Raw genomic sequence first — 57,671 nt, 5'->3', positions numbered from 1 at the left:
TGATAATGGAAATGGAACTTATAAGCGATATAGAAAAGATTCGTTTTATTGGTATCAAAAAGTGATACAATCAAATGGAGAAGAAATATAAGTTAAAGGAGATATGATGAAAATGGCAAAAGTAAAAATTACAGTTATTGATAAGAAATGCTATCCAGAATTACAAAAAGAATATTGTATGGAACCAGATGTAGGACCATGTCCTATGTTTGAAGTTGGGCAAGAGTTTATTATTGAAAAGGGAAATGGAAAAGATGATTTTTGGCATATGATGGATGGAAAGTTCTGTAGTGAAGCATGGGATTGTGTTAGCCGTTATATTTATGCTGGACTTCAGGGTGGTTCTATTATGAAGGGCTGGATGAAAAGAGAAAACGAAATGATTGCTTGTTGTAATGATGGAACAAGACCCGTTATTTTTAAAATTGAAAGATTGGATGAAGAAGTATCTGAATAGGTCCTTTTTCAAATTATGAAAGGGTTTTCTTGGCAAATTGATTGCAAACTTAACCATAAAAGTATTATAATTATTTTAATAGAAAAGGAGGTTGGTTTATATGTTTAGTCTGTTTGATATTAATCATCGTTTACAGAAATTAACTTTAAGCAGAATTAAGCAAATGTGTCGTCGTAATAAGACTGTCATTGATGATCAGAAACTTAAAGTTATTTTGAAGATTATCAAGGATAATCCTCATGCTGTTATTGATGAAGATTATCATCCTTTGTTATTGGTAGAGATTAGTAAAGAAACCAACCTAGAGGTTTCAAAACGATTTAAGCCAATATTAGAAAACTATATCATGCAAGAAATTAAGTAAAATATGAAGCTCAGATGTCTGAGCTTTTTCTTTTGTCAAAAAAACCACGTTTTATGCGTGGTTAAATATTTAAATACAGGGCTTTTTTGTTATGATTTACTCTAATGGTTTTTGATAAAATTGACCTTTAATATCTTTTGAACGAATGATATTGATAAAGACAGAAGGATCAAGATTTTTACATAAATGACTGACATGTCTCACTTCATCAGCACCTATGACAGTATATAAAATTGTTTTTTGCTCATGTGTATAACATCCTTCTCCTTGAATCAAAGTCACTCCATGATGTGTATATTTCATAATTTCTTGACTTAAAAGATGGGGTTTTTGTGTAATGATGATAAGAGTAATCTTATGATCTTTTTGATGGAAATTTTCAATGATTTGCGTTGAAACAAATTGAAAAATTATAGAATACATGGCTGCTTCAAAGCCAAATAGAAAACCAGCAAAAATTAATATAAGCATATTAAAAATAAAAATAAAATTCCATGATGGTTGTTTTAATTTATATGATAGATAGATAGCGACAAAATCAGTTCCTCCACTTGAAGCTCCGCCATATAAAGCAATTACAATTGCAATACCATTCAAAATTCCACCAAATACAGCAACAAGTAATGGATCATATGTTATAGGAGTACTGGGAATGATATCAACAAGAAAAGAATTTAAAATAATCATTAAAATAGAATAACTTGTAAATTTTTTTCCTATAAAATAAAAACCGATAAGTGCAGGGATAGCATTAAGAGAGATGTTAATAATAAAATAGGGGATATTCATTTCAAAGAATTGATAAAATGATCTTTGTAATAATAGGGATAATCCATTAAAGCCACTAGGAATGAGACCGACAGCATTAACAAAAGTTTTAATATTAAAGGACATTATAAGTGATGCAAGCAAAACGCATAGAAAACAAAATAGATACTTTTTTAAAAAATGATACATTTTAACGATTGAAATATTCTTGAGGAATTGGACATACGTATTCTTGATTGTGAGTACGTTTTTTTTGTTCTTGTTTTGCTTGTAAAATAATGTTTTTATCTTCAAATAAATGAATACATGTTTGAAAAAGAACTTCGCTAGCGTATAGCATACCTTTTATTGCATAGCTGGATGTACCTTGTGCAACTTGAATCCAAGAATGTGGTTGTGTTCCTAAGCAGAAACAGGCGCAATGAAGTTGAACGAGAGGAACGATTTGACTGACATCCCCCATATCTGAAGAAGCAGTTTCAATAACATCTTGTGGAGAATAGGGGAGAATGAAATCGCCGTATGGATGCTCCTGACATAAATTTTTTCTATAGTCTAATTGAAAAGCAGGAATTAAACCTAGATCATGATACCAATCATCACCAATGATTTTACGATAATTATCAATATATTGTTTTTCTTCATTGGTGTACTGAGGTAAAGGAATTTTTTGCATAACCTCATAGACAAGTGTCCCCAAAGTATCATTAGGAATTACATTGCTGACGGCTTTATTAAAAGCAATATCAACTGTTGTCCCTGTCATTAAAGCTGCGCCTTTGGCGATATTTGAGACTCTTTCAAAAAGTTTTTGGACAGTTTGATTATTTCGACTGCGAATGAGATAGAGAACTTCTGCTTCTGATTGAACAACATTTGGAGATATTCCACCTGTATTTGTTATGGCATAATGGATACGATCTGTCATTTCCATATGTTCTCTTAAATAATTGACTCCAATATCCATAAGCTCAACAGCATCTAAAGCACTTCTACCTTTTTCAGGGGCAGAACCAGCATGACTGCTTAATCCATGGAAACGAAAATAATATTGACAATTAGCAAGCATACTTCCCATCATAACAGTATTCATAGTACTTGGATGCCAAGTCAGGGCAATATCAATCTGATTAAAGATACCAGAACCAGCTAAATACGTTTTACCTGCACCATTTTCTTCAGCAGGACAACCAAAAATAACAATAGAACCACAGTTAGGATGATGGTCAATATATTCTTTTATTAATAAGGCAGCACCAACAATACCGGTTCCTATTAAATGATGGCCACACCCATGACCATTATTTGTTTCTTCTCTGGGACAATATGTGAAATAATCTGCTTTTTGACTTAAGCCATTTAAAGCATCATATTCAGCTAATAATCCAATAACTGGTTTTTGATGTCCATAAGTTGCTTTAAAAGCAGTCGCTATACCAGCTACGTTTTTTTCTATTTGAAATCCATATGAAGCTAAAGTTTTTGTCAGTAATTCAACAGTTTTAAATTCTTGATAACCTAATTCAGAAAAGGACCAAATTTGTGAATTAATAGATTGCAATAAATCTTTATATTGATGAATACTCATAAAATAAACCTCCTATATTAAAAAGAAATATACAAGTAAAGGAATCGTTATCACAGAAAGTAGTGTAGAAATAAAGATTGTCTGTACAGCCAATTGTTCGTTTTGATGATAAGTTTTAGCATATAATGCAGCGCTATTCGCTACTGGCATAGCTAATATAATGAGAGCAATTCCTTTGACGATATCGTTTTGAATCAACTGAAATAAAGGCATAAAACCGATTGGTAATATAAAATTAATAAAAATACAGAATAGATAAATACGACCCTGACATAACATTTGCTTAATATCATATTGTGACATAGTCAAACCAATAATAAACATGGATAATGGAGTTGTCATATTTCCGATACTTGTACAGAAATCAGCGATAGGTGTGGGAATTGGTACAGAAAAGATATATATGATAAAAGCTAATAAAGAGGAAATAATACCAGGGGTCATTAATTTTCGAAAGGAAAAATGAAATTCATGTTGATTTTGATAATTCATCATTAAAATACCAATAGAAAATAAAGAAATATTAAAGCCAATGTTAATCATAGCAGTGTATAACAAAGCACCTTGTCCATAGATAGATTGAATCAAAGGGAATCCCATAAAACCAACATTGGGGTAACTGATCATAAACATATATAAAGATGCATCTTTTTGAATATGCAATACTTTTATGATGACATAGGCAATGATGGGTAATAGAAATACTAATAAAAAGCTGGCATAGAGAATATCTATAATTGGCATTTGATCAAAATGAGAAGTTGTAACGGAAGATAAAATCAAAAAAGGCATAGTGATATTCAAAACAAATTTTGTTAGATCATTGGAAAACTGATAATGAAAAAGATGACATTTACCTATGAAAAAACCTAAACAGATCATCATGAATAATTGGAGCAATTGTATCAAAATAACAGTTATACTCATATACGTAACTCCCAATCAACATATTGAAGAATTAATGCCATAGCAACCTGAAATCCTATAGGAATACTGTTTATATCAATCCATTCATGGTAAGTATGAGCATCACCGCCAATGATTGTGCCAATTGTATTTGCGCAAATTCCATATGATAAAGGAATATTAGAATCAGTCGAATTTTCGCATAGAATAACATCTTTTTTATAGAAGTGTTGAATGATGTTCAGATTTCTATTTGTAAATTTTTCCATTTTTTCTTGTGATAAAGGTCCATTACCAGGACGTTCTCCTAATACTTTGATTTGAATATCAACATGTTTATTATTTATATGATGAATGATGTTTTGAAATGACTGTTCCATAATATCAAGACATTGTTGACTTGACGAACGAAATTCATATGTGACAGAAGCGTGGTTAGCGATAACATTGATTGCACTTCCACCTTCTATTTTTCCGAAATTAAAAGTTGTTTTTGCTTCTGTTGGCAAAGAAATTTGATTGAGTTGTGTAATTATCTTTGCAATCCAAGTGATTGCATTTTCTTGACCAAAATTAACATAGGAGTGACCACCATCTGTTGTGACATCAATCTGATAACGTTTGGAACCAACTGCACAGCAGGTACATTCATTTAAATAGCCATCCAAAGAAATGAATTCTTTAATCTGTGAATGGTATTTTTCAATGATTTCACGACAACCCATTGAATTTCCTAGACCTTCTTCTCCTGAGTTAATAACAAATAAGATTTGATATTTAGGTTTAAGTTTCTTTTCGATCATATATTTTATTGTCATTAACATATTGACCATATTAGCTGTATCATCTCCAATACCTGGGGCAAAAAGTTTGTCATCAATTTGTTGAACTTGGATATCCTGAATATCAGGAAAAGCAATGTCATTGTGAGCCATAATCACGATGATTTTGTCATTGCAATACCCTTCAATAGGACAGATCACATTATGAACATGATCCATATATGCATTTGCACCTAGTGATAATAGCCAATTCAAACAAAAAGTAGCACGCTTTTTTTCATGAAAAGTTGGAGAAGGAATTTCTGTCAGTTTTTTTAATAATTGAATATTTTCTTCAAAATGCTGTTGAATATATATTGTTTCTTCATATGTTAAATAATCCATAAATAACTCCTTATTGAATCTCTGTTTTAGCCACACGATCATATAAAGCAATGTGATTTCTATGACAAAGCATATAAATAATCATAATGACAGATAGAATGAAAACGAATGTATTGATATAAGGTGTTAATGAAATTGAAGAAAACAAAGAAATAAACTGAACGATTAAAGAGGTCAAAGAAGTTAAGCAAAGCATATATATGCATTGTCTGATGCATAATGAAGAAAAAGAGGAGTAGCTGATTTTATATTTCATAATTTTCTTCCCAATCGTTTGTCCATGAAAGAAATATGGAATGATAAGAAAATATAGGATGAGTGCGAATATGCTTAGTAAGAGTAAAATGGAAGATATTGGTTGAGAAAATAAAGAGATATCTTGAGAAATCTGATGAAATTGATAATATGTAGCGAGTGAAATAGGAATTGTAGATAAAAGTGTACCTAAGTATAAATCAATAAAGTAAGCAAAAGCCCTTTTTATAAGTGATATATTATTCATTTTTTATCCCTCCTGTGAAAAAAGGCATGTTTTTCATGCCTTTTGTTTTATTGTCTTGTAGCAATTTGTTCATTATCATATTCTTGCTTATCCTGCATTTTAAAGAATGGATAATAGATGGCCATACTGACAAGAATGAGAACAATTTGCAAAACAGCACCTTGCCAACCACATAATAAGAATCCTGAAATAATAGGTGGAGTTGTCCAAGGGACTTCAACACCAATGCTTACTGGAACTAATCCAAAGAATGTAGTAGCATAAGTTACTATAGCAACAGCAATATTCGCGATAATAAATGGAATTGCCATAATTGGGTTGAGAACAATTGGTAATCCAAAGACAATAGGTTCATTGATATTGAATAAAGCAGGTACAATAGATAATTTTCCTAATGCCTTATATTGAGATGATTTAGCAGTAAGAAGAATCACAATAGCTAAACCTAAAGTTGCAGCAGTTCCTCCAATTTTAACAAAGTTAGCAATAAATTGATAATTGACGATATTGGTAGCGGCTTGTCCTAATTCAAGTGCAGCAGCATTTTCAGCTGAAAGTGATCTCCAAATAGGATTCATAACAGCAGAAACAATAGAAGAACCATGTAAACCAAAGCACCATAAGATAGCTTCAATAAATAGCACAATACAAGTTGCTGGTAAAGTACTACCTAGTGATTGTAATGGCTGTTGTAGGATTGTAAAAATAAAGTTTTGTGCACTACCAAAGTCAGTGTTTACAAAAATTAGTCGAATAATATTGAAGATAATAAAGATAATGGCAGCTGGAATTAAAGATTCAAATGGTTTTGCTACGTTTTGTGGGACAGCATCAGGAAGTTTAATTGTCCATCCTCTATTTAAAATAAAACGATATATTTCAACTGCTAAACAAGATGAAATAATAGCTAAAAATAAACCAGAAGCACCAAAATTATCGATTGGTAATCCTTTAGCATTGTCTGCATCTACAATCAAAGGAGTGAGCATAAAATAAGAGACGAAAGCAACGATAATAGATTCACGACTTCCAATTTTATAATGATTTGCTAAAGATTTAGCAATTCCTACAACAACATATAATGACATCAAACCATAGCTGATACGATATGGAAACATAAAGATATCATTCCAGTTTTCTCCTAATATACCAGCCATAAATTCTTCATAACCATTTATTGGAATACTTGTTAATAATAGAAATATAGATCCTACAATAATAATTGGCATAACACCAAAAAAACCTTCTTTGATAGCTGTCAAATATCTATTGCTACTAATTTTCATAGCAATAGGGACAAGCTTTTCATTCATTTTTTCGAACACACTATTCATTTTTTACCCTCTTTCCTTAATCAAATTTTGTTTGACCATTTGTTTCAATGACTTTCTTATACCAATAAAAAGATTTCTTTAAGTAACGTTTTAATGTTCCTTTTCCCTCATCATCTTTATCAACATAAATAAAACCATAGCGTTTTCTCATCTCACCTGTTCCTACTGAAACAATATCAATAGGACCCCAACAAGTATATCCAATAACATCAACATCATCTTCTTGAATGGCCTGCTTTAAAGCTTCAATATGACTTCCTAAATATTCAATACGATAATCATCCTGAATAGATCCATCTTCTTCAATATGATCAATAGCTCCCAAACCATTTTCAACAACAAATAAAGGTAATTGATAACGATCATAAAGCTCATTTAATGCAATTCTTAGTCCAGTTGGATCAATTGGCCAATCCCAATCATTTCTCTTGAGATATGGATTAGAACGTTCAACAATCAGTTCTTTGCCATCAGGACTTGAAGCAATCGAAGAAAAATAATAACTAAAGCCAATAAAATCAACTTTTCCTTCTTTTAAAATATCTTCATCTCCTTCTTCCATAGAAAGAGTTGCTCCCATACGTTTGAGCTGAGCTGTACATGTATTAGAATAATATCCTTTACACATAACATCTCCATAGTAGAAATTAGGCATCATATGATATCTTCTTGCAAGAACATCATTAGGATGACAAGTCTTAGGATAAGTTGTTGGATATTGGAACATACATCCTATTTTTAAAGTGGGATCAATGCGATGAGCCAATATAACTGCTTTTGCACTTGCTAGCATCATATTATGAGAAACAAGGACTTTCACATCTGCAGGGTTTTCATTTTCCTGATAAATAATTCCAGCTTGATGATATGGTTGTTTTTGATTCATTGTTTCGTTGATTTCATTAAAAGTCATCCAGTATTTGACTTTATGATGATATCTACGGAAAATAACATCACAATAATGTTCAAAGAAATCAATTAGCTTTCGATTTCTCCATGAACCATATTTCTGAACAAGATATAATGGCGTTTCATAATGTGAAATCGTAACAATGGGCTGAATACCATATTTAAGTAATTCATCGAAAACCTGATCATAAAAAGCTAAGCCTTTTTCATTGGGTTGTTCTTCATCACCATGTGGGAAGATTCTTGGCCAGTTAATTGACATACGGAAACATTTGAATCCCATTTTTGCAAACAAAGCAATATCTTCTTTATAATGATGATAGAAATCAACACCTTCATGACTCGGATAATAACAATCCTCATGAACGTAGCTATGAATTTCTCTGGGAACGCCATGACGAGCTCCCATTTCCACATCAGCAATGCTTAAACCTTTACCATCTTCAAGATAGGCACCTTCATATTGATTTGCTGCTGTGGCTCCTCCCCATAAGAAATTGTCCCTTATTTTCATATAAAAACCTCCTTGCATGTTTAAATATACATGCAAAGAGGCTTAAAAAAAATATGTGTTGAACATCATTTAACACTGTTAAAAAATTTGTCAAAAAAACGAAACAGAAAATTGAACAGTGTTATTTTTTGTCGGCATCATCAATTAAAATAGGATTGCTAGAACTACGTTTATTTTCAAATTTATGAGTAACATTCATTTTATATTCAAGATTGTCAGCATAATTTAGTGAAAAATAAGTTGCATATAAAGTGTCCAAAAGAAAGAAAATTGATAGATTACTATTAAAATTTGCAATATTATGAGTTAATCTTTCTCTAGTAGAAATAAAAAGATTGATATCACTCATCTGATTTAATGTGTTTTCTCCAAAAGATGTCATAGAAATAAATGGAATCTTTTTGATAATGCAGGTTTGTGCCATGTCAATAATATTTCCTGTTTCACCAGAGTATGAAATAAAGATGACACAATCACGATTCGTAATACAATTCATTTCATATCTTTGATAATTTAAGTTATTCGTAATATAAACGTTTTTTCCTATTTTCATCATTTTTTCTTTAAATGATTCTGCAATGTTAAGTGCAGTACCAAAAGAATAAATATGAATATTTTGAGCTTTAGATAATGTGAGAACAGCTTTTTGTAGGGAATCATGATGTAATAAAGATAATGTATCTTTAATTGTTTCTTCATAAAGAGTTCCCATTTTATTAGCAATCATAAAAAAAGTATCTTTTTCATTGAAAGGAATATTAGGATCAACATTTCCAAATTGTTGGTCAAGATATTCTATTTCTTTTAAATAAGCACTTTTAAAATGATCAAATCCTTTAACACCAACTTTTTCACATAGATTCAAAACCGTTCCTGGAGATGTATATGTTTCTCTGGCAATTTTTCTGGCTGAAATATCTTTGATATCTTCACCAAGATTAATAATATAATCAGCGATAATCATTTCACTCTTTGAAAAATTTTCTTTTTGAATTAATTTATCAACTAAAAGCATAAACCCACACTCCTTATGTCGTTATTGTAACATATTATTCTTAAAGAAATCATGTGATTTTTATGACTTATTATTTAGAAATTTTAGGAAATATTTCAATGATTTTTCTTGATATGTCTTTGATGAGGAGAGAAGACATATAAGCTATTCTATTTTTATAGAATAGTAGATTTTATATAAATGGTGCGAAATACATAGGCATAAATTGTATACCATTTTCTTGTTTGTAGTCTTTTTGTGAAAAGATATAACAGTTCTTAATGTGTTTCGAATATTTTTTGTAAATTCACATATAGAATCATGTTTACCCAATCCTGAAGATTTGACTTCAATAGCTGAAATTTTACTACCATCAGAAATTAAAAAGTCTATCTTATAATAATGAGTGCTATTTTCTTTATCCCATGTATGATAATATAATTCCCTATCTTTTGAAGCTAACAACTGAGCCATTAAATTTTCATATAGATACCCTAAATTTGCTGGTAATTTATCAGAAAGAAGTTTAGCATATATTTCATTTTCTGTAATAGGTCGATCAATAAACATAAGTGTTACAAATAATCCTGTATCGGATAAATAGAGTTTATAGCTATTTAAATCCTTCGTTAAAGTCAAACTCACTCTTGGGTCAGTTGAATTGTAGCATGGTAATACAGTTTTAGAATCAAATAAATCAAATAATAATTCTTCTTTAAACGTTGTTCTCTTTTTGAGTGCAGAAGAAATACGATATTTTTTAAGGTCTTTAGCTAATTGAGAAGGGATTGAATGATAAAGTGCAGAAATTTTTCCAGATGGATCTATTTTTTTAAAATCTTCTTCATACAAATGAATGATTTGGCGTTTGACGTTATCTATAGTAGAAAAATTATTTCCATTAACATATGCTTCAACGGCTTGAGGCATACCCCGACTGCCATATAAATTCTAATGTCTCTCATAAGTTTTCTATTCACTTCTTGACCAATGGCTGTTTTCATATCAAACAGTTGTTTGATTAAATTGTAATTATTTCCTGTCGCATTGCAGAATTCCTCATAATCCATAGGATACACTTCAATCTTCATTTCTTCAGAAGGAATTAAGATATCTTTCACATTTTTTTAATGGATATCAAAGAACCGGTTTCAATATAATGATATCTTCCATCTTTTACCAAATGCTTAATGGCTTGTCTAGCTTTAGGAAATAACTGTACTTCATCAAAGATAATCACTGATTCATGTTCATATAAATTAATTCCAGTAATTGCCTGTAACCTTAAAAAAACATATTTAAATTATTAATATCATCAAAGCAAGATAATATATCAGGTGAAGCAATTGAAAAATCTATAAGAATATATGATTTATATTCATTTTCGGCAAATAATTTGGCTATTGTTGATTTCCCTACACGTCTTGCTCCCTCTAATAAAACAGCATAGTTATCAGCATAATGAGATTTCCAATCTGCTAACTTATCATAAGCTTTTCTTTTAAAATACATGGTAACCACTCCTTTATTGCGTTTCTTCAATATTATTTTAGACTAAATAATGCATTTCTTCAAAATTATATATTTTAAGATTTGATATTGATATGAAATCCATATGTTTATATTATGATTTATGAGATTATAATTATTCATTAATTTTTTGGCTTTGAATTACAAATCACAAAACGCGTTCATTCTTTACATCACATTATTCATTGCAGGCAATCAACAAATAAAGGGCTTTGTTTATGAAGAGAATTATCCATTTTATTATTATAGAGGGCAAAAATTTGAACTCTTTTTTAGAAAATCTTTCATAATTTTTTTCATTATTATTCATTTTTATATGTATAGTGAAGATAGGAAAGGTGATATTATGAAGGTTTTATTATACTTTGAAAATCAGAATTTGATAAAAAAATCAGGTATAGGGAGAGCACTTAAACATCAAATCAAAGCATTACAGTCACAGGGCATAGAATATACTTTAGATCCTCAGGATTCTTTTGATATTGCACATATCAATACTGTTGGACTACAAAGTCAATGGCTTATACATCGTTGTCATCAGATGGATAAAAAAGTGATTGTTCATGCACATAGTACAGAAGAGGATTTTAGAAATTCTTTTATTTTATCTAACCAGATATCATTTCTATTTAAAAAACGATTAAAGACAGTTTATTCAAAAGCAGATTGTTTGATTACACCAACAGTATATTCAAAGAAACTTATTAGCCATTATGTGGATAAAAGTATACCTATATATGCCATTAGTAATGGCATTGATATTGAAGAATATCATGATAATAAAGATAGTATTCAATTATTTAGACAATATTTTCATTTGACGTTGCAACAAAAAGTTGTCATTTGTGTTGGATTGTTTTTTCAAAGAAAAGGTATATTAGACTTTATTGAAATAGCTCAAAAACTGCCTCAATATACTTTTATCTGGTTTGGAGATATATCTTTATATACTATACCCAGTCATATTCGTCATGTGATTAAACATCATCCACCAAATGTGATTTTTCCAGGTTATATAACTGGAGATGTTATTAAAGGTGCTTATTGTGGAGCAGATGCATTTTTCTTTCCAAGTTATGAAGAAACAGAGGGAATTGTTGTTTTAGAGGCATTAGCTTCTTATCAACAGGTTATTATCCGAGATATACCGGTTTATGAGGATTGGTTGACACATGGGAAAAATTGTTATAAAGGAAAGGATAATGATGAATTTATTGAATTAATACAAAATGTTGTAGAAAAGAGATTTCCACACTTGGGTAAAGAAGGAAGAAAAGTTGCAGAAAAACGTTCGCTTCAAAGAGTAGGGCAACAGCTTAAAAGTGTATATCAATCAGTTATTTGATGTGCTTGGCACATCTTTTTGATTAAGGGTTGCATTTTCGATTTTAGCCATTGTACAATGTTTAAAAAGAGGGAGGAAAACGATGAAAAAAATAGAAATGGTTGTGATGGATATGGATGGGACATTGTTAACATCTCAACAAAAAATACTCCCATATACAAAAGAGATTTTAATGCATTTACAAGAACAAGGGGTTGCCCTTGTTCTAGCAAGTGGGAGAGATGTGAATAGTTTAGAATTTTATGGAAAACAATTGGATATGCATCACTATTTACAAAGTGGATATATTGTATTAAATGGTTTAGAGATTTATAACTCAAAAAAAGAATGTTTAGATGCTAAAAAGAGGTTATCAAGAGAAGATATTTTTATTTTAGATGAAATTGCTCAAAAATCATTATTTGATATGGTTATTTTCTTTGAAAAATGCTTGTATATTTTAAATCATGGAAACACAGGGATTATGGAAGAACATTTTATGGATAGAGAAAAGCATCATATTGACGATGTCAAAGATATTCCTCAAGAATTATTTACATCAGTTAAGAAAGTAGCTTTTATTCAAAATGAAACAATCATCCAAGATCTTTTACCTGACATTCAAAAACAAATGTCTGAGCGATTTGAAATATGTAAAGTAGAAAAAGATTGGATAGAAATCAATCCAGCACATGCGACAAAAGGTCAAGCTCTGCTTCAATTATCAAAGATGAAAAAGATATCAATAGAAAATGTGATTGCCTTTGGCAATGGTGAAAATGATATAGACATGTTGAAGATAGCAGGTTGTGGTGTTGCGATGGAAAATTCATTTGAAACGGTGAAGGCGGTTGCTGATGATGTCTGTTTAGATAATGAACATGATGGTATCGGTATTTATTTAAAAGAAAGGATGGCAGAATCATGTTAGATCAAGATAATATATGTTTGTCAATAGAAAGACAGCAGGCAAAATATAAAAGTATTTCCCCGGAAATCGTGCAAACATCATCATTTCAATTTGATAATTTTCAACATTATGTAAATGTCAATACGAATTATGAAGCAGCATATACATATACAAGAGGAGAGAATCCAACACTGGCAATCTTAGAAAAGAAGATAGCAAAACTGGAAAAAGGAGAATGCGCAAAAGTTTTTGCTTCAGGAATGGGAGCCATCAGTGCCACAATATTAAGCCTTATCCAACAAAAAGAACATATTTTGATTGTGAATACTGTCTATGGTTCATCAGTGAAATTGATTCAAAGTCTCAATCGCTTTGGTGTTGAGAGTACAAAAATAGATATTTCTTCAACAGAAGATATTTTTAAATTTGTTAAAGAGAATACAAAAATGATTTATTTTGAAAGTCCATCTTCGCAAAAATTTGAAATGCTGGATTTAGAAATGATCAGTCAGTTTGCAAAAGAAAGACATATTATCACAGTGATTGATAATACATGGGCGACACCTCTGTTTCAAAATCCTTTAGTACATGGTATTGATATTGTCATTCATTCATGTTCGAAATATATAGGTGGACATAGTGATTTGGTTGGAGGTGTTGTTGTTTCGCATCAACATTATATACAAAAAATAGATTAATTTGGACAAATACTTTTAGGTGCCACAATGTCACCTATGAATGCCTGGCTGGCTTTAAGAGGTTTAAGAACATTACCAGTTCGTTTGAAACATCAAGAAGAAAGTGTCAAACAAATGATTCAATTTTTACAGCAGGATGAACGCATTCAGAAAATTTATCATCCCTTAGTTCATACGGAGCCTCATCTAAGAGATAAGTATTTAAAAGGTTATGGAAGTTTATTGGGATTTGTATTAAAAGATGCCTCGCCAGCCATTATTGAAACTTTTATTGATTCCCTGCAACATTTCACTTTAGCATATAGCTGGGGAGGATTTGAGAGTTTGGTTATGCCCGTATTTAAAGGAAATAATCAACAAGAGCTTAAACAAAGAGGATTGGATATGGGGCATATGAGAATGTATATTGGTTTGGAAGAAGTGAATCTTCTTATAGAAGATATTCAAAATGCATTGGATTGTGCTTATAAATAATAAGAGGGGAGATAATCATGATGAAAATGGCCTTTTTTGATATTGATGGAACTTTAATCAATGCACAAAATGGGATGATGGAACCTGATAAAGAGACAAAAAAAGTATTGAAACAATTTCAACAACAAGGAAATAAAATTATTATTGCTTCAGCAAGAGGTGTGATTCCTGATGGTTTAAAAGATATTCATTTTGATGGCTATATTTTCAGTGATGGTCATTACATTGTTTATGATGATCAAGTTCTCATTGATGATATGATGACTTTATCAGAGATTCAAAAACAGATGGAAGTCTATCAGAAATATCATGGTCGTGCAATGTTTTATGGACGTCATCAGGAATGGTGTAGCTGTATCGAAGATGAATTAGTTAAAAAACATCGTATAATGTTCCAGGGGACTGATCAAAAACCGGATGGTGTTATAGAACAATTTCAACCTCAAGATATACAATCCATCAGTTGTTGTGTTTTGTTTGAAACGGTTGATCAATTATGGAATGCATACCATGAATTAGAAAATGATATGACTATGGTTGCCTATGATCAAGGATTAATTCGTATGGATGTTTATCATAAGGGCTACAAAAAAGGAACGGCATGTCAGTATTTGTATCAAAAGCTAGGAGTTTCTCAAGACAATACTTATGCTTTTGGAGATGGCATTAACGATATTGAAATGTTTGAACTGGTTGGACATGGTATTGCAATGGGAAATGCTGTGAATCCATTGAAGAAGGTTGCAGAATATGTCACAGATGATGTTGAACATCAAGGGATTGTTCAAGCATTTCAAAAGTATTTTGGCATAAAGGAGGAATAAAACAATGGCACTTGTACAAGTTGATTTTTTATCAGAGAAGTTAATGAGAACAGTCACAATTAATGCGATTATCCCAGTTGATAAAAATTCAAATCAGCCACAAAAGAAATTAAAAACTTTGTATTTACTTCATGGGATATTTGGTAATTATACAGATTGGGTATCAGGGACACGTATTCAAAGATGGGCACAGGATCATGATTTGGCTGTGATTATGCCTTCAGGAGAAAATAAATTTTATGTAGATAATGAAAACTCTCATGAATATTATTCACAATTTATTGGAGAAGAACTCGTTCAAATCACCAGAGCTATGTTTCCTCTTTCTCATAAGAGAGAAGATACTTTTATTGCAGGATTATCAATGGGTGGTTATGGAGCCATCATTAATGGTTTGAAATATCATCAGACTTTTGGCTATATTGCAGGATTATCTTCAGCTTTATTGATTGATACTTTTGTGAATGCAAAAGATGGAGATGATGTTCCATATATGTATAAAAGAAGTTATTTGACATCCGTTTTTGGAAATCTTGATGAACTCAAAGGAAGCGATAAAGATTATAAAGCTTTGATTGAGAAGTTAGATAAGAAAGATATTCCAGCTATGTATATGGCATGTGGTGTAGATGATCCTTTGATCAAAGAAAATAGAGATTATCGTGACTTCCTTAAAGCTCATGATATTTCAGTGACATATGAAGAAGGAAAAGGGGCACATGAATGGGATTTTTGGGATCGATATATTGAACATGTGCTAGCATGGTTACCAATTAATGAAAAAAATGAAGGGCTAAGTAGTGGACATATAGCATAAAAATGAAAAAAAATTAACTTGACCTCGAGTTAACTTTAGAGTGTATAATAAGCATGATGATGAATAGGAGGAAAAATTATGGCAAAAAAACTTGGTTTTGGATTAATGAGACTACCATCACTTGATGAAAATGATCCTTCAAAGATTGATATTGAACAAGTGAAGAAAATGGTTGATACTTTTATTGATAATGGTTTTACATATTTTGATACCGCTTGGATGTATTGTGGTTTTAATAGTGAAAATGCTGCAAGAGAAGCATTGGTAGAACGTCATGATCGTCAGAGCTATACACTAGCTACAAAATTACATTCTGGTTTTATTCAAACAAAAGAAGATAGAGATAAAATCTTTAATGAACAGTTGAAGAAAACAGGTGTAGAATATTTTGATTATTATTTACTTCATGATATTAATACACATAGTATTGAAATTTATAATCAATTAGATTGTTTTACTTGGATTCAAGAAAAGAAAAAACAAGGTTTAGTGAAAAAGATTGGATTCTCTTTCCATGATGGTCCTGAATTATTAGAAAAAGTTTTACAGGAACACCCAGAATTTGAATTTGTTCAATTACAAATCAATTACTTGGATTGGGATAGTGTTGGTGTACAATCACGTAAATGTTATGAAGTTGCAACTAAATATCATAAACCAGTCATTGTCATGGAACCAGTCAAAGGTGGAACTCTTGCGAAAGTTCCAGAAGAAGTTGAAAAGATGTATAAAGATTATCATCCAGATATGTCCGTTCCTTCTTGGGCTATTCGTTTTGCAGCAAGTCTTGATAATGTCATGATGGTTTTAAGTGGTATGTCAAATATGGAACAATTACAAGATAACATTTCATATATGAAAGATATGAAACCATTAAATGAGGAAGAATATCAATTGGTATATAAAGCTGTAGACATGATTAACTCAACAATTGCGATTCCATGTACAGGATGTTCATATTGTACAGAAGGTTGTCCAATGCATATTGCTATTCCTAAATATTTCTCTTTATATAATGCAGATTTACAGGAAGTGGAAGAAAAAGGATGGACACCTCAAGGTGAATATTATGCTAATCTTACAAAAACATTTGGTAAAGCTAGTGAATGTATTGGATGTGGTCAATGTGAATCTGTTTGTCCACAACATTTACCTATCATTGAAGATTTACAAAAAGTTGCTGCACATTTTGAAAAATAGAAACATTCAGAATCAGTTGAAAAGCTGATTCTTTTTTATGATGTCAAAAAGTTTGAAAAACGCATATATTATGTTATATTAGTTGGCATAAACATATGAAAAGGGGACGAGATATGAAAAAAAGAATAGGTATAACATGTAGTGAAGAATTACAAAATGATAAATACGTTCATTTCATTAATCATGATTATTTACATGGAATGATTGAAGCGGGAGCTGTTCCTGTTTTATTACCACCCATTCCTGTAGAAGATATTGAAATGCAAATTGAATCTATAGATGGTTTAATGGTTATTGGGGGTTGTGATGTCAATCCGTTGGTTTATAATCAGGAACCACAGCCATTATTAGGGGAAACAGATTATCCTAGAGATTTATATGAAATAGCTCTTATTCAGGCATGTGCCCAAAAGAAACTGCCTATCTTTGGTGTTTGTCGTGGATTGCAAGTCATCAATGTCGCTTTTGGCGGAACGCTTTATCAAGATCTTTCCTATGCTCCACAGAAAACTTTCTTACATTCTCAAAAAGAAAGAAAAGAATGTGCAAGCCATATAATGAAAGTTGAAAAAAATAGTTTTTTATATCCTATTTTTCAAGATAAAGGATATGTGAACAGCTTTCATCATCAGGCCATTGATCAGTTAGGTGAAAATTTAAAAGCAGTCGCATGGAGTGATGATCAAATTATTGAAGCGATTGAACATACATCTTTACCTGTGACAGCCGTTCAATTTCATCCTGAAGGTATGTGCGCAACAGATAAAAAAATGCAGGAAATCTTTAATCAGTTTATTAGACAATGTTAATGCTTTTTAAGCATTGTTAATGATGAAATTTAAGTATTAGATATTTGAAAAGACACGTTATATAATAAGAGCAGATAGGAGGTTATATAATGAAAGATGTAAAAACATTGTTCCCAATTGGAACTGAAAATACTGCATTTGCTCAATATTTTATTGGTCAAAGTTATTTGGCCCCACTAGCTGAAAGTTTACCAGTCAGCAACGTGACATTTGAACCAGGATGTAGAAATAATTGGCATATTCATCATAAAGGTGGACAAATTTTACTTGTGACTGATGGAAGAGGATGGTATCAGGAATGGGGAAAACCTGCCAGAGAATTAAAACCTGGTGATACTGTAGATATTCCACCAGAAGTGAAACATTGGCATGGAGCTGCAAAAGATAGCTGGTTTTCTCATATTGCTATTAGTGTACCTGCAGAAGGTGCCTCTAATGAATGGTTAGAACCTGTTACTAATGAAGAATACAACAAGTTATAGGTTCTAAAGAGGGCTTTGATATGGAAAAAGCAAAAGTTTATTTTATTAAAGATATCACACCAGAAAACTTGATCAAAGCATATGAAGTTTTAGGGAAAAAACTGGAAGGCAAAGTTGCAGTGAAAATGCATTCTGGTGAAAAAGGCAATCAGAACTATTTAAGACCTGAATTCGTGCAGGATGTCATCAAACATGTCAATGGGACTGTTGTAGAATGCAATACTGCCTATGCAGGAGCTAGAAATACAACAGAAAAGCATAAGAAGCTTATTGAAGAACATGAATGGACAAAGTATTTTCCATTTGATTTGTTGGATGAAACAGGACCAGATATGGAACTGGATATCCCTAATGGAAAAATCTTAAAGAAAAATTATGTTGGAAAAGATTTAGCTAAATATGATTCATTGATGGTCTTATCACACTTTAAAGGACATGCTATGGGTGGTTATGGAGGAGCATTGAAACAACTTTCTATTGGTTGTGCCTCATCAGCAGGAAAGACATTAATCCATACAGCCGGAGTGACAGATGATCAATATGTTTTATTTGATAATCTACCTGAGCAGGATCGTTTTCTCGAAGCGATGGCAGATGCAGCCTCAAGTGTTGTAGATTACTTTAAAGGTAATGCTGTCTATTTGAATGTGATGAAGAACATATCAGTAGACTGTGATTGTGATGGACATGCAGCACCACCATGCATGAAAGATATTGGTATTCTTGCAAGTCTTGATCCTGTTGCAGTAGATCAGGCATGTCTGGATTTGGTTTATCAATCAGATGATCAAGGGAAAGAAGCATTGATACAAAGAATCGAATCATTACATGGAGTTCATACTATTGAAGCAGCAGCTGATTTAGGAGTTGGAACACGTGAATATGAACTGATAGAAATAGAATAATTGTATAAACTCTATTTTCAGTAAATGATATATAAAATAAAAAAATCTAAGGCTTAAGATGAATGATATTCTAGGCTTTAGATTTTTTATAATTGATAAAGTAATGATTTTAAAGTGACTTCATTTTCTTTCAGATACCAACAGTAAAATGTAGCATGGGCTGCTTCATCCTCAATAGGAATAATGACTCTGTTTTGAGGCATTTGTTCTGTTTTCATCACATAATCAGATGTGAATGATGGTAAGGTGGAAAGTTCCACAAGATCATAAAAAACACTGCGATCATTTTGAATTAAAAACTTGGTGTTTGGCATTTTTTCTTTGTGCATCTGATGCCAGAATCCAATGTTAGACATCAATAACATTCTTTCACCATCCATTTCTTTAAGAGAAATGGCTTTTTTATGAATGAAGGGATGTGATTTTGGTAAAGAAAAGAAGAGATTTTCTTTCATGAAAGAAATACTTTCGATTTGTTCATCCTCAATACTATAAGGCATAATAATCATCGTGTATGTCTTCTCTTTTAAACCAGTTATTAAGACATTCATATCTCTAATCTCTGTTAAAATAGTTTTTTGAGGATAGGATTGAGAAACTTTTTGACCCAGATATTGCAATGGTGCTGGAGCGCAGGAACCAATAGAAAATGTATGCAATTTACGGTCAAATTCTATCAGTTGCTTTTTCATATCTTTTGCATCACTGACAATTCTTTTGGCATGTTTAACAGCAAGTAGCCCAGTTTCATTGAAATGAATTCTATTTTTTGTACGATAAAATAAAGGAACTTCCAATTCTTCTTCTAGTTTTTGCATTGAGCGTGTTAATACAGGTTGAGAAATATGTAATTGTTCAGCAGCTTTTGATAAAGTTTCATATTCATCAAAGGCTATTAAATGTATAAGTTGTTCTAGTTCAATCATTTTGATACCTCACTATTCTATTTCATTATAGCAGATTTCAATATTGATATTGTACAAATTTTATAAAAACACTTAAAATAAATGCTGAAAGAAGGTGAAGAGGATGATTTTTTACTATACTGCAACAGGAAACTGTTTGTATGTCGCAAGACAAATAGAAGATAATGTCTACAGTATTCCACAAGAATTAAAAAAAGAAAATCTTGAGTATAAAGATGATAAAATTGGTATTGTTGCTCCAATATATGCTGGAGAATTACCTCAGACAGTCAGACGTTTTATAGAAAAAGCAAAGTTTGATACATCTTACTTTTATATGTTGTTAACATATGGAAATAAAGACAGCGTTGCAGGTGTATGGAGTGAGAAGTTTTGTAGAAATCATGGAATAAAAGTTGACTTTATTCAAACAGTTTTGATGGTTGACAATTATTTACCTTCATTTGATATGGATGAACAGATGGCCATGAATAAACATGTCGATGAGCAAATTCAAAAAGCCAAAAAGAAAATAGACGAGCGTCAACAAAGCATTCCCCAACCAACACAGGAAGGCATAGAAGCTTATCAGATGGTCAGCCAAAGATTTGCTTTGCATCCTGAGCTGAATAATGGCGAAACAATTCAAATGACATTAAGGTGTGTAGGATGTAGCATTTGTGAACAGGTTTGCCCAATTGGAAATATCAAAATGGTCAATGGAAAAGCTCAAAGGATTTCTAAAACATGTGATTTCTGCTTGGCATGTGTTCAAAATTGCCCATTTCTTGCGATTGATTTAAAGATTGATAAGAATCATTCAGCAAGATATCGTCATCCAAAAATAACATTAAAAGATATTGTACAATCAAATCATCAGGGAGGAATAGAAAAATGAAAAAAACACTTTATTTAATGAGACATGGACAAACATTATTTAATTTACAACATAAAATTCAAGGATGGTGTGATGCACCATTAACACCATTAGGAATTAAACAGGCAAGAATTGCAGGAGAATATTTTAAAGATAATAAGATTCAATTTGATCATGCTTATTCTTCAACAGCAGAAAGAGCCTGTGATACTTTAGAAATTGTGACAGATTATCAAATGCCTTATACAAGAGTGAAAGGATTAAAAGAATGGAATTTTGGTGTTTTTGAAGGAAAAGATGAATGTTTAAATCCACCATTACCTTATGGAGATTTCTTTAAAGCATATGGTGGAGAAGGAGAAATGGAAGTTAGAGAAAGAATGTCTAAGACTTTAACTGACATTATGAATCAGGAAGATCATCAGATTGTTTTGGCTGTTTCTCATGGAGGAGCTTGTGCCCAGTTTTATCGTGCCTGGGAAAAATATGCAAAAGTTGAAAAGAAAGAAAGATTCTATAATTGCTGTATTTTAAAGTATGAATATGAAGATGGTATCTTTACATTAGTTGATATTATCAATAAAAATGTCACTGAGTAGAAATGGAAGTGAAGAGTGATGGATAATGTCAAGAAAAAGAAGTTCTTTCAGGCTGATGTTGATTTAATACATGGACCTATTTTTCAATCATTGATTACTTTTGCATTGCCTTTGTTTGTTTCCAATATTTTTCAACAATTATATAATACTGTAGATACAATGGTTGTTGGAAACTATTTGGGAGATGTATCTCTAGCTGCTATTGGATCATGTACTTCAATATATGATTTACTTGTTGGGTTTGCTTTAGGAATTGGAAATGGTTTAGCCATAGTGACTGCCAGAAGCTTTGGTTCTTCTGATAGAGAATTGTTAAAGAAATCAGTAGCTAGCTCCATAGTCATTGGAATTGTTGTATCCGTTGTTTTAACGACTATTGGAATGATTGGTTTATATCCTTTATTAGAGATTTTAAATACACCTGTAGATATTATTCAAGAAGCATATAGTTATATTTCAGTTATTGTTTTATTTATTATTGTTATGTTTGCATATAATTTATGCGCTGGTTTAATGCGAGCTATTGGAAACAGTGTGATGCCACTTGTTTTCTTAATTGTTTCATCATTACTGAATGTTGTATTAGATATTTTATTTATTACAACTTTTCAAATGGGAATTCAGGGTGCAGCCGTTACGACAGTGATTTCTCAAGGTGTCTCTGTTGTTTTGTGCATCATTTATATGATTAAGAAAACACAGATTTTATTACCATCAAAGAAACATTTTCAGGTAGATAAAGATTTATATAAAGAATTACTAGGACAAGGTTTCTCCATGGGATTTATGAGTAGTATTGTCTCTGCTGGATCAGTGATTCTACAATATGGTATTAATAATTTAGGATATTTGATTATTGCGGGACATACGGCTGCTAGAAAGCTCTATATGTTCTTCAATATGCCTTTTACTGCTATGGCTTTAGCTATATCAACTTTCGTATCACAAAATCGTGGAGCAAATCAGAGAGAAAGAATCCAAAAAGCCATGAGATATGCATATATTTATGATGTTGTGATGGCAGCAATTGTGACAGTTATTATTTTGTTGTTTGGTTCAAGTCTTGTGAAATTAATTTCAGGATCTAGTGAAAGTGTTGTTTTAGATAATGGAACACTCTATTTAACAATTGTTGGTCCATTTTATGCCATCTTAGGAATTTTGATGCAGACACGTTATGCTCTGCAGGGCTTAGGACAGAAATTATTGCCACTTATATCAAGTGTTATTGAATTTGTGGGAAAAGTTATCTTTGCATTCCTCTTTATTCCTCAATTTGAATATATGGCTGTTATATTCTGTGAACCAGTTATATGGTGTGTGATGTGTGTGCAACTTGTTTATTCTTTATATACAAATCCTTATATGAAGGGAATTAAAGAAGATTAGAAAATGCCATTTTTGGCATTTTTTAATAAATTAAGTTGTAATGATTGACATTACAATAAAACAGGTTATATTTCATATATAAAATGTAATGATGATTATTACAACTGGGAGGCTGTTATGACGACACATGAAATATTAAAAATTTTACAGGAAGAAATTCATACAGTTATTGTAGCAACTGTTGATAGTCAAGGGATTCCTTATACTTGTGCTATTGATTTAATGCTTTTAGAAGATGAAACGCTTTATTTTTTAACGGCTAGAGGGAAATCATTTTATCAAAGATTGATGAGTCATCCCAACATTGCTTTAACAGGATTAAAAGGTGAGGATACGATGTCTTCTATAGCGATTTCATTAAATGGTCGCGTTCGAAATATAGGTCATGAAAAATTGAAAGATATTTTTGAAAAGAATGCTTATATGAATCAAATTTATCCTCATTTAGAGTCAAGAGATGCTTTGGAAGTCTTTCAAATATATGAATGTCAAGGTGAGTATTTTGATTTAAGCCAAAAACCTATTTTCAGACAAAGTTTTTCAGTCGGCAAAGAAATATCAAGGCAAGGATATCAAGTGACAGATCAATGTATAGGATGTCAAAAGTGTTATCAGGTATGTCCACAAAGATGTATAGATATCAGTGTCAAACCAGTTATGATTCAACAAAATCATTGTTTGCATTGTGGTAAATGCTATGAAGTGTGTCCAGTGAAAGCTATTGAGAAGGTAGGTGTTTGATATGTTTGTTGATGATTATACTATATCCATAAAGAAGTTGACTAAGGCTATTCAGACATGTGAAGCTATTGTTGTTGGAGCAGGGTCAGGACTATCTACTGCTGCAGGTCTAACATATTCTGGTGAAAGATTTGAAAAATATTTTGCGGATTTTATTGAACGCAATCATTTACAAGATATGTATTCAGCTGGTTTTTATCCTTATCAAACTTTAGAAGAATATTGGGCATATTGGTCTCGACATATTTATTATAATCGTTATGTAGATGCCCCATTCAACACTTATCAATTGCTTTGGCAACTTGTCAAAGATAAAGATTATTTTGTGATTACAACGAATGTGGATCATCAATTTCAAAAGAATGGTTTTGATAAAAAAAGACTGTTTTACACTCAAGGAGATTATGGTTTATGGCAATGCTCTAAGGCTTGTCACCAACAAACTTATGATAATCAAGATATTGTCATTGAAATGCTTCATCAACAAGAAGATATGAAAATTCCTTCTTCTTTAATTCCTTATTGTCCAAAATGTGGAGCCCCCATGACTATGAATTTAAGATGTGATCAGACATTTGTGCAAGATATGGGATGGCATCAGGCCTTATCACGTTATGAAGAGTTTCTAAAGAAACATCAACATTCCAAAGTCCTTTATCTGGAATTAGGGGTTGGAGGTAATACACCAGTTATTATTAAGTATCCTTTTTGGAATTATGTACATCAAAATAAAAAAGCAATCTATGCCAATATGAATTTAAATGATGTTTATTGTCCTAAGAATATTCAAAAACAATCCATATTAATAGATAGTGGTATTCATGATACACTTATAAAATTATGGGAAGAAATGGGGAAAGAGAATGAATCAGATTGAAAGATTAACTTTTCTAGTTCAATATTTATTAGATGAAAAAAATATGAAAATTGATATTCCAGAAGAACATCAAGATTTATTTGATTTGTATCGTGCTTTGGTCAATGTGAGAGAAGCTGGAGAAGTTTCACAGGAGTTTTTAAGTATTCAAGATGAAATGTTGCAGGAAGAAAATATGAAGAAAGGAATTGTCTCTTTTGAAGATAAGATTGATCAAATGATTATCTGGCGTGGAGATATCACACGATTAAAGGTTGACGCTATTGTCAATGCTGCCAATAATCAGATGGAAGGATGCTTTGTGCCAGGTCATCAATGTATCGATAATGCCATTCATACTTATGCAGGTGTACAGTTAAGAAATGATTGTCATCACTTGATGCAGCAACAAGGTTACTTGGAACCTACAGGTCAAGCTAAAATCACAAAGGCTTATAATTTACCTTCTCAATATATTTTACATACAGTAGGACCGATAATAAGAGGAACTGTCACTCATAAGGATGAGGTGTTGCTTGCATCTTGCTATGAAAGCTGTCTGAGACTCGCTGAACAATATCAAGTTAAATCCATAGCGTTTTGTTGTATTTCAACAGGAGTCTTTCATTTCCCTCATAATCGAGCAGCTCAGATTGCTGTTGCAACAGTACAGAATTATCTTAAACATTCAACAATTGAAAAAGTGATTTTCAATGTTTTTAAAGAAGAAGATGAAAAAATATATAGACAATTACTAGATAAAAAAGATTCACCCGTTATCATATGAGTGAATTTTTTTATCTTTATATTTAATTGTAAAAAATGTATTTTTAAAGAAGTTCAATGATATGATTTTCAATTTCATAGGGTGTCACTAATGGTTCAAATCTTTCAATGACGTGACCTTCACGATCTAATAGAAATTTAGTAAAGTTCCATTCTATTCTTTGAGATAAACCTGGTTTTTGATGCTCTTTTAAATATGTATAAACAGGAGATTCTAAAGGACCATTAACATCAATTTTTTTGAATTGAGGAAAGCTCACACCATATGTATCAGCACAAAAGGACATGATTTCTTCCATTGTCCCAGGAGCTTGTTCACCAAATTGATTACATGGAAAGTCTAAGATCGTAAATCCCTGTTCATGATATTTTTCGTAAAGGTCTTCTAAATGATCATATTGTTCGGTAAATTCACATTCTGTAGCTGTATTGACAATCAATAAAACTTGCCCTTTATATTTTGATAACTTTTCCTTTTGATTGTAACTATTCATAACTTCTATATCATATATATGCATTTTTATCACCATTTTCAATATATCAATTTCAACTTCAAAAGTCAAAGAATGTACTTGATAAAATATTAAGTAAAATTCATAATAATTTATTGACATATTATCATAAACGGTTTATTATGTAACTGTTCAAAAACGAACAATAGGAGGCGCCACATATGATTGTTCATACGAGACAAGGTGATAAGAAGTATTTTAGTTTAGGCATGCATACATTTATTATTAAAAAATATAATTCGTTATTTGAGGAATTATTAAAAAAGTATAATATTAGTCAAATTGAAGTTGATGTATTGGCTTTTTTAGCTAATAACCCTGAATATCAGTATGCACAAGATATAGCTAAAGTCAGAGGCATTTCGAAAAGTCATGTCTCAATGGCTATTGAAAAATTAGTTAAACGTGGATATATTAGTAGAAATCCAGATCCACAAAATAGACGTTGTAATGTTTTGCGTGTTGAAAAGGAAGCTCAAAATATTGTTAAGGACATCCAAAATATTCAACATTCTTTTAATCAAATGTCATTTCAGGATCTTTCTTTGGATGAAATCGTTACCTATCATGAAGTTTTACAGAAGATTTATCATAATCTAGGAGGTGGTCATGGTGAATGAACGATTAGAAAATGAAAAAATATCAAAATTACTTTTCTCTATGGCATTACCTGCAATTTTAGCACAATTAGCAACATTGATTTATAATACGGTTGACCGCATTTATATTGCAAGATTAGCTGATGGAGCATTAGGAATTGCAGGAATTGGGCTATGTACTTCAGTCATTACAATTATTACTGCCTTTACTAATCTTTTTGGACGTGGAGGTGCTCCATTGGCATCTATTCGTCTTGGGGAAAAAAGACCAGAATTGGCTGAAAAAATATTAGGAAATTGTTTTTCTAGTTTAATTATTTCATCAATTATTATTATGCTTATTCTACAATTTTTTGGAGCCCAAATTTTAACTTTATTTGGAGCAAGTGAAAATACTTTACCTTATGCTATGGATTATATGCGTATCTATAGTTTAGGAACTATTTTTGTTCAGTTAAGTGTAGGCTTAAATTATTTTATTAATGCTCAAGGATATACTAAATATGGAATGTTAACATTACTTATTGGTGGTATTTTGAATATTATTTTAGATCCTATATTTATTTTTGTATTTCATATGGATGTAGCTGGAGCTGCTATTGCAACAGTGATTTCACAGTTTGTTTCATGTGTTTGGGTTATGAAATTTTTATGGGGAAAACAGACAACAATTAAAATAAAAAAAGAACATATGAAACTTGATTTAGAGATAATGAAAAAAGTTGTAGGATTAGGTTTTTCACCATTCTTTATGAATGCTACAGAAGGTGTTTTGCAGGTTTCTTTTAATCGACAATTATTATTTTTTGGTGGGGATATAGCTGTAAGTGCTATGACCATTATGTTATCAATGAATCAGATTTTACAGTTACCAATGGAAGGAATTGCTCAAGGAACACAACCTATCATTAGTTATAATTATGGTGCTAAAAATTATGATCGTGTGAAAAAAACAATTTCTTTGGCTATTAAAGTTTCACTGATTTATTCTGTTATCGGTGTTTTGTTGATGGAATTATTACCTGGTTTCTTTGTTCGTCTATTTGCAAACGAACCTCAACTTATTGAGCTTTCAAATCAAATGTTAAGAATTTATATCTTTGGTTTTATTATAATGGGTGCTAACTCTACATATCAGCAAACATATACATCCTTGGGATTTGGAAAACGTTCGTTTTTCTTTGCATTTTATCGAAAGATTATTTTATTGATTCCTTTGATTTATATTTTACCACTCTTGATTCCAAATGGCGTCTTTGCTGTTATGTTAGCTGAACCATTGTCAGATTTGATTACAACAATAACAAATACTTTTGCATTCCGTTCATTTATGAAAAAGAATTTACAGACTGAACTATCATGATCTCATGATGGTTTTTTCTTTAGAAAAAGATAGGAATATGATAAAATGAGAAAAAAGAATGTGAGGGATAGTATGAAAAAAGCAGTTATATTTGATATGGATGGACTAATGATTGATAGCGAAAGGGTAACATATAATGAATATGTCAAGAAGTTAGAGCAATTAGGTCGCTATGATTTTACAGAAGAGCTTTATAGAAATTGCTTGGGTAAAAATAAACAGGGGATTTGTCAGGTGTTTATTGATCATTATGGAGAAGACTTTCCTATGACAGAAGTCTGGAATGATGTTCATGTATGGATTGATGAAAGTTTAAGACAATATGTTCCTAAAAAGAAAGGGTTAGTAGAATTACTAGAATACTTAAAAGCAAATAATTATAAAACAATTGTGGCAACATCAAGTGGGAGAACACGTGTTGATGAAATCTTAAAAAATGCAGATTTAACAAAATATTTTGATGATACAATTTGTGGAGATGAAGTGACTCATGGTAAACCTCATCCAGAAATCTTTTTAACAGCATGTCAAAAACTGGATGTAAAACCAGATGAAGCTTTGGTTTTAGAAGATAGTGAAGCTGGTATTTTAGCAGCACATGACGGACATATTGATGTGATTTGTGTCCCTGATATGAAATATCCAGAACCTCAGTTTGTTGAAAAAGTGACAAAAATTGTTGATTCATTAGATGAAGTAATTGATTATTTAAAAGCACAATAAAAGAAGATGTCATAAAGTAGAGTTAATGTGAATGAACATCTATAATGACAAAGGGTATACAATTACTGGAATCTAGATTATTGTGAGTGCAATCACACACCAAATAATTGAAGAGTTATGAAGATAGAGACTCTATTTGAAGTACAAAGGACGTTAATGAATGCGTCCTTTTTTATTGGTCATCTAAAATAAGTTCATCTAAAAAAGTAAGATGAATCAATTATTTTGATATTTTTAAAAGGGTACCAATTTTCAATTGAACCAGTACCTTAACTTAATCCTTAAAATCTTATATCATTCTTATTGACTATAATTATCATTTCATAGTTTTGATTATCTATTTTGTTGGAAATTTATCGCCTTCGATGAGTCCAAAATGTACAAAGGCATTATATAGACCATCCTGATCAACATCGTCAGTAACATAATCAGCCATAGCTTTGATTTCGTCACCACCACTACCCATGACTACACCAACATGACAATATTCCAACATTGGAATATCAATTTTAGCATCACCAAAGGCGAGGGTATCTTCTATGCTGGCATGAAGATATTTCAGAAGTTCATCAATTGCATGAGCTTTAGTAATGTTTTTAACACCTAAATCACCAAATAAAGCAACTTCTCCTTTTCCTCCCCAAGTACCTGCTTTTAAATCAGGAAACTCTTTAATAGAATCCAAATGATCTTGATAACTATTTAAAATAAAGCTGACTTTATTTAAATCATCACGATATAATTCTCCACCATAAATCATATCAGGGAAGATATCACGAACTGTTAACTCATCAGCGTTATCTTTTCCTTTTCTTTTACAATATTCCTTAATAACAGGATTGCCTTTTTCTTCAAAATTTTCACTTGCAAATAAACCATTATTACTTTCAAGATAAAATTCTAAATGTCTGGATTTCAGCCAATCAACAATATGATGGCATTGTTCCAATGTAATAAGTTGATGCATCACAACATGTCCTTGATGTTCTACATAGCTTCCATTACCTTCAATCATCCCATCTAATCCAATATTCCAAATATAGTCATAGACTTCACCTTTACTTCTTCCTGTGCAGATATACACTTTATGCCCATTGGCACGAGCTTGTTGGATGGCAATGGCAGCAGATTCAGGTAATTTGTTTTCATAGTCTAATAATGTTCCATCAACATCAATAAATACGATTTTACTCATTTTTTTCACTCCTTTGCTTTGATACCTTTATTATAGAAAACAATATATACAAAGCTATATGTTTTTATGAAATAGAAAAAATATGCAGAAAAAAAGATATGAACTTCTATTTTCATGAAAAAAATTTATCATATAAAAAATATATCTCTCATAATAAAAGAGATATATTTTGTCAAACCAATAAACAAGAAATCATAATTCTATTTTGTGATTATGTTTTAAACAGGCAATCGCTTCAGCAACACTATGCACATGATACTGGGCAATATCTTTTAATGTTTGAGGGGCATCTACAAAAGTGATAGGAATATCAACATTTGTCAGCATAGGCAAATCGTTATAGGAATCACCAATACCAGCTAAGCTTGTGATTTGATAATATTCCTTGATCTTTTGTAAGGCAGCACCTTTAGAACATCCACGAGGAACAATATCAATGGAATCAGTATTTTGAAATCCTTCAATGACTGGATAGAATTGATTGATTTTTTGTGTTTGCTGATATGCTATTTCTTCATCGTGAAAAACTAGAGATATTCCTAGAACAGAATGTTTAATATCATAAATATTAGAAAATAAGAGACACTCATCATCAGGAAATTCTTTTTGTGTTTTATATGTTTGATAATCATCAGAGTGAATAATAATGATAGATTGATGATGATATTGCTGATAGAGTTGATGAATGGTTGTATCTAGAATTGTTTGTTTATAAAGAATGTTATAATCACGATTTAAAATCAAAGCACCACTGGTGATAATATAAAAATCAGGCTGAATATTTTCAAATAATTGAACAACACCCTGATAGGGACGTCCACTGCATAAACCAAAGAGATGTCCATGACTTTGATAGTTATGAATAGCCTCGCAATCTTCATCAGAAATATGAGGATTTCTTTCATGAAAAAATAAAGTACGATCGATATCACTTGCTAGAGCTTGCAACATAATAAACACCTTCTTTCTTTATTTATTTTTATTTTATATCATTTTATGCAAAATGAACATCTTAAAATCTTTGTCATCATCTTAAAAAATGTTATGATACATATAAGGAGGATAATATCATGAGACCAAAAATACATTTTACAGCCCCTTATCATTGGATTAATGATCCCAATGGTTTAATTTATTATCAAGGAAAGTATCATATTTTTTATCAACATTTTCCATATGAGAATTTTTGGGGAACCATGCATTGGGGACATGCGACAACTGAAGACTTTCTTCATTTTCAACATTATCCCATTGCCTTATATCCATCAAAACTTTATGACCATAATGGCTGCTTTTCGGGTTCAGCTATTGAAAAAGATGGAAAGTTATATCTTTATTATACAGCTATTCGTTATGCGAAAGAAAATCCTGAATATGTGCATATTCAATACAGTGATGATGATTTAATTGCATCACAGGCATTAATGATATCTGATGATGGATTCCATTTTGATAATAAAGATGGAAAACAAAAGATTATTGATGTTATAGAAGATGAAACATTAGGGGATGTCAGACATACAAGAGATCCTAAAGTCTGGAAAATGAAGGATGGTAAATATGCTCTTATTGTAGGCAGCAAAGTTCCAAGTGAGACAGGATATAGTGGAGAAGTTTTATTATATGAAAGTGAAGATGCTGTTCATTTTACATATAAGAATCGCTTTTTAGATGATCGTATTGGAGATATGTGGGAATGTCCGGATTTATTTGAAATTGATGGACAATATTTTATGATTTTCTCACCTGAACATATCAATCAGCCACCACAACCTGACAGCAATGCTGTTATTATGCCTGTAAGCTTTGATGAGGAAACGATGACAATCACCAAGCAGGGTGATTATATGTATCTGGATTATGGTTTGGATTTTTATGCACCGCAAACATTTTTAGATGAAAATCATCAACGTACAATGTTAGGATGGATGCGTATGCGTGAGCCAGTCAAAGGTGAACCATGGACAGGATTGTATATTTTACCAAGACATTTGACTTGTCATCAGGGTCATATTTATCAATCTATCCATCCGCATGTTCAAAAATATTTTAACAAGAAGGTAAAACAAGCTCATTTAAAACAACCATTTTATATGCATGTACAATGCAATGATCAAAGCTATATCAATTTTGGAGGTATGAAACTCTATATTGAGAATGATTGCCTTGTTTGTGATCGCCAACAAGTATCTATTGTTCATGAGAAAGTATGTCAGATCAATGCAACACCAAAATTAAATCAACAATATAATTTAGAAATCTATTATGATTATCATATTTTTGAGATTTATATCAATGGTGGATATTATGTGTTGAGTCAACTTGTTTATGATTTAAGTGATGAAATGACTTTTGATAATGTTGATATTCAAGAAATTAGAGTCCATTCTCATAACTGAAAATGATTGGTTTTATAAAGAATTAAGGTGATTGTATGTATATTGAAACGCAAACACAATATTCACAATTTGAAAGCGACGAATTGACTGATTTATTAGGAAAGATGACGTTTCAGATTAATAATTTTGGTTTATGGCAGAGTCAAAAAGATACCAAAGCCAGTTACATTTCCAATGATATAGAAATTGTATATTATAAAGAAGGCGGTTCTACTACCATTGTGGGTGATAAGAAATATATCTGTCCTCCAGGAAGTTTTTTAATTATTGAGCCATTTCAATTAAATACATCTATTAATGAGGGTTATGATCGTTATGCTTATTACTACTTTCATTTTGATATTGAACCAGCTTACTTAAAACATGCCTTTCTTTCCTTGTTAATGAAATATGGTCATGTTATAGAGGCATATGAAATTGATTATACAGAAATGTTTGATCGTTTATATTTGGAAGCTCAAAGAAAAGAGCTGGGATATTCAAGTATTATTACTTCAGCATTAATCCGATTACTTGTTCAAATGACAAGAGCTCAATTAAAAAGAGGTCAAGATCATTCTATAGAAATTGTTGAATCTCCTTATATCCAGCTGGTGAATGAAGCTATCCAATACATTCAAGATCATTTATGTGAATCTATTCGTGTCACAGAAATAGCGCAGACTTTAGGTGTTTCTACAAGTGTCTTATATAAGGCATTTATGAGTGTTTTGGACATACCACCTGTAAAATATATTCATCAGCAGAAAATTCAATATGCACAAAAACGTCTGATGTTTGATCGAAGTGTCACAGAGATTGCACAGGAACTCGGTTACTCATCTGCCTATCATTTATCAAAAACATTTAAAAAAATTGTAGGTGTGAGTCCTAAAGATTATAAAAAAGCTATCAGAACACCTAAAATGTAAAATAGAAGAATAGAGTTTCTCATTTTATAGAAATGGGAACTTGTGAAATAAAAAACATATACGAAAAAGTATATGTTTTTTATTGAAAAGAGTATGTTTTATATATTTGTAAGTGTTATCATAAGGGCGAGATGAAATGATGAAGAAAAGGAGAAAAGTATGAAATTATTAGAACCCATTCAAGTAGGAAAAATCACATTAAAAAACAGAATTATGTTTCCACCAATGACAACTGGATATGAAGAAAGAGATGGATCTATTGGTGAACAAAGTTTTCATTTTTATAAGAGATTAGCTCAGGGAGGAGTCGCTTATATTGTTTTAGGAGATGTTGCTCCAGTGAATACAGTTTCACCAACACCAAAATTATTCCATGATGGACAAATAGAAGCATATAAAAAATTGGCTGATGCTTTACATGAATATGATTGTAAGTTAGGTATCCAATTATTCCATCCTGAATATGATGTGGATGCTTTAGCTGAGTTATTTAAAAAAGGAGATATGCAGGCAGCGCGTGCTAAATTACATCATGATATGTTGCATTATATTGATGAAGTCACTGAAGAACAATTAAATAATATTTTAGAGAAAATGGGTGCCTGTGTGAAACGTGCTTATCAGGCTGGTGTTGATGTTATCGAAGTACATGGAGATCGTTTGGTTGGATCTTTATGTTCAACAATTTTAAATCATCGTCAGGATCAATATGGAGGGGCATTTGAAAACAGAATTCAATTTGCTTTAAATGTTGTAAAAATTATTAAAGAAAGTGCACCTGATATTTGTATTGATTATAAATTGCCTGTGATTACTGTGAACCCAGATGGAACATTACGTGGTAAAGGTGGTTTGTTAATTGAAGAAGCTGTTGAGTTTGCAAAAAGATTAGAGCAGGCTGGTGTAGATATGATTCATATAGGGCAGGCGAATCATACCGGAAATATGAATGATACGATTCCAGCTATGGGAACAACACCTTATTGTTTTATGTCTCATTATACAAAACAAATTAAAGAAGCTGTGTCAATTCCTGTTTCTTCAGTAGGACGTATTTTAACACCTGAAAATGGTGAATCATTAATTGAAAATGGTGTCTGTGATATTATTGGTTTAGGACGTTCTTTATTAACTGATCCGGATTATGTGAAGAAATTAGAAACAGGTGACATCTCACGTATTCGTCATTGTATGATGTGTAACAAAGGGTGTACAGATGCTATTCAAAACAGACAATTCTTAAGCTGTGTCTTAAATGCAGAAAATGGTTATGAATATGTCAGAGTCATCACACCAGCTCAAAACAAGAAAAAAGTTGTTGTTGTAGGTGGTGGACCAGCAGGTATGGAAGCAGCACGTGTGGCGAAGGAAAAAGGACATCATGTTGTTTTATTTGAAAAAGAAACAACATTAGGTGGTCAGTTAAATATTGCTGCCATGCCACCAAGAAAATATGAAATGAATAGAGGACTTCATTATTTAACAAATGAAATGAAAGAATTAGATATTGATTTAAGATTAGGACATGAAGTTTGTGCACAATGTGTTTTAGAAGAAAACCCTGATGTTGTGATTGTGGCAGTAGGAGCTTCTAATATCATGCCTGCTATTGATGGCGCTAATTTACCACATGTTTATGATGCATGGAAAGTTTTAAATCATGAACAATTACCAAGTGGTAAAGTCGTTGTCATTGGTGGAGGTCTAGTAGGTGCAGAGACAGCAGAAATGCTAGCACAAATGGGAGCAGATGTGTCAATTGTAGAAATGATGGATACGATTGCCAAAGAAGAATCTACAACTGTTAGACCAACAATGATGGCAGATTTTGAAAAACATGGTGTACAACAATATGTGAAAACAAAAGTTACTGCTATTACAGGAAATCATGTTGAAGCAGAGAACGAAGATGGTCAAGTTTCTATTCCTTGTGATTATGTTGTTATGGCTGTAGGAGCAAAACCTAATACTTTTGATACATCATTATTAGAAGAAAAAGGTATTGAAGTGCATGTTGTAGGAGATTGCCATGATAAAGCAGCAGATATCAATCATGCGATTGAAGAAGGATATCTAGCAGCTAATGGAATTGAATAGGAGATTGATAATATGAAATACCCACATTTATTCGAACCTATTCAGATAGGAACACAAACAGTCAAAAATCGTATTTTTATGCCACCACTTTCAACCAATTTAGGAAATAAAGGTTATGTGACAGATGAACTGGTTGAGCATTATAAGGCAAGAGCTAGAGGTGGTGTAGGGCTTTTCGTAACAGAAGTTGTGACAGTGGAACCAACGTATGTTTATTTACCTGGGGATATGTCTATCTATGATGATTCATTTATTGAAGGCTGGAAGAAACTCGTTGATGGTGTTCATGAATATGGAGCCAAAATATTACCACAGTTATTTCATCCTGCTTACATGGCTTTTCCTATTCCAGGAACACCTCAGCTTATTGCACCATCACATGTTGGGCCTTACTATGCAAAATCAGCACCACGCCCTGTCACAAAAGAAGAGCTAAAAGTTATTATTCAACAGTTTGCTGATGCAGCCAAAAGAGTTCAGCAGGCTGGTGGAGATGGTGTTGAAATTCATGCTGCACATGCCCATGGATTATTAGGAGGATTTTTATCACCACAGTATAATAAGCGTACAGATGAATATGGTGGAAATCTAGATGCACGTCTAAAATTAACTTTGGAAGTTGTTGAAGCTGTGAGACAAGCCTGTGGAAAAGATTTTATCATTGATGTGCGTATCTCAGGTGATGAATATAGTGATGGCGGTCTCAATCTTAATGATATGATTTATGTGTCTAAACAATTAGAAGCTCAAGGGGTAGATATGTTACATGTTTCTGGTGGAACAACAATTGCAAGAGGAAGTTCAATTCCAGCACCAGGAACACCAATGGGATCACATAGTGCTTTATCTGCTGAAATCAAAAAATATGTGTCTATTCCAGTGACAACAGTAGGACGTATTACAGAACCATGGCTTGCTGAAGAGCTTATTGCCAATCATAAAGCAGATGCCTGTATGATTGGTCGTGCTAATCTTTGTGATCCTGAGTTTGCTATGAAAGCACAAGCAGGAAAACCTGAAGATATTCGTCCATGTATTGGTTGTTTGCGTTGTCTTAATGGTATTATGTTTGGCAAACCAATAGCTTGTACAATGAATCCTTCATTTGCTTTGGAAAATGAGGAAACATTAACTGAGGCAGAACAAAAGAAGAAAGTTCTTGTTATTGGTTCAGGACCAGCTGGAATGGAAGCAGCCTATATCGCAAAAAAACGCGGACATGAAGTTGTCTTATGTGAAAAAGAAGCAGAAATGGGTGGAGCATTAAGAATTGCCAGTGTTCCTATTGGGAAACAGGATTTATGTCAGGTCATCAAATGGATGCAACATCGTTTACAACAGGCTGATGTCGATATTCGTTTGCAAACAACAATCACTTTAGATATGTTAAAACAGGAATATCAGGATTATGAAGTCATCGCTGCCACTGGTGCGAAACCAATCATTCCTCATCATTTGACAGCATTTCAACAATGGATGAGTGCGGATGATATTCTATCAGGAAAAGCATTCCCAGGTAGAAAGATTGTGATTATTGGAGGAGGTTCAGTTGGTTGTGAATTGGCAGATTATTTAGCACCTTTAGTTAATGATCGTTTCCCTAGAAATCGTGATATTACTGTGATTGAAATGGATCATGAGATTATGCTTCAGGAATCTGGACCAGGACGCTCTTTGCTTGTTCAAAGATTGATGAAAAAAGGTGTTCATATTCAAGTGAATGCCAAAGTGACAAAAGTCACTGAAAATCAGATAACTTATATCCAAAATGGTATTGAACACACTATTGATGATGCCGATACGCTTGTTTTCGCTTGTGGTTATCAACCAGATACAGCATTGGAAGATATGTTCAAAGCAGCACAAGTCAGCTATCATATGATTGGTGATGCACACCAAGTTGGTAATATTAAAGATGCCATCCAAGAAGGATATAACATAACAAAAGCTATTTAAATCGAGGGCAATTCTACGGAATTGCTCTTTTATATTGGTTTTGATAACAGAATATAGGGTTATGATATAGAAATCCATGAACATAACTATTATAATAATGATTTGAAAGGCAGGGAGTCAAAGTGGATCGTATTGATTTGACAGATGTGAAGGATAAATGGAAAAGAAAAAATCAAATTCTTTTTTCAAGAGAAAGTGCCTGTTTACAGGATTTATTAGTAAATATCAGAAAACAATCCCATCAGACTCTGGTTTTATGGGCATTGAAATTTGCTGAAGAAATTGCTTTGACATTACAAAATAAATACCCTGACGATCATCGCCCTACGACTGCGATTGAAAAAACACGTGAATGGGCAAGAGGGGATATCAAAATGCCCGAAGCTAAAAAGGCGATACTTGCAGCACATGCAATGGCTAAAGACATCACAGATGTATCAGATCAGGCTTTATGTCATGCTATTGGGCAGGCGTGTGGAACGGTACATGTAGAAACACATGCGATAGGACTGGTTTTCTATGAATTAACAGCCACAGTCAGACTATATGGGATTGATGATTGTGAACCAATGTTGATCAAAAGAATCAATGAATATCAGTCGTATCTTCCTGTATGTGCACAACATATTCATCAGTATCAATGGGCTAAATTTATAAGTGATGATCCTCATGCAAATAAAGAATATTTATTGTGGTTAAAACGTAAATAAGTTTGAAAAACTCGTTGTTTTTTCATTTTATTGTTAATTCATAAAAGAAGGGGGAAATGATGATAATGACACAACAACAAATAGCATTACTCGTTTTTTTAATTATCGGAGGATTGGGGCTCATATTTTTGATTGTTGGAGTTATTTTGGCATTATTGCAGAAAAGAAAAATAAAACTTTGCCAAGAGATGACACATGGCGTTGTTGTTGATTATTGTTATAGGGGCAATGGCGTGATTGTGCCCATTGTTGAGTATCGTGTATTTGGAGAAACTTATAAGAAAGTTAGGACTTTTCGTGGATATCTGATGAAAAGCTGGAAAAGAAATGGTCAGCCATCTGTTCAAGTGACGAAAAATGATTATTTGTCTATTTCTGGTGGTAGAATGGGACAAAATGATGCGCAATATATGTGGCCAATGGGTTCAAATTTATCTGTGTATTATAATCCTTTGAAACCTCAAATGGCTTATGTTGAAAAAGTACCAGAACGTCAATCAATAGTTGCAATTATTTTTATAAGTTTAGGAGTTTTTTTGATCGTATTATCTATACTCATAGCTTATTTGATATCATTATAAAAGCAGTATAATCTGCTTTTTTGTTTATATAACATCAAGAATAATTGATAATAAGTTTGCATTTTCATAAAAATATTTATTAAATTTTGAAAAAATAAAAATTAATGTTGACAAAATAAAAACATCCATGTATCATAAACGCATATTCAAACAAATCGCTGATCAGGAAAAGTAATTTCTTGAACGCTTCAAGCGAGGTAGTACAGAGTGGAAGGCTACTAAGTGGAAAGGAATGAAACGCACCTGTGAGAGTCCATTGGAAATAAGAGTATAATGGAACGTAACCTGCGTTAAAGGGAAGAGGGGTTAGATATAATATCTAACAACTAGAGTGGTACCGCGTATATATACGTCTCTGGAATAATCCAGAGGCGTTTTTTTATTTGAGTGAGAGGGTGATGACATTGCGGCGATTTCAAAAATGTAAATTAGGAATAAACATCATAAATATAAATAAAAAGAAAAGGAGAATGAAACAATGGAAAAGAAACAATATAAAAAAGTCGTTTTAGCTTATTCAGGAGGATTAGATACATCAATTATTATTGCTTGGTTAAAAGAAAATTATGGTTGTGAAGTTATTGCTGTGGCTGGAGATGTTGGTCAAGGAGATGAACTTGACGGATTAGAAGAAAAAGCTTTAGCTACAGGAGCTTCTAAATATTATTGTGCTGATTGTAAGGAAGAATTTGTCAATGATTTTATCTTCCCGGCTATCAAAGCTAATGCTGTTTATGAAGGAAAATATCTTTTAGGAACTTCACTTGCAAGACCTATCATTGCTAAAAAATTAGTGGAAATTGCCAAAAAAGAAGGTGCTGATGCCATTTGTCATGGTTGTACAGGTAAAGGAAATGACCAAGTCAGATTTGAACTCACAATCAAAGCTTTTGCGCCAGAATTAGATATCATTGCACCATGGAGAGTATGGGAATTAAAGAGTAGAGAAGATGAAATTGAATATGCTGAAGCTAGACATATTCCATTAAAAATCAATAAGGAAACAAATTACTCTAAAGATAAAAACTTATGGCATTTATCACATGAAGGATTAGATCTTGAAAATCCAGCTAATGAACCAATGTATGATAAGATTCTTGAATTAGGAGTGACACCAGAAAAAGCACCTGACAAACCAACATATATTACTTTAACTTTTGAAAAAGGAATTCCAGTTGCTTTAAATGGTGAGAAAATGAATGGTATTGATTTAATCACTGCTTTAAATAAGATTGGTGGAGAAAATGGTATTGGTATCATTGATATGGTTGAAAACAGATTAGTTGGTATGAAATCTAGAGGTGTCTATGAAACTCCAGGTGGAACAATTCTTTATAAGGCACATGCAGATTTGGAAGAAATCACAATTGATAAAGAAACACAACATTTTAAATATCAGGTTTCTCAAAAATTAGCTGATATTTTATATAATGGTCAATGGTATACACCATTAACAAAAGCATTGCTTGCTTTTATTGATGAAACACAAAAGACTGTCAATGGAGAAGTGAAATTAAAATTATATAAAGGAAATATCATTGGAGCAGGTATGACTTCACCAGATACTTTATATAGTGAACAGACAGCTTCATTTGGAGAAGATGAAGATTATAATCAAATGGATTCTCAAGGATTTATTAATTTATATGGTTTACCTATTAAAGTGAAAGCTTTATTAGATCAACAAAGAAAGAAATAGGAGTTGAAAATATGGCGTTATGGGCAGGGAGATTTAAAAAAGAAATCAATGCAAATGTGAATGCTTTTAATTCATCAATATCGTTTGATGCAAGAATGTATAAACATGATATTATGGGGAGTCAGGCACATGCCAAAATGTTAGCCAAACAAGGTATTATTTCTCAGCAGAATTTAACTGAAATTTTAAAGGGATTGGATGAAATCTTATGTGAATTGGAAAATGGAGATTTGCTATTTGATCCTAATGCTGAAGATATTCATATGTTTATTGAGGCAGAATTGACAAAGCGATATCCCGAAAGTGGGAAAAAACTTCATACTGCAAGATCACGTAATGATCAGGTGGCTTTAGATTTAAGGTTATACACACGTGATGAAATCAAAGATATTCAGGATATGTTAATGGAATTGATGCATGTGCTTTTAGATCAATCCAAACAGCATACGCATACGATTATGTGTGGCTATACGCATTTGCAGCGTGCTCAACCCATAACATTTGCTCACCATTTAATGGCTTATGTTGAAATGTTTTATCGTGATTATACAAGATTGGATGATTGTATGAAACGACTCAATGTTTCACCATTAGGTAGTGGAGCCTTAGCGACGACAACATATCCTATCGATCGTCATTTTGTAGCACAGGAACTTCATATGGACGATATTATGTATAACTCATTAGATGGTGTCAGTGATCGTGATTATACGATTGAACTAGCTAATGATCTTGCTATGATTATGATGCATTTATCACGTTTTAGTGAAGAGATTATTCTATGGTGTTCATGGGAATTTAAATATATTGAACTGGATGATGCGTATGCGACAGGATCAAGCATCATGCCACAAAAGAAAAATCCAGATATTGCGGAACTGGTCAGAGGAAAAAGTGCTAGAGTCATCAATGATGTGTCAACATTGTTGACAATGATGAAGGGTTTACCACTTGCTTATAATAAAGATATGCAGGAAGATAAGGAAACTTTATTTGATGCGATTGATCAGGTGAAATTATGTTTACCAGTTTTTAGCGATATGATCAAAACCATGAAAGTTCATGTTGAACGTATGAAAGAATGTGCTGCTAAGGGATTTATTAATGCAACGGATTGTGCAGATTATCTTGTTAAAAAAGGAAGAGCTTTTAGAGATGCCTATAAAACAACAGGACAACTGGTTGCCTATTGTATTGATCATGATGAAGTATTAGAAACATTGTCACTAGATGTCTATCAATCATTTGATGAAGTTTTTAGTGAAGATATTTATCAGGCGATTTCATTATTGACATGTGTTGAAAATCGTATGGTAGATGGGGGACCAGCACCACAGACATGCCAAAAAGCAATCGCAAGAATGGAAAAACAATTGGAGGCGTTGAAACATGATTAAAGTTGGAATCATTGGAGCGAGTGGTTATGCAGGAGCAGAATTATATCGCTTATTGCTGAATCATCCACATGTTGAAATTGTTGCTATCAGTTCTCAAAGTTATGAAGGAAAGATGATTTCTGATTTATATCCATCATTTTATGGAGTCTTTGATATGATACTCACAAATGATCAGGAAGTGATTGAAAAAGCAGATATTGTTTTTGCATCACTGCCACATGGACTGAGTGAAAAGTATGCCAAACAATGTGATGAACAAGGAAAGAAATTCATCGATTTAGGAGCTGATTTCCGTTTAGATCAAGAAAAAGATTATCAACAATGGTATCAACATGATTACCAATATCCACAATTACATCAAAAACAGGTTTATGGTTTAAGTGAAGTCAATCGTGAAAAAATTAAACAAGCGTCAATCATTGGTAATCCAGGATGTTATCCAACATCTATTACTTTGGGGTTATACCCATTATTAAAAAATCATATGCATAAAGATGAAAAGATTATCATTGATTCTAAATCTGGAACAACAGGTGCCGGGAAGACACTCACAGAAGATACACATTTCCCTAAATGCAATGAGTCATTTCATCCATATAAAATAGCAAGTCATCGTCATACACCCGAAATTGAACAGGAATTATCAAAAATGGCTAATCAAGCTATTCATGTGATGTTTACACCACATCTGTTACCAGTGAATCGTGGTATTGTTTCAACGATGTATGTTTCATTAAAAGATGATGTTGATTTTGATGATGTTTATCATATCTATCAAAAAACATATCAGGATGAATATTTTGTAAGGGTTTTACCCAAAGGGAAAGTTGCTGATTTAAAGTTTGTTCAGTATTCTAATTTCTGTGATATATCTTTGCATTATGATCAAAGATATCATCAATTGATTGTTGTGTCTACAATAGATAATATGGTGAAAGGAGCAGCTGGACAAGCTATTCAAAATATGAATTTGATGTATGGTTTCGATGAAAAAGAAGGATTAATGATGGTACCTGCATCATTTTAGTGGGGGTGAATGGATTGAAAAATATTGAAGGTGGTGTTTGCGCTCCAATTGGTTTTCAGGCAGCAGGCATACACTGTGGAATTAGAAAAAATAAAAGTAAAAAAGATTTAGCATTAATTGTGAGTGATGTGATGTGTCATTGTGCGAGTACATATACTCAAAATAAGGTGAAAGGGGCACCTATTTATGTCACACAGCAGCACTTACAAAATAATGAAGCCCAGGCTATTATCTGTAATAGTGGGAATGCCAATACATGCAATCCTGATGGTGAAATGATAGCTAATCAGGTATGCGAATTGTGTGCATCAGAATTAAAGATAGATGTCAATGATATTGTTGTGGCTTCAACTGGAGTCATTGGGCAACCTTTAAGTCTGACACCTTTTCAAAATCATATGTCAGATTTAGTTAAAGCTTTATCAACGAAGGGAAGTCAAGATGCCTGTGAAGGAATCATGACAACAGATACAGTCAAAAAAGAATATGCAGTTGAATTTGAACTTGATGGCAAGACTTGTCATATTGGAGCAATCGCCAAAGGAAGTGGTATGATTCATCCAAACATGGCCACAATGCTGGCTTTTGTGACAAGTGATGTTGCTATTTCTAAAGACATGCTAAATGAGGTAATTCATGAAGTTGTTGATGATACATTTAATATGGTTAGTGTTGATGGAGATACATCAACCAATGATATGTTGACATTAATGTGTAATGGTTTAGCCAAAAATCCAGAAATTACACAAAAAGATGAACATTATCAAATCTTTAAAGAAGCTTTGTTGTCTATCTGTACATGCTTATCAAGAGGCATTGCGAAAGATGGTGAAGGAGCGACAAAACTTTTAACTTGTCAAGTCCATCATGCCAAGACAAAACAAGATGCCAAAGTTGTCGCAAAGTCTATTATTACAAGTTCATTGTTTAAAGCAGCCATGTTTGGTGAAGATGCGAATTGGGGACGTATCTTATGCGCCATTGGTTATAGTCCAGCTGAATTTGATATCAATAAAATTAAAGTTGAACTGGCGAGTCAAGAGGGAACTATCTGTGTTTGTCAAAATGGACGTGGCTATCCTTTTGATGAGGATAAAGCGTCTCAAATTTTAAGTGAAGATGAAATTGAAATCATTGTTGATTTACAAGATGGAGATTTTTCTGCAGTCGCATGGGGATGCGATTTAACATATGATTATGTTAAAATCAATGGTGATTATCGCACATAAAGGGGACTATTTATGAATCAGAATGCAATTGTAAAAGCTGAGATTTTATCACAGGCTTTACCATATATTCAAAAATATCATGATAAAATTGTTGTCATTAAATATGGTGGCAATGCCATGATTAATGAAGAACTCAAGATGAATGTGATTCAAGATGTTGTTTTATTATCAGAAATAGGAGTAAAAGTCATTTTAGTTCATGGTGGGGGACCAGCTATTAATCAGACTTTAAAAAAGATGAATATCGAGTCAAAATTTATTCATGGTTTAAGATATACAGATGATGAAACAATTGATGTTGTCCAAATGGTTTTGGCAGGGAAAACAAATAAAGATCTTGTCAAACTGATTATGCAAAAGGGTGGCAATGCAGTTGGTATCAGTGGTATTGATAATCAGCTGATTGTTGCCAAGAAACATGAATCTGAAGATGATTTAGGATATGTTGGAGATATAGTAAAGATCAACGATCATATCATCATGGATTTATTAGATAAAGGATATATTCCAGTTGTTTCAAGTGTGGGAACTGATGAAGAAGGACATACGTATAATATTAATGCTGATACAGCAGCAGCAGAAATTGCAGCTCAGGTTAAAGCGGAAAATATGATTCTGGTCAGTGATATACCAGGACTTTTAATGGATAAAGATGATGAATCAACATTATTGCCTTTGGTTCACGTTTATGAAGTCAAAGGTTTGACAGATAAAGGTATTATTAGTGGTGGTATGATTCCAAAAGTGGAATGTTGCGTGCGTGCTATTCGTGAAAATGTTAAAAAAGCAGTCATCATTGATGGAAGAATTCCACATTCTATTTTGATAGAGATGTTATCTAAAGATGGTATTGGAACAATGTTTACAAGATAGGAGGTCAGCTATGGTTAATTTAAAGAATAGAAGTTTTTTAACATTAAAAGATTATTCTAAGGAAGAAATTCGTTATTTATTGGATTTAGCTCATCAGTTAAAGAAAGAAAAGAAACAGGGAAGAATTGGCACAGCTTTAAAAGGAAAAAATATCGTTTTATTGTTTGAAAAAACATCAACACGTACACGTTGTGCATTTGAAGTGGCAGCTTTAGATGAAGGTGGACATGTCACATTTTTAAGCAATTCTCAAATGGGAAAGAAAGAATCTTTAGAAGATACCGCAAAAGTTCTAGGAAGAATGTATGATGGTATTGAATTTAGAGGTTTTGAGCAAAAGACTGTTGAAGATTTAGCGAAATTCTCAGGAGTACCTGTATGGAATGGATTGACAGATGTTGATCATCCGACTCAGACATTGGCTGATTTTATGACAATCGAAGAACATTTAAAGAAACCATTAAATGAAGTGAAGTTTGTTTTTACAGGAGATATTCGTAATAATGTTTGCTATGGATTAATGTATGGAGCAGCCAAGATGGGAATGCATTTTGTCTGTTTGGGTCCAAAGACTTTACAAATAGATTCTGAAGTTCTTAACTATTGTCAGCAGGAAGCACAAAAATCAGGTGGAAAATTTGAAGTTTTAGATAATGTTGATGAAGCAGTTAAAGATGCTGATGTGATTTATACAGACATTTGGGTGAGTATGGGAGAAGATGAATCTCTATACAAACCTAGAGTTGAAATGTTATCACCATATAAAGTTACAACTGAAATGATGAAAAAGACAGGAAAAGATTCTACACTCTTCATGCACTGTCTTCCTTCATTCCATGATTTTGAAACCGAAGTTGCGAAAGCGAAACATCAACAAGGAATAGATATTAGAGAAGTGGAAGATGAAGTGTTTAGATCTTCACAATCTGTTGTATTTGATGAAGCAGAAAATAGAATGCATACCATTAAAGCGGTCATGGTTGCTACAATTGGAAATTTATAAAACAAAGAGGGCGTAATAAAACAGCTTTTTAAAGGTTGATTTGTTACATCCTTTTATTCATTTAGATGTAGATGCGTATATAGAAAATGAACACTTAAAAATGAGTAAAATAAAAATTGTGATTGTAGGAAGTTCGGCTCTTGTTTCAAATAATATTCATATCAAAGAGACAGAAGATATTGATATTATTAAAATAAGTAGTTATATATCTGAAGAATTATTGAGAAATATAATATGAATACAAGAGTGAGTGGACTAGAAAATTTCTTTCCTTATAACTATATAGATAGAATTGAACAACTATATTATGTTGGTGCTATCTTAATCAAAAATGGTTAATAATCATATTCAACTTTCTTATCATTTAGAAATGGTAAACAATATGTATCCGATAGTTACAGAAGATAATATATTATCATATTTACAGAATTCTCAAAATGAGGAGTGTCAGAAATATAGTCATTCATAACTTTTTGAGTGAAAATATGAGACGAGATGAAACAGAGAAGAAAAATACATATAGAAAACGTATTATAAATATGAAAGAGAAAACAAAAATCATAGCTTATCAATTATGTAAATTATCGAATGTTAATGCAGGCAATTTTGATGCTTTTTTCAATAAAGGTGATAATAACAAACTATTTTTAAAAAATGTAGAGCAATGATGTGAGTTCTGAAAGCTTACTATAATAGCGATGTATTTTAAGTTGACACTTCTTTTCATCGTTTATACACAATGAAAAATTATAATGAAAGTATAAAGATGGGAGGGAAAGAATATGAAAAAAATATTATTTATGCTTGTTTTGATATGCGTCTGTGGTTGTACGCAAACAATTGTAGATGATCAATCACAACCTTCTTCACAAACAAATCAGAATCATGTGACAGAGCAAGAAACAAAGAACCTGATAGAAGATGACCATGTGAAAGAGTTGATGTCAGGTATCAAGAAAACAATGCCAGAGGGTATTTATCAGGAACTAAAAAATAAAGGTGTTGTAAAGAAAGCTACAGACACCATTTTGATTGGTAATGATGAAGAAGAACCAACATTACGTTTGGATTTTACTTATTTAGATGATCAGCTTATTCAGTTTGTTAATAAGGAATATGGTTTTTTAGAAACTTTACCAGAAAATAAAGTTAATGAAGAACAAGCGAAAGAAACAGCACAGACATTTGCCAAAGTCTTTTTGAATCAGGATGTTGAGCTTACAAAAACAACAGATTTAAGTGGTTATGATACAGGTGATTATGTCACTTTTGAAGATCAAAATCAAAATACATATTTAGTTGATTTAAATAGAAATGTATTCTTGAAATATCAGAATGCTTCACAAGACTAAATGAAAGAAATAAGCATAATGTTACATTTTTGTAATGTTATGCTTATTTCTTTTCAAGAAAAATAGAAAAAGATATAATTGTTTTAAGGAGTTGGTATGATGAATGCAATGCATATTATGATTGTGGAAGATGATGAGACATTAGCAAGAGAAATCAAAGATTTTCTGATGCGATGGGGATATCATGCTGTTATAGCAACACATTTTGATAATATTATAGAAGATTTTTTAAATTATAAACCACATCTTGTATTGATGGATATTAATTTGCCTTATTATGATGGATTTTATTGGTGTACCCAAATTAGAAATTTATCACAGGTTCCAATTATTTATATCAGCAGTCGTAATGATGATCATGATAAAATTAGAGCCATGGTTCAAGGTGGGGATGATTATGTTGATAAGCCATTTCATTTAGAACTTTTAAAAGCTAAGATTGAAGCTATATTAAGAAGAACTTATCATTATAAAGTCAAAGATCAAATGAGAATTAATCAGGATATTTATTATGATAAAGTGAAAGGAAGTCTTTATTATCAAGATCACGAGATTCATCTAACGAAATCAGAGAGTCAGATTATTTGTTTGCTTTTAGAATCACAGGGAGAAATTGTCTCAAGACAAGCCTTAATGGAAGCTTTATGGAATACAGATGAATTTATATCTGATAATTCTTTAACAGTTTTGATTTCTCGTTTAAGAATGAAACTCAAAGAGGAATGCCATTCTGAAATCATTGAAACAAAGAAAGGTCAAGGTTATTATATATTATGATTTATTTACGAAAATACAGTCGTTATATAATGGTTATGATCTTGATTATACTCACTTATAATCTCTATTTCATTTATCTTGTTCCTAGGGCGAATACACAATATTTAGTTTATTTTGATGTTGTCGTTAGTGTGTGTCTTCTTTTTTTTATTTTCTTGGATTTTATGCGTGAAAGATATCGTTTGGATAAAAAACAGGATTATTTACAATCAACAGAAGTGATCTGTTTTGAATTTGATGATTATGACAATATTGATATTGCCTATCATGATGTCAATGTTCTTCAAAAGCAGTTGGATGAAAGATATCAAATGAATAATGATTTACAGGATTATATGACAAAATGGTGCCATGAAATTAAAATCCCACTGGCTGTCAGTTTATTGATCAATCAAAAAAATACAGATTATAAGCAAAAACAAAATATGCAGGAACAGTTAGAAAAGATGAACCAGTATTTAAATCAAATTATGGTTGCCAGTCGTATTCAAAGCCAAATACATGATATTTATGTGAAACCAGTATCATTAAAAGAATGTGTTCATCAATCCATAAAGAATAATCAATTCTTTTTAATTAAGAATCATTTTGAAATGGATGTGAATGTGGCAGATTTACAAGTATATAGTGATAAAACGTGGCTTATCTATGTTTTGGATCAGATTATCAATAATGCGATTAAGTATGCCAAAGAGTCATCCCAATTAAAGATTTGGAGTGAACAAAATCAAAAAGAGATTCATTTATATATTGAAGACAATGGAGAAGGTATTCAATCACAGGATTTACCTAGAATTTTTGAAAAAGGATTTACTGGTCAAAATCATCATAATGGTCAATATAAATCTACAGGAATGGGATTATATATGGTAGAAAAAGTCATGTCTCAATTAGGACATTCTATTGAAGTAGAGAGTATTTTTCAAGAGTTTACACGTATTTGTATAACCTTTAAAGATCAAAGAGATTATTTTTATCGCTAACCTTTCAATCAATGTAAGATATAAAGAGATATTGTTATGAAGATGTAAGGATTTCTAACAGATGATATTTTAAAATGGAAAGTGTTAGGAGGAATAATTTATGGATAAGAAAAAGGTTGTTGAAATCAAAGGATTAGTTAAGAATTATGGAACGAGAGGATTTCAGACAAGAGTTTTAAAAGGTATTGATTTAACCATTTATGAAAATGATTTTATTGCGATTATGGGTCCAAGTGGAAGTGGGAAAACAACGTTGTTGAATATTTTATCAACCATTGATAAACCTACACAAGGAACAGTGCTATTAGATGGCAAAGATGTCACAAAGTTGAAAAATAAAGAATTATCTCAAATCAGAAGAGATAAGATTGGTTTTATTTTTCAGGATTATAATTTATTAGATACCATGACTTTACAAGATAATATTGCCTTACCATTATCATTAAATGGTGTATCATCACAGGTATGTATATCCAAATGTCAAACTTTGGCACAGATTTTTGGGTTAAAGGAACATTTAAAGAAATATCCATATCAATTATCAGGAGGGCAAAAACAAAGGGGAGCAACTTGTCGTGCTTTAATCAGTGAACCTGAAATCATATTTGCGGATGAACCTACGGGAGCACTTGATTCTAAATCAAGCCGTGATTTACTGGAACGTCTCAAGATGGTCAATGATGAAGGAAAAGCCACTATTTTAATGGTCACACATGATGCTCTAAGTGCTTCTTATGCTAAGGATGTCTATATATTAAGTGATGGTATGGTGAAATGTCGTTTAACACGAGGAGATAGTCGTAAAGAATTCTATGATCGTATCATTGATATGCAAGTTTCTATGGGAAGTGATTTTTCATGAACTTAGCCAAATTATCTTTTATGAACTTTAAAGCCAGTTTTAAAAATTATGTTTCATTAATTGTATCATTAGCTTTTACAGTTCTCATTATTTTTAATTTCTTTAATCTGATGGATTCTTCTGTTATGGAATCATTAGGAAAAATCAATAGTCAGAATATTAAGATTGTTATTCAATGTGTGATTGTTGTTTTATGTTGTTTCATGTTTTTCTTTATCTGGTATGCAACAAATGTTTTTTTAACCAAACGTAAAAAAGAAATTGGCGTCTATGTTTTTATGGGATTGACAAATCAGAGAATTGGAAAACTTTATATGTTGGAAACAATGATGATTGGTCTTGTTGCTTTAATCATGGGAATTGGTTTTGGGATTTTGATTTCTCAGTTGTTTACAATGATTTTAGTAACGATTTCTGATATTGAAGTCAATCTATCTTTTGAAATTTCATTATCAGCCATTTTATGGAGCGGTTTGATTTATTTTATTGTTTATATGATTTTTGTTTTCAAAGGATATATCAATTTAGTCAGTAGCAGTGTTTTAGATATGGTCAGTGCCAATCGTCAAAATGAATATGTAAAACAAAATAAAGTGATTCTCTTTTTAAAAGCCATCCTTGGAATCATGATTCTCATTTTAGGGTATTATTATGCTATTAAAGAAGGTGGCATGGAAACGATGGCCAATGCATTATTGGCAGTTGTTTTGGTTATCATAGGTGTCTATCTGTTATTTGGTGGTTTCATTCCATTGGTTTATCAGACATTGGCTTCCAATAAAAGATTTCTATATAAGAAACAAAGAACTTTATGGATCAATCAGATTATCTTTCGTATGAAGAAAAATTATCGTACTTATGCGATTGTCACAGTACTGATGATCTGTGCAGTTACAGCATTGGCAACAGGTGTGGCTATGCATGAACGTTGCCAGATGATACATGATTTTGAAAATGTCTATACGTATCAGATTTTCTCTCAAAAAGATAATCTTCAAAATGAGTTTACAAAGGTGATAGAAGAACATAATGATATTCAATATAGTTCTTATATTGAAATGTTGCAGGTAGAGGGAAGCTTTGCTAGTACAACTCATCAAAAGAATACATTTGCTTTAATTCCATACTCTCAATTAAAAGAATTAGCTCAAGATTCTCATCAGACATTTGAACTTAAACAGCCCCAAGATGATGAAGTGATTGATTTGTCTCATCAATATATTCTTTCATTAATTACAACAGATGAACTAGAAGATATTCAGATACAAAATCAAGTCTATAATACAATTCAAAGAACAACTGTCCCTTATTTAGGTTACTTACAGGAACAAGTTTCTTTCTATTGTGTCAGTGATGATGAATATCAAAGACTAAAATCTACAGAAACATCATTATATGTCTATAATTATAAAATTGAGAATACCAAAATGTTGAATGAATCTACTGAAGATATTCAACAGCATCAGGATTGTGCAGGTTTAATCAAAGTTGATCCACAAAATGATTCTAATCAATGGATCAAAATGCTTTATCCTGTCTGTATCTTTATGTTTATGGTCTTTATCTTTGCCAGTGGCAGCATTATCTTTATGAAGTTATATAATGATGCCTTTGAAGAAAAAGAACGTTATCGTGTCTTAAGAAAAATAGGTATTGGCACAAAAACATTAAGAGCAGGTGTTCAAAAAGAATTATTGTTAACGTATATTGTGCCATTTCTACTGATGAGTCTTTCTTCTTATTTCTCAGTTCATGCTTTGGCAAATATGATGCAGACAGATCTGTTATCAGTCAATATATTGAGTGTAGGAGTTATTGCTATATTCTTTGTAATATGTTATGGATTATCAGTTGTTATTTATTGTCAAAATGCAGGTATATATGAAAAACGTATGTCATAAAAGGAGCGAGTCTCCTTTTTTGTTTTTTGAGAGGAAAATAATGATATAATAGCCTTATCTATCATCAAATGTTTCAAATTCTCCTGACAGGAGAATGAATCTAGCATCAAGATGTTGTTATGGAGATAAAAATTCTTATAAAATGATGAAGAGGTGGTCATTATGAATAATCAGAAAATTGGTCAATATATTGCATCTAAGCGTAAGGAAAAAGGATTAACCCAAAAGGAACTGGCAGAAGCTCTTTCTGTAACAAACAAAGCAGTATCGAAATGGGAAACTGGAACCAGTATGCCCGACATTTCTTTATTAAAAGATCTGGCTCAGATTTTAGATATAACAGTCGATGAATTATTAGAGGGAGAAGATCAAAAGGACAAGAGAACATTAGAAGTCAAAGATTTTGTTCATTTCAAAATAACGAAAGATATGTATAAAAAATATCTCAAAGTTCAAATGTATCAACAACCACTATACCTCTTTATCACAACGGTATTAGGATGTCTTTTTATGTGTTTAGGGTTAGCATTGTTTTTAGCCAATCGTTATATTGGTAGACATATGGATATGATAGGTATGCTGTTAACTGCTATAGGCTTTTGTGTTTTATTATTTCATATTATCAAAAGAAGTCTTCTGATAATGTTTTATAAACCTTGTGAAGTTCAATATAGTCTTGATCAGCAGGGATTTGATTATATTAAGGATGGTGAAAAAGTCTTTTATTTTTTTGCTGAAGTTTATAAGATTATGATTATTGATGATTTCGTTGTTTTAAACAGTAATCATCAGATTCATTTTCTATTGAAAGAACATTTTGATCATATTAATTATTTATGGACATGTTCTATAGAAACACCTATATTGAGAAAAGCAAAGATGCAGTTATGGATGAAAATCATTTTTGCGATAGGAACATTGTTATTGGGATGTTTAGAATTAGGATATCTGATTGTTTTAAAACGATTAGGCTTTGAATATATGTTTGATACTATGGAAAGTGTTGTGATTCTCTGTATTCTTTTATTTGTGTCAGCTTTTCTTTTGGTATGTAAAAAACAATGGACACGCAAACAAATGTTAATAGGATTAGCAGCTTCAGTCATTTTTTTATTAGTAACATGGTTGTCAGGAAATCAGCTATCTGGATATCAGACATATTATTCTTTATCACCTGATTTGTCTCATCAGCTGGTTTTAAAGCAATCTAAACAGACAGGACAGATTAAAGATTTACATTACTCATTTTTATGTTTTGGTAAATCTGGCAGTATATTTGATACCAATCAAGAGCCTATTCATACACTATGGTTAAATGGCGATAATAATCTTGTCTCTTATCGAGATTCTACTGGTCAAAGACTGGCATATGTAGCCACTTATGGGGATCGTGGCAATGGGATTTCTTATTATCAGGTCGTAGGAACTCTCACAGGGAACTGGGCAACTCTTCAAGAACGTGATCAATCTTATCAAGTCAGTGTTGATCAGGGAAATATTGAAATTCAACATCAAAATCAAACATTTTACTATTCATCTTCTCAAATTGAACAATTTGGAACAACAGCCATTGTATGTCAAGATATACGTGGAAATGCACAATATGTCATAGCGTTGAATGAAAACTGTGAATTTAATGATAGTGGTCTGATTACATCAGATGGAACTATTACAATTGTTGATATGGAACAACTTTTACCAACAGAGTTATTCTGTACAACTTATAAAGAAGATCCTCTTGTCCAACAGGAAATTGATAATCAGGTGGAAGAACAGGCTAATCAACTGATTTCTCAAATGCAAAATATTTTATCTGATGATCCCACACTTGATTCATATCAGGATACTTATGATATTTTTTCAATCAAAACATCTTCTGAAGATTTTTTTGAAATTGCACGCTTAGCTTTTCAAAAAGATATTCAAGATGATGTAATCAGTGAAGGCATGAAATATATCAATCAGATAACTGATATTTCTGTGAAAGCAGGAACAATATCAGATTTTTATGTGGAAATGAAAGCTGACATAAAATTAGAGAATATGTCTACAGGTCATATTGATTCCAATGGTTTATTGGCTAATTATCGTATTATGCAAGGTGATGGCTGTTATTTGATTGGAAGAATAACTTATCGTGTTCCTGGAGATGTTCATTTGTTAGCATTGCCTTCTCCAATAGAAAAAGATGTTTCTGAGGATTCACACTACTATTTTGAATATTGATATCACTTCTTTGTTCACTTATAATAAGAGTAAGAGTATGGAGGTCTAATCTATGGAGAAAAGAAAGTTTGAAAAATTAGGAATTGAATCATCATTATTGGGTTTTGGATGCATGCGTTTTCCATTAGATGAAAATGGAAATATTGAAGAAAAAGAGGCAGAACAAATGCTGGATAAAGCCATTTCACATGGAGTCACTTATATTGATACTGCATACCCATATCATAATGGAGATAGTGAACCTTTTGTTGGAAAAGTATTAAAAAAATATGATAGAAATCAGTACACTTTAGCGACAAAGTTACCTATCTGGAATGTCAATAGTCAACAAGAAGCCAGAGAGATTTTTGAATCACAACTACAAAGATTAGGTGTGGATTACGTTGATTTTTATTTATTACATGCTTTAGACGAAAAGAAATGGGAGAAGGTTTTAGAATATCATATTATTGAACTATGTGAAAAATTAAGACAAGAAGGGAAAATAAAATATCTTGGTTTTAGTTTTCATGATGAATATCCTGTTTTTGAAAAAATCTTAAAAGCTCATGATTGGGATTTTTGTCAATTACAGTTAAACTATATGGATATGAATATTCAAGCAGGACAAAAGGGTGTCGATTTAGCCAATCAGCTAGGTGTTCCTTTGGTTGTAATGGAACCTATTAAAGGTGGTAGTCTTGCAACTCTTCCACAAGATGTGACACAAATGTTTAAGGATTATGATGCAAACAGAACTTTAGCATCTTGGGCACTTCGATATGTAGGAACTTTACCTGAAGTGAAAGTGATTTTAAGTGGGATGTCAACACTTGAACAAGTGGAAGATAATTTGAAAACTTTTGAAAATTATCAGAATTTAAATGATGAAGAAATGAAAATTGTTCAAAAGGTGGCAGATACATTACATGCTCGTACAAAAAATGGATGCACAGGTTGTGGATATTGTATGCCTTGTCCTTTTGGTGTGAATATTCCATCTAACTTTAAATATTGGAATAATTGCTTTATCTATGATGATGAAAAATTATTTAAAGGTAAATATGAAAAGATGGATGAAAAAGAAAAAGCAAGTCATTGCCAGCAATGTGGAGCATGTGAAAGAATGTGTCCACAACAATTACCAATTAGAGAGGATTTAAAACGCGTCGTACAAGATTTTGAGAGATAAACCATCTCTCTTTTGTTTATACTGGAAAGATGATAAAATGAATATACTGAAGGGGGAAAGTATCATGACGAAAAAGAAATGGATCATATTGATTTTATCCATTGTGATTATCGTTGCAGGAGGAATTGGTGGATATATCTGGTATCAAAATGATCAAAAACAAAAAATATTAGATTCTATTCAACTGACTTTTACAGATCAGACAGTTATAGAATATGGGAGTGACTGTCATGCAGAGGAATTGGTAGCCAAACAAAGCGGACAATTATCAGCTCCTCAAATAGATACAATGAAAATAGGTAAGCAAACTTTAGAATATAAAGTTTCTAAAGGTGATTTAAGTAAAACATTTTCACATGAAATCGAAGTTAAAGATACACAGTTACCAGAAATCAAATTGACAAAAGAGTCTGTAACACTTGATTATGGTGATCAATTTGATGTGAAAAAATATATTGAATCAGTGAGTGATAAAGTAGATGGTGAATTATCATATATCAGTCAAGACAAGATCAAAGAGAATCAAAATAATTACTATACATATGAAAGTGATGTTAATACAAAGAAGGCTGGAACATATGAAGTGACTATAAACGCTGTTGATAAAAATCAAAACAAAACTGAAAAAACATTGAAAGTCACAGTGAAAGAAGAAGTAAAGGAAGAAGCTTCAAAATCTCAAACTTCATCAACTTCATCGTCATCTTCTTCAGCATCTTCATCTATGTCAAAACAATATGTCGCTTCACCAAATAATAAAGTGATTGTGATTGATCCAGGACATCAGGGCCAAGGCAATAGTTCTTTAGAACCAATTGGGCCAGGTGCTTCCACTAAGAAAGCAAAGGTTGCTGGAGGAGCGACTGGCACATCTACAGGAATTCCTGAATCGCAAACAACATTAGAAGTGGGATTAAAGTTAAGAAGTGAGCTACAAGCGCGTGGCTATACTGTTATCATGACAAGAACAAGTCAGAATGTGAATATTTCTAATAAAGAACGTGCCATGATAGGTAATAACAATAATGCGGCAGCAGTGATTCATTTACATTGCGATGGAGCTGGTTCAAGTGCCAGAGGAGCTCATACAATTGCCCCAGCAAGTGATAATCCTTATTGTTCATCTATTTATAGTGCTTCATCAAGACTTGCTCAAAATGTGATCAGCTCTTATTGTGCGAAAACAGGTATAAAAAATCGCGGTGTTTCTTATCGTAATGATTTGTCTGGACTCAATTGGAGTGAAGTCCCAGCTATATATATTGAAATGGGATTTATAACGAATGCCACAGAAGATCAGCTTTTAAATGATGATGCTTTTCAAACAAAATGTGCACAAGGTATTGCTGATGGAATAGATGCTTATTTTTAGGAGAATATATGAAATGTTATCGTTCAAAGATTTGGATTATATGTCTTTCCTTGCATGAAGATTGATGCTTGACAGTCTTTTGAAAGTGAGCTATAATGATAGACGTAAAATTTGAGTGGACTTTTCCGGATTTGGTCATCTTTTTGCCACACACCTATCTTGTGATAGTTGTGTGGCTTTTTTTATTACCTACATCCTGGAAATGTTGACAGTGAGGAGGATTTTTGTATGGAAAAGAACTTTTTATCTCTAATCAAGACGCGTCGCAGTGTAAGAGCTTATAAATCGACACCTGTCCCTTCTGAGGCATTGGACGCTGTACTGGAAGCGGGGACTTACGCGCCCACTGGAGGGGGACATCAATCTCCAACTATCATTGCAATTACAACTCCCAAATATAGACAGGAGATTGCAAAACTAAATGCAGAAATAATGGGAAGTAACACAGACCCTTATTATGGTGCACCTGTCGTGATTTTGGTTTTAGCAGATGAATCTGCAAACACTTTTGTTGAGGATGGAAGCTGCGTTCTTGAAAATATGATGCTTGCAGCTCATGCCCTTGGGCTGGGAACCGTATGGGTACATCGAGAGCGAGAAATTTTTGACAGTGAGAAAGGTAAGGCACTCCTGCAAGAGTGGAACTTTCCAGAAAACTTACGAGGCGTTGGTGCGATTGCATTGGGTTATCCGGCCAAGGAAATTGGTCAGCCCGCAGCACGCAAAAAAAACTATATTGTTCGTATTTAACGTACTGCTATCTGGCATAATTTTTTAGATAGACAGTTGTTGGGAGGAGGGAGAATATGCACCCTAATGACAAAATGGCGGTTGTGCCCGTTGGGAAGCTCATCTGGCAAATGTCGATACCGCCGCTTATTTCCATGTTCCTGCAATATTCCTATAACCTGATAGACAGCGCGTTTGTGGCGCGGTTGAGTGAGAATGCGCTGACCGCTGTTTCTCTGTCATTCCCGATTACAACACTGATGAATGCGGCGTCTATCTGGATCGGTGTGGGCGTGAATGTACTGATTGCAGGGTATCTTGGGCAGAAAAAGCAGGACGAGGCAAATACCACCGTCACGCATGGATTGTTATTGGCCTTTGGAATTGGTGCTTTGC

General features: G+C 32.2%; 58 protein-coding genes, 1 pseudogene and 1 other annotated feature (1 of these 60 running past the window's edge). Of the genes and pseudogenes, 44 read left to right on the top strand and 15 right to left on the bottom strand.

What is annotated here, in order from left to right; genetic code table 11:
- The 3 genes from ACZYT4_RS09585 to ACZYT4_RS09575 all read left to right on the top strand — a co-directional run.
- Positions 1 to 91, top strand: the final stretch of a protein-coding gene (locus ACZYT4_RS09585; RefSeq protein WP_463785092.1) for a family 1 glycosylhydrolase. The gene continues 1,364 nt to the left of window position 1, outside the view; the window shows 91 of its 1,455 coding nt (coding positions 1,365-1,455); the start codon falls outside the window, past its left edge; its stop codon occupies positions 89 to 91.
- 21 nt (positions 92 to 112) lie between these two features.
- Positions 113 to 457 carry a TIGR04076 family protein gene (locus ACZYT4_RS09580; protein ID WP_463785089.1) on the top strand — a complete coding sequence of 115 codons (345 nt, stop codon included), beginning with the start codon at positions 113 to 115 and terminating at the stop codon, positions 455 to 457.
- Between the two features lie 100 nt (positions 458 to 557).
- Complete coding sequence (locus tag ACZYT4_RS09575) at positions 558 to 821, top strand: DUF2624 family protein (RefSeq protein ID WP_463785087.1); 264 nt, start codon at positions 558 to 560, stop codon at positions 819 to 821.
- A 96-nt stretch (positions 822 to 917) separates the two neighbouring features.
- Here ACZYT4_RS09575 and ACZYT4_RS09570 read toward each other — a convergent pair whose 3' ends face one another.
- From ACZYT4_RS09570 to ACZYT4_RS09520, 11 genes are all read right to left on the bottom strand, one after another.
- Entirely contained in the window at positions 918 to 1,778 is an 861-nt protein-coding gene (locus ACZYT4_RS09570) for a YitT family protein (protein ID WP_463785085.1), read from the bottom strand.
- A gap of 1 nt (position 1,779) precedes the next feature.
- Positions 1,780 to 3,177 carry an amidohydrolase gene (locus ACZYT4_RS09565; RefSeq protein WP_463785084.1) on the bottom strand — a complete coding sequence of 466 codons (1,398 nt, stop codon included), beginning with the start codon at positions 3,175 to 3,177 and terminating at the stop codon, positions 1,780 to 1,782.
- Positions 3,178 to 3,189: 12 nt separating this feature from the next.
- Positions 3,190 to 4,104: an AEC family transporter gene (locus ACZYT4_RS09560; protein ID WP_463785082.1), complete on the bottom strand. Its 915-nt coding sequence runs from the start codon at positions 4,102 to 4,104 to the stop codon at positions 3,190 to 3,192.
- A complete protein-coding gene (locus tag ACZYT4_RS09555) occupies positions 4,101 to 5,249 on the bottom strand; it encodes a M20/M25/M40 family metallo-hydrolase (RefSeq protein ID WP_463785080.1) in 1,149 nt (382 codons plus the stop codon). The genes ACZYT4_RS09560 and ACZYT4_RS09555 overlap by 4 nt, the downstream gene beginning before the upstream one ends.
- A gap of 10 nt (positions 5,250 to 5,259) precedes the next feature.
- A complete protein-coding gene (locus ACZYT4_RS09550) occupies positions 5,260 to 5,751 on the bottom strand; it encodes an RDD family protein (RefSeq protein WP_463785077.1) in 492 nt (163 codons plus the stop codon).
- 47 nt (positions 5,752 to 5,798) lie between these two features.
- Positions 5,799 to 7,085, bottom strand: a complete 1,287-nt coding sequence (locus ACZYT4_RS09545) for a PTS sugar transporter subunit IIC (RefSeq protein ID WP_463785074.1) — start codon at positions 7,083 to 7,085, stop codon at positions 5,799 to 5,801.
- A gap of 16 nt (positions 7,086 to 7,101) precedes the next feature.
- Positions 7,102 to 8,508 carry a 6-phospho-beta-glucosidase gene (locus tag ACZYT4_RS09540; RefSeq protein WP_463785072.1) on the bottom strand — a complete coding sequence of 469 codons (1,407 nt, stop codon included), beginning with the start codon at positions 8,506 to 8,508 and terminating at the stop codon, positions 7,102 to 7,104.
- Between the two features lie 121 nt (positions 8,509 to 8,629).
- Positions 8,630 to 9,523, bottom strand: a complete 894-nt coding sequence (locus ACZYT4_RS09535) for a MurR/RpiR family transcriptional regulator (protein WP_463785069.1) — start codon at positions 9,521 to 9,523, stop codon at positions 8,630 to 8,632.
- A gap of 144 nt (positions 9,524 to 9,667) precedes the next feature.
- The gene (locus tag ACZYT4_RS09530) at positions 9,668 to 10,432 is read right to left on the bottom strand and encodes a DUF4143 domain-containing protein (protein WP_463785066.1); all 765 of its coding nucleotides are present in this window, start codon (positions 10,430 to 10,432) and stop codon (positions 9,668 to 9,670) included.
- A 187-nt stretch (positions 10,433 to 10,619) separates the two neighbouring features.
- A complete protein-coding gene (locus ACZYT4_RS09525) occupies positions 10,620 to 10,742 on the bottom strand; it encodes an AAA family ATPase (RefSeq protein WP_463785063.1) in 123 nt (40 codons plus the stop codon).
- Positions 10,743 to 10,786: 44 nt separating this feature from the next.
- The gene (locus ACZYT4_RS09520; RefSeq protein WP_463785061.1) at positions 10,787 to 11,014 is read right to left on the bottom strand and encodes an AAA family ATPase; all 228 of its coding nucleotides are present in this window, start codon (positions 11,012 to 11,014) and stop codon (positions 10,787 to 10,789) included.
- A gap of 364 nt (positions 11,015 to 11,378) precedes the next feature.
- On the opposite strand from ACZYT4_RS09520, the gene ACZYT4_RS09515 reads away from it, so the two are divergent.
- The 9 genes and pseudogenes from ACZYT4_RS09515 to ACZYT4_RS09475 all read left to right on the top strand — a co-directional run bounded on the left by ACZYT4_RS09515 (position 11,379) and on the right by ACZYT4_RS09475 (position 19,475).
- Positions 11,379 to 12,377 (top strand): LTA glycolipid anchor biosynthesis glycosyltransferase, IagA/BgsA family, encoded by a 999-nt coding sequence (locus ACZYT4_RS09515; protein ID WP_463785059.1) that lies wholly within the window; start codon positions 11,379 to 11,381, stop codon positions 12,375 to 12,377.
- Between the two features lie 82 nt (positions 12,378 to 12,459).
- Positions 12,460 to 13,287, top strand: a complete 828-nt coding sequence (locus ACZYT4_RS09510) for a Cof-type HAD-IIB family hydrolase (protein ID WP_463785057.1) — start codon at positions 12,460 to 12,462, stop codon at positions 13,285 to 13,287.
- Positions 13,281 to 14,438 (top strand): annotated as a pseudogene (locus ACZYT4_RS09505) (trans-sulfuration enzyme family protein). The gene ACZYT4_RS09510 and the pseudogene ACZYT4_RS09505 overlap by 7 nt, the downstream one beginning before the upstream one ends.
- Positions 14,439 to 14,455: 17 nt before the next feature.
- The gene (locus tag ACZYT4_RS09500; RefSeq protein WP_463785054.1) at positions 14,456 to 15,262 is read left to right on the top strand and encodes a Cof-type HAD-IIB family hydrolase; all 807 of its coding nucleotides are present in this window, start codon (positions 14,456 to 14,458) and stop codon (positions 15,260 to 15,262) included.
- A 4-nt stretch (positions 15,263 to 15,266) separates the two neighbouring features.
- Complete coding sequence (locus ACZYT4_RS09495) at positions 15,267 to 16,079, top strand: alpha/beta hydrolase (protein WP_463785051.1); 813 nt, start codon at positions 15,267 to 15,269, stop codon at positions 16,077 to 16,079.
- A gap of 78 nt (positions 16,080 to 16,157) precedes the next feature.
- Positions 16,158 to 17,279, top strand: coding sequence for an aldo/keto reductase (locus tag ACZYT4_RS09490; RefSeq protein WP_463785049.1), 1,122 nt, complete (start codon positions 16,158 to 16,160; stop codon positions 17,277 to 17,279).
- Positions 17,280 to 17,392: 113 nt separating this feature from the next.
- Complete coding sequence (locus tag ACZYT4_RS09485) at positions 17,393 to 18,088, top strand: gamma-glutamyl-gamma-aminobutyrate hydrolase family protein (protein ID WP_463785047.1); 696 nt, start codon at positions 17,393 to 17,395, stop codon at positions 18,086 to 18,088.
- A gap of 89 nt (positions 18,089 to 18,177) precedes the next feature.
- Positions 18,178 to 18,570 carry a cupin domain-containing protein gene (locus tag ACZYT4_RS09480; RefSeq protein ID WP_463785045.1) on the top strand — a complete coding sequence of 131 codons (393 nt, stop codon included), beginning with the start codon at positions 18,178 to 18,180 and terminating at the stop codon, positions 18,568 to 18,570.
- A gap of 20 nt (positions 18,571 to 18,590) precedes the next feature.
- Positions 18,591 to 19,475: a DUF362 domain-containing protein gene (locus tag ACZYT4_RS09475; RefSeq protein ID WP_463785044.1), complete on the top strand. Its 885-nt coding sequence runs from the start codon at positions 18,591 to 18,593 to the stop codon at positions 19,473 to 19,475.
- A gap of 86 nt (positions 19,476 to 19,561) precedes the next feature.
- On the opposite strand, the gene ACZYT4_RS09470 is transcribed toward ACZYT4_RS09475, so the two are convergent.
- Entirely contained in the window at positions 19,562 to 20,401 is an 840-nt protein-coding gene (locus ACZYT4_RS09470) for a LysR family transcriptional regulator (RefSeq protein WP_463785042.1), read from the bottom strand.
- A gap of 103 nt (positions 20,402 to 20,504) precedes the next feature.
- Here ACZYT4_RS09470 and ACZYT4_RS09465 point away from each other — a divergent pair, with 103 nt between their 5' ends.
- From ACZYT4_RS09465 to ACZYT4_RS09440, 6 genes are all read left to right on the top strand, one after another.
- Positions 20,505 to 21,278 (top strand): EFR1 family ferrodoxin, encoded by a 774-nt coding sequence (locus ACZYT4_RS09465; protein ID WP_463785040.1) that lies wholly within the window; start codon positions 20,505 to 20,507, stop codon positions 21,276 to 21,278.
- On the top strand, positions 21,275 to 21,856 hold the full coding sequence (locus tag ACZYT4_RS09460) for a histidine phosphatase family protein (RefSeq protein ID WP_463785038.1): 582 nt from the start codon (positions 21,275 to 21,277) through the stop codon (positions 21,854 to 21,856). The genes ACZYT4_RS09465 and ACZYT4_RS09460 overlap by 4 nt, the downstream gene beginning before the upstream one ends.
- 18 nt (positions 21,857 to 21,874) lie before the next feature.
- Positions 21,875 to 23,245, top strand: a complete 1,371-nt coding sequence (locus ACZYT4_RS09455) for an MATE family efflux transporter (protein ID WP_463785037.1) — start codon at positions 21,875 to 21,877, stop codon at positions 23,243 to 23,245.
- Positions 23,246 to 23,362: 117 nt separating this feature from the next.
- On the top strand, positions 23,363 to 23,986 hold the full coding sequence (locus tag ACZYT4_RS09450) for a 4Fe-4S binding protein (RefSeq protein WP_463785035.1): 624 nt from the start codon (positions 23,363 to 23,365) through the stop codon (positions 23,984 to 23,986).
- 1 nt (position 23,987) lies between these two features.
- Complete coding sequence (locus ACZYT4_RS09445) at positions 23,988 to 24,863, top strand: SIR2 family NAD-dependent protein deacylase (protein ID WP_463785033.1); 876 nt, start codon at positions 23,988 to 23,990, stop codon at positions 24,861 to 24,863.
- Positions 24,850 to 25,629 carry a protein-ADP-ribose hydrolase gene (locus ACZYT4_RS09440; protein ID WP_463785032.1) on the top strand — a complete coding sequence of 260 codons (780 nt, stop codon included), beginning with the start codon at positions 24,850 to 24,852 and terminating at the stop codon, positions 25,627 to 25,629. The genes ACZYT4_RS09445 and ACZYT4_RS09440 overlap by 14 nt, the downstream gene beginning before the upstream one ends.
- 43 nt (positions 25,630 to 25,672) lie before the next feature.
- Here ACZYT4_RS09440 and ACZYT4_RS09435 read toward each other — a convergent pair whose 3' ends face one another.
- Complete coding sequence (locus ACZYT4_RS09435) at positions 25,673 to 26,146, bottom strand: glutathione peroxidase (protein ID WP_463785030.1); 474 nt, start codon at positions 26,144 to 26,146, stop codon at positions 25,673 to 25,675.
- A gap of 155 nt (positions 26,147 to 26,301) precedes the next feature.
- On the opposite strand from ACZYT4_RS09435, the gene ACZYT4_RS09430 reads away from it, so the two are divergent.
- The 3 genes from ACZYT4_RS09430 to ACZYT4_RS09420 all read left to right on the top strand — a co-directional run bounded on the left by ACZYT4_RS09430 (position 26,302) and on the right by ACZYT4_RS09420 (position 28,825).
- Positions 26,302 to 26,760 (top strand): MarR family winged helix-turn-helix transcriptional regulator, encoded by a 459-nt coding sequence (locus tag ACZYT4_RS09430; RefSeq protein WP_463785028.1) that lies wholly within the window; start codon positions 26,302 to 26,304, stop codon positions 26,758 to 26,760.
- Positions 26,750 to 28,102, top strand: coding sequence for an MATE family efflux transporter (locus ACZYT4_RS09425; protein ID WP_463785026.1), 1,353 nt, complete (start codon positions 26,750 to 26,752; stop codon positions 28,100 to 28,102). Before ACZYT4_RS09430 ends, ACZYT4_RS09425 begins: the two co-directional genes overlap by 11 nt.
- 72 nt (positions 28,103 to 28,174) lie before the next feature.
- The gene (locus ACZYT4_RS09420; protein ID WP_463785024.1) at positions 28,175 to 28,825 is read left to right on the top strand and encodes an HAD family hydrolase; all 651 of its coding nucleotides are present in this window, start codon (positions 28,175 to 28,177) and stop codon (positions 28,823 to 28,825) included.
- A 337-nt stretch (positions 28,826 to 29,162) separates the two neighbouring features.
- Here the strand turns inward: ACZYT4_RS09420 and ACZYT4_RS09415 are convergent, their stop codons facing one another.
- Complete coding sequence (locus ACZYT4_RS09415; RefSeq protein WP_463785023.1) at positions 29,163 to 30,020, bottom strand: HAD family hydrolase; 858 nt, start codon at positions 30,018 to 30,020, stop codon at positions 29,163 to 29,165.
- A 192-nt stretch (positions 30,021 to 30,212) separates the two neighbouring features.
- Positions 30,213 to 30,971 (bottom strand): HAD family hydrolase, encoded by a 759-nt coding sequence (locus ACZYT4_RS09410; protein WP_463785022.1) that lies wholly within the window; start codon positions 30,969 to 30,971, stop codon positions 30,213 to 30,215.
- Between the two features lie 119 nt (positions 30,972 to 31,090).
- Here ACZYT4_RS09410 and ACZYT4_RS09405 point away from each other — a divergent pair, with 119 nt between their 5' ends.
- From ACZYT4_RS09405 to ACZYT4_RS09295, 23 genes are all read left to right on the top strand, one after another.
- The gene (locus ACZYT4_RS09405; RefSeq protein WP_463785020.1) at positions 31,091 to 32,419 is read left to right on the top strand and encodes a glycoside hydrolase family 32 protein; all 1,329 of its coding nucleotides are present in this window, start codon (positions 31,091 to 31,093) and stop codon (positions 32,417 to 32,419) included.
- 35 nt (positions 32,420 to 32,454) lie between these two features.
- Positions 32,455 to 33,330 (top strand): helix-turn-helix domain-containing protein, encoded by an 876-nt coding sequence (locus ACZYT4_RS09400; protein WP_463785018.1) that lies wholly within the window; start codon positions 32,455 to 32,457, stop codon positions 33,328 to 33,330.
- Between the two features lie 159 nt (positions 33,331 to 33,489).
- Positions 33,490 to 35,427, top strand: coding sequence for a bilirubin reductase, long form (gene bilR, locus ACZYT4_RS09395; protein WP_463785017.1), 1,938 nt, complete (start codon positions 33,490 to 33,492; stop codon positions 35,425 to 35,427).
- A 12-nt stretch (positions 35,428 to 35,439) separates the two neighbouring features.
- Positions 35,440 to 37,383: an oxidoreductase gene (locus ACZYT4_RS09390; protein ID WP_463785015.1), complete on the top strand. Its 1,944-nt coding sequence runs from the start codon at positions 35,440 to 35,442 to the stop codon at positions 37,381 to 37,383.
- Positions 37,384 to 37,505: 122 nt separating this feature from the next.
- Positions 37,506 to 38,093: a putative immunity protein gene (locus ACZYT4_RS09385; RefSeq protein WP_463785013.1), complete on the top strand. Its 588-nt coding sequence runs from the start codon at positions 37,506 to 37,508 to the stop codon at positions 38,091 to 38,093.
- A gap of 59 nt (positions 38,094 to 38,152) precedes the next feature.
- Complete coding sequence (locus ACZYT4_RS09380) at positions 38,153 to 38,674, top strand: DUF3592 domain-containing protein (RefSeq protein WP_463785011.1); 522 nt, start codon at positions 38,153 to 38,155, stop codon at positions 38,672 to 38,674.
- A 149-nt stretch (positions 38,675 to 38,823) separates the two neighbouring features.
- Positions 38,824 to 39,034 (top strand) — a binding site (T-box leader).
- Between the two features lie 118 nt (positions 39,035 to 39,152).
- Positions 39,153 to 40,373 (top strand): argininosuccinate synthase, encoded by a 1,221-nt coding sequence (locus ACZYT4_RS09375; protein WP_463785009.1) that lies wholly within the window; start codon positions 39,153 to 39,155, stop codon positions 40,371 to 40,373.
- Between the two features lie 11 nt (positions 40,374 to 40,384).
- Positions 40,385 to 41,770 (top strand): argininosuccinate lyase, encoded by a 1,386-nt coding sequence (gene argH, locus ACZYT4_RS09370; protein ID WP_463785007.1) that lies wholly within the window; start codon positions 40,385 to 40,387, stop codon positions 41,768 to 41,770.
- On the top strand, positions 41,763 to 42,797 hold the full coding sequence (argC, locus tag ACZYT4_RS09365) for an N-acetyl-gamma-glutamyl-phosphate reductase (RefSeq protein WP_463785004.1): 1,035 nt from the start codon (positions 41,763 to 41,765) through the stop codon (positions 42,795 to 42,797). Before argH ends, argC begins: the two co-directional genes overlap by 8 nt.
- 14 nt (positions 42,798 to 42,811) lie before the next feature.
- Positions 42,812 to 44,026: a bifunctional glutamate N-acetyltransferase/amino-acid acetyltransferase ArgJ gene (gene argJ / locus ACZYT4_RS09360; protein ID WP_463785002.1), complete on the top strand. Its 1,215-nt coding sequence runs from the start codon at positions 42,812 to 42,814 to the stop codon at positions 44,024 to 44,026.
- 12 nt (positions 44,027 to 44,038) lie between these two features.
- Positions 44,039 to 44,899 carry an acetylglutamate kinase gene (gene argB, locus ACZYT4_RS09355; RefSeq protein WP_463785000.1) on the top strand — a complete coding sequence of 287 codons (861 nt, stop codon included), beginning with the start codon at positions 44,039 to 44,041 and terminating at the stop codon, positions 44,897 to 44,899.
- A 10-nt stretch (positions 44,900 to 44,909) separates the two neighbouring features.
- Positions 44,910 to 45,902 carry an ornithine carbamoyltransferase gene (gene argF, locus ACZYT4_RS09350; protein WP_463784998.1) on the top strand — a complete coding sequence of 331 codons (993 nt, stop codon included), beginning with the start codon at positions 44,910 to 44,912 and terminating at the stop codon, positions 45,900 to 45,902.
- A 485-nt stretch (positions 45,903 to 46,387) separates the two neighbouring features.
- On the top strand, positions 46,388 to 46,570 hold the full coding sequence (locus tag ACZYT4_RS09345; RefSeq protein ID WP_463784994.1) for a hypothetical protein: 183 nt from the start codon (positions 46,388 to 46,390) through the stop codon (positions 46,568 to 46,570).
- Between the two features lie 114 nt (positions 46,571 to 46,684).
- The gene (locus tag ACZYT4_RS09340; protein ID WP_463784992.1) at positions 46,685 to 47,254 is read left to right on the top strand and encodes a hypothetical protein; all 570 of its coding nucleotides are present in this window, start codon (positions 46,685 to 46,687) and stop codon (positions 47,252 to 47,254) included.
- A gap of 99 nt (positions 47,255 to 47,353) precedes the next feature.
- Entirely contained in the window at positions 47,354 to 48,031 is a 678-nt protein-coding gene (locus ACZYT4_RS09335; protein ID WP_463784990.1) for a response regulator transcription factor, read from the top strand.
- Positions 48,028 to 49,014 carry a sensor histidine kinase gene (locus tag ACZYT4_RS09330; RefSeq protein ID WP_463784988.1) on the top strand — a complete coding sequence of 329 codons (987 nt, stop codon included), beginning with the start codon at positions 48,028 to 48,030 and terminating at the stop codon, positions 49,012 to 49,014. The genes ACZYT4_RS09335 and ACZYT4_RS09330 overlap by 4 nt, the downstream gene beginning before the upstream one ends.
- Positions 49,015 to 49,114: 100 nt before the next feature.
- Positions 49,115 to 49,876: an ABC transporter ATP-binding protein gene (locus tag ACZYT4_RS09325; protein ID WP_463784986.1), complete on the top strand. Its 762-nt coding sequence runs from the start codon at positions 49,115 to 49,117 to the stop codon at positions 49,874 to 49,876.
- On the top strand, positions 49,873 to 51,777 hold the full coding sequence (locus ACZYT4_RS09320) for an FtsX-like permease family protein (RefSeq protein WP_463784984.1): 1,905 nt from the start codon (positions 49,873 to 49,875) through the stop codon (positions 51,775 to 51,777). Before ACZYT4_RS09325 ends, ACZYT4_RS09320 begins: the two co-directional genes overlap by 4 nt.
- A 162-nt stretch (positions 51,778 to 51,939) precedes the next feature.
- The gene (locus tag ACZYT4_RS09315; RefSeq protein WP_463784982.1) at positions 51,940 to 54,003 is read left to right on the top strand and encodes a helix-turn-helix domain-containing protein; all 2,064 of its coding nucleotides are present in this window, start codon (positions 51,940 to 51,942) and stop codon (positions 54,001 to 54,003) included.
- A 52-nt stretch (positions 54,004 to 54,055) separates the two neighbouring features.
- Entirely contained in the window at positions 54,056 to 55,174 is a 1,119-nt protein-coding gene (locus tag ACZYT4_RS09310) for an aldo/keto reductase (protein ID WP_463784980.1), read from the top strand.
- A 64-nt stretch (positions 55,175 to 55,238) separates the two neighbouring features.
- On the top strand, positions 55,239 to 56,546 hold the full coding sequence (locus tag ACZYT4_RS09305) for an N-acetylmuramoyl-L-alanine amidase (protein WP_463784977.1): 1,308 nt from the start codon (positions 55,239 to 55,241) through the stop codon (positions 56,544 to 56,546).
- Between the two features lie 228 nt (positions 56,547 to 56,774).
- The gene (locus ACZYT4_RS09300; protein WP_463784975.1) at positions 56,775 to 57,296 is read left to right on the top strand and encodes a nitroreductase family protein; all 522 of its coding nucleotides are present in this window, start codon (positions 56,775 to 56,777) and stop codon (positions 57,294 to 57,296) included.
- A 56-nt stretch (positions 57,297 to 57,352) separates the two neighbouring features.
- Positions 57,353 to 57,671, top strand: a 319-nt coding sequence (locus ACZYT4_RS09295) for an MATE family efflux transporter (RefSeq protein WP_463784972.1), incomplete at its 3' end; no start/stop codon positions are given.

Source organism: Massilimicrobiota sp. mt181 (assembly GCF_055420065.1).
The sequence above is the reverse complement of the archived record's forward strand: the minus strand, read 5'-3'. Positions and strand labels throughout refer to the sequence as shown.

Coding starts and splice junctions, on each gene's coding strand:
- ACZYT4_RS09580 (WP_463785089.1), top strand. CDS start 113: ATGGCAAAAGTAAAAATTACAGTTATTGATAAGAAATGCTATCCAGAA.
- ACZYT4_RS09575 (WP_463785087.1), top strand. CDS start 558: ATGTTTAGTCTGTTTGATATTAATCATCGTTTACAGAAATTAACTTTA.
- ACZYT4_RS09570 (WP_463785085.1), bottom strand. CDS start 1,778: ATGTATCATTTTTTAAAAAAGTATCTATTTTGTTTTCTATGCGTTTTG.
- ACZYT4_RS09565 (WP_463785084.1), bottom strand. CDS start 3,177: ATGAGTATTCATCAATATAAAGATTTATTGCAATCTATTAATTCACAA.
- ACZYT4_RS09560 (WP_463785082.1), bottom strand. CDS start 4,104: ATGAGTATAACTGTTATTTTGATACAATTGCTCCAATTATTCATGATG.
- ACZYT4_RS09555 (WP_463785080.1), bottom strand. CDS start 5,249: ATGGATTATTTAACATATGAAGAAACAATATATATTCAACAGCATTTT.
- ACZYT4_RS09550 (WP_463785077.1), bottom strand. CDS start 5,751: ATGAATAATATATCACTTATAAAAAGGGCTTTTGCTTACTTTATTGAT.
- ACZYT4_RS09545 (WP_463785074.1), bottom strand. CDS start 7,085: ATGAATAGTGTGTTCGAAAAAATGAATGAAAAGCTTGTCCCTATTGCT.
- ACZYT4_RS09540 (WP_463785072.1), bottom strand. CDS start 8,508: ATGAAAATAAGGGACAATTTCTTATGGGGAGGAGCCACAGCAGCAAAT.
- ACZYT4_RS09535 (WP_463785069.1), bottom strand. CDS start 9,523: ATGCTTTTAGTTGATAAATTAATTCAAAAAGAAAATTTTTCAAAGAGT.
- ACZYT4_RS09530 (WP_463785066.1), bottom strand. CDS start 10,432: ATGCCTCAAGCCGTTGAAGCATATGTTAATGGAAATAATTTTTCTACT.
- ACZYT4_RS09520 (WP_463785061.1), bottom strand. CDS start 11,014: ATGTATTTTAAAAGAAAAGCTTATGATAAGTTAGCAGATTGGAAATCT.
- ACZYT4_RS09515 (WP_463785059.1), top strand. CDS start 11,379: ATGAAGGTTTTATTATACTTTGAAAATCAGAATTTGATAAAAAAATCA.
- ACZYT4_RS09510 (WP_463785057.1), top strand. CDS start 12,460: ATGAAAAAAATAGAAATGGTTGTGATGGATATGGATGGGACATTGTTA.
- ACZYT4_RS09500 (WP_463785054.1), top strand. CDS start 14,456: ATGATGAAAATGGCCTTTTTTGATATTGATGGAACTTTAATCAATGCA.
- ACZYT4_RS09495 (WP_463785051.1), top strand. CDS start 15,267: ATGGCACTTGTACAAGTTGATTTTTTATCAGAGAAGTTAATGAGAACA.
- ACZYT4_RS09490 (WP_463785049.1), top strand. CDS start 16,158: ATGGCAAAAAAACTTGGTTTTGGATTAATGAGACTACCATCACTTGAT.
- ACZYT4_RS09485 (WP_463785047.1), top strand. CDS start 17,393: ATGAAAAAAAGAATAGGTATAACATGTAGTGAAGAATTACAAAATGAT.
- ACZYT4_RS09480 (WP_463785045.1), top strand. CDS start 18,178: ATGAAAGATGTAAAAACATTGTTCCCAATTGGAACTGAAAATACTGCA.
- ACZYT4_RS09475 (WP_463785044.1), top strand. CDS start 18,591: ATGGAAAAAGCAAAAGTTTATTTTATTAAAGATATCACACCAGAAAAC.
- ACZYT4_RS09470 (WP_463785042.1), bottom strand. CDS start 20,401: ATGATTGAACTAGAACAACTTATACATTTAATAGCCTTTGATGAATAT.
- ACZYT4_RS09465 (WP_463785040.1), top strand. CDS start 20,505: ATGATTTTTTACTATACTGCAACAGGAAACTGTTTGTATGTCGCAAGA.
- ACZYT4_RS09460 (WP_463785038.1), top strand. CDS start 21,275: ATGAAAAAAACACTTTATTTAATGAGACATGGACAAACATTATTTAAT.
- ACZYT4_RS09455 (WP_463785037.1), top strand. CDS start 21,875: ATGGATAATGTCAAGAAAAAGAAGTTCTTTCAGGCTGATGTTGATTTA.
- ACZYT4_RS09450 (WP_463785035.1), top strand. CDS start 23,363: ATGACGACACATGAAATATTAAAAATTTTACAGGAAGAAATTCATACA.
- ACZYT4_RS09445 (WP_463785033.1), top strand. CDS start 23,988: ATGTTTGTTGATGATTATACTATATCCATAAAGAAGTTGACTAAGGCT.
- ACZYT4_RS09440 (WP_463785032.1), top strand. CDS start 24,850: ATGAATCAGATTGAAAGATTAACTTTTCTAGTTCAATATTTATTAGAT.
- ACZYT4_RS09435 (WP_463785030.1), bottom strand. CDS start 26,146: ATGCATATATATGATATAGAAGTTATGAATAGTTACAATCAAAAGGAA.
- ACZYT4_RS09430 (WP_463785028.1), top strand. CDS start 26,302: ATGATTGTTCATACGAGACAAGGTGATAAGAAGTATTTTAGTTTAGGC.
- ACZYT4_RS09425 (WP_463785026.1), top strand. CDS start 26,750: ATGGTGAATGAACGATTAGAAAATGAAAAAATATCAAAATTACTTTTC.
- ACZYT4_RS09420 (WP_463785024.1), top strand. CDS start 28,175: ATGAAAAAAGCAGTTATATTTGATATGGATGGACTAATGATTGATAGC.
- ACZYT4_RS09415 (WP_463785023.1), bottom strand. CDS start 30,020: ATGAGTAAAATCGTATTTATTGATGTTGATGGAACATTATTAGACTAT.
- ACZYT4_RS09410 (WP_463785022.1), bottom strand. CDS start 30,971: ATGTTGCAAGCTCTAGCAAGTGATATCGATCGTACTTTATTTTTTCAT.
- ACZYT4_RS09405 (WP_463785020.1), top strand. CDS start 31,091: ATGAGACCAAAAATACATTTTACAGCCCCTTATCATTGGATTAATGAT.
- ACZYT4_RS09400 (WP_463785018.1), top strand. CDS start 32,455: ATGTATATTGAAACGCAAACACAATATTCACAATTTGAAAGCGACGAA.
- bilR (WP_463785017.1), top strand. CDS start 33,490: ATGAAATTATTAGAACCCATTCAAGTAGGAAAAATCACATTAAAAAAC.
- ACZYT4_RS09390 (WP_463785015.1), top strand. CDS start 35,440: ATGAAATACCCACATTTATTCGAACCTATTCAGATAGGAACACAAACA.
- ACZYT4_RS09380 (WP_463785011.1), top strand. CDS start 38,153: ATGATAATGACACAACAACAAATAGCATTACTCGTTTTTTTAATTATC.
- ACZYT4_RS09375 (WP_463785009.1), top strand. CDS start 39,153: ATGGAAAAGAAACAATATAAAAAAGTCGTTTTAGCTTATTCAGGAGGA.
- argH (WP_463785007.1), top strand. CDS start 40,385: ATGGCGTTATGGGCAGGGAGATTTAAAAAAGAAATCAATGCAAATGTG.
- argC (WP_463785004.1), top strand. CDS start 41,763: ATGATTAAAGTTGGAATCATTGGAGCGAGTGGTTATGCAGGAGCAGAA.
- argB (WP_463785000.1), top strand. CDS start 44,039: ATGAATCAGAATGCAATTGTAAAAGCTGAGATTTTATCACAGGCTTTA.
- argF (WP_463784998.1), top strand. CDS start 44,910: ATGGTTAATTTAAAGAATAGAAGTTTTTTAACATTAAAAGATTATTCT.
- ACZYT4_RS09345 (WP_463784994.1), top strand. CDS start 46,388: ATGAGACGAGATGAAACAGAGAAGAAAAATACATATAGAAAACGTATT.
- ACZYT4_RS09340 (WP_463784992.1), top strand. CDS start 46,685: ATGAAAAAAATATTATTTATGCTTGTTTTGATATGCGTCTGTGGTTGT.
- ACZYT4_RS09335 (WP_463784990.1), top strand. CDS start 47,354: ATGAATGCAATGCATATTATGATTGTGGAAGATGATGAGACATTAGCA.
- ACZYT4_RS09330 (WP_463784988.1), top strand. CDS start 48,028: ATGATTTATTTACGAAAATACAGTCGTTATATAATGGTTATGATCTTG.
- ACZYT4_RS09325 (WP_463784986.1), top strand. CDS start 49,115: ATGGATAAGAAAAAGGTTGTTGAAATCAAAGGATTAGTTAAGAATTAT.
- ACZYT4_RS09320 (WP_463784984.1), top strand. CDS start 49,873: ATGAACTTAGCCAAATTATCTTTTATGAACTTTAAAGCCAGTTTTAAA.
- ACZYT4_RS09315 (WP_463784982.1), top strand. CDS start 51,940: ATGAATAATCAGAAAATTGGTCAATATATTGCATCTAAGCGTAAGGAA.
- ACZYT4_RS09310 (WP_463784980.1), top strand. CDS start 54,056: ATGGAGAAAAGAAAGTTTGAAAAATTAGGAATTGAATCATCATTATTG.
- ACZYT4_RS09305 (WP_463784977.1), top strand. CDS start 55,239: ATGACGAAAAAGAAATGGATCATATTGATTTTATCCATTGTGATTATC.
- ACZYT4_RS09300 (WP_463784975.1), top strand. CDS start 56,775: ATGGAAAAGAACTTTTTATCTCTAATCAAGACGCGTCGCAGTGTAAGA.